At 58.9% G+C, this 55778-nt stretch carries 61 protein-coding genes (1 of these 61 running past the window's edge); 27 read left to right on the top strand and 34 right to left on the bottom strand.

Annotated elements, in window-relative coordinates; translation table 11 throughout:
• The 4 genes in view from traA to HGO38_RS28795 are tightly spaced (at most 17 nt apart) and all read left to right on the top strand, a layout consistent with a single transcriptional unit that may run on beyond the window.
• A protein-coding gene (gene traA, locus HGO38_RS28810; protein ID WP_250959225.1) for a Ti-type conjugative transfer relaxase TraA crosses the window boundary here: on the top strand, window positions 1-132 show its 3' end. 3192 nt of this gene lie to the left of the window's left edge; 132 of the gene's 3324 nt are visible here — the last part of the coding sequence; the start codon falls outside the window, past its left edge; the stop codon is at window positions 130-132.
• The gene (gene traF, locus HGO38_RS28805) at window positions 129-695 is read left to right on the top strand and encodes a conjugative transfer signal peptidase TraF (protein WP_250959224.1); all 567 of its coding nucleotides are present in this window, start codon (window positions 129-131) and stop codon (window positions 693-695) included. The genes traA and traF overlap by 4 nt, the downstream gene beginning before the upstream one ends.
• Window positions 685-1851 (top strand): conjugal transfer protein TraB, encoded by a 1167-nt coding sequence (locus tag HGO38_RS28800; RefSeq protein WP_250959223.1) that lies wholly within the window; start codon window positions 685-687, stop codon window positions 1849-1851. The genes traF and HGO38_RS28800 overlap by 11 nt, the downstream gene beginning before the upstream one ends.
• Window positions 1852-1868: 17 nt before the next feature.
• Window positions 1869-2480 (top strand): TraH family protein, encoded by a 612-nt coding sequence (locus tag HGO38_RS28795; RefSeq protein WP_250959222.1) that lies wholly within the window; start codon window positions 1869-1871, stop codon window positions 2478-2480.
• Window positions 2481-2512: 32 nt separating this feature from the next.
• On the opposite strand, the gene HGO38_RS28790 is transcribed toward HGO38_RS28795, so the two are convergent.
• From HGO38_RS28790 to HGO38_RS28780, 3 genes are all read right to left on the bottom strand, one after another.
• Window positions 2513-3133 carry an RES family NAD+ phosphorylase gene (locus HGO38_RS28790; protein ID WP_250959221.1) on the bottom strand — a complete coding sequence of 207 codons (621 nt, stop codon included), beginning with the start codon at window positions 3131-3133 and terminating at the stop codon, window positions 2513-2515.
• Window positions 3134-3889, bottom strand: a complete 756-nt coding sequence (locus HGO38_RS28785; RefSeq protein WP_035227102.1) for a hypothetical protein — start codon at window positions 3887-3889, stop codon at window positions 3134-3136. It abuts the gene before it with no gap.
• 133 nt (window positions 3890-4022) lie between these two features.
• Window positions 4023-4274: a type II toxin-antitoxin system VapB family antitoxin gene (locus tag HGO38_RS28780; protein ID WP_250959220.1), complete on the bottom strand. Its 252-nt coding sequence runs from the start codon at window positions 4272-4274 to the stop codon at window positions 4023-4025.
• Between the two features lie 305 nt (window positions 4275-4579).
• Here HGO38_RS28780 and traR point away from each other — a divergent pair, with 305 nt between their 5' ends.
• A complete protein-coding gene (traR, locus tag HGO38_RS28775) occupies window positions 4580-5284 on the top strand; it encodes an autoinducer-binding transcriptional regulator TraR (protein ID WP_113434885.1) in 705 nt (234 codons plus the stop codon).
• A 14-nt stretch (window positions 5285-5298) separates the two neighbouring features.
• On the opposite strand, the gene HGO38_RS28770 is transcribed toward traR, so the two are convergent.
• Entirely contained in the window at window positions 5299-5598 is a 300-nt protein-coding gene (locus HGO38_RS28770; protein ID WP_035227094.1) for a transcriptional repressor TraM, read from the bottom strand.
• A gap of 555 nt (window positions 5599-6153) precedes the next feature.
• On the opposite strand from HGO38_RS28770, the gene HGO38_RS28765 reads away from it, so the two are divergent.
• Together HGO38_RS28765 and HGO38_RS28760 are read left to right on the top strand one after the other, a co-directional pair.
• Window positions 6154-6873 (top strand): helix-turn-helix transcriptional regulator, encoded by a 720-nt coding sequence (locus HGO38_RS28765; protein WP_284739598.1) that lies wholly within the window; start codon window positions 6154-6156, stop codon window positions 6871-6873.
• 118 nt (window positions 6874-6991) lie between these two features.
• On the top strand, window positions 6992-7654 hold the full coding sequence (locus tag HGO38_RS28760; protein WP_250959218.1) for an acyl-homoserine-lactone synthase: 663 nt from the start codon (window positions 6992-6994) through the stop codon (window positions 7652-7654).
• Window positions 7655-7694: 40 nt separating this feature from the next.
• On the opposite strand, the gene trbI is transcribed toward HGO38_RS28760, so the two are convergent.
• From trbI to trbB, 11 genes are read right to left on the bottom strand one after another with little or no spacing between them, the layout of a single operon-like run.
• Entirely contained in the window at window positions 7695-8990 is a 1296-nt protein-coding gene (gene trbI / locus HGO38_RS28755; RefSeq protein ID WP_250959217.1) for an IncP-type conjugal transfer protein TrbI, read from the bottom strand.
• A 12-nt stretch (window positions 8991-9002) separates the two neighbouring features.
• Window positions 9003-9446: a conjugal transfer protein TrbH gene (gene trbH, locus HGO38_RS28750; protein ID WP_156629870.1), complete on the bottom strand. Its 444-nt coding sequence runs from the start codon at window positions 9444-9446 to the stop codon at window positions 9003-9005.
• Between the two features lie 3 nt (window positions 9447-9449).
• Window positions 9450-10280, bottom strand: a complete 831-nt coding sequence (gene trbG / locus HGO38_RS28745) for a P-type conjugative transfer protein TrbG (RefSeq protein ID WP_156629869.1) — start codon at window positions 10278-10280, stop codon at window positions 9450-9452.
• A gap of 15 nt (window positions 10281-10295) precedes the next feature.
• Window positions 10296-10958, bottom strand: a complete 663-nt coding sequence (locus HGO38_RS28740; protein WP_024897945.1) for a conjugal transfer protein TrbF — start codon at window positions 10956-10958, stop codon at window positions 10296-10298.
• Between the two features lie 21 nt (window positions 10959-10979).
• Complete coding sequence (gene trbL / locus HGO38_RS28735) at window positions 10980-12161, bottom strand: P-type conjugative transfer protein TrbL (protein ID WP_250959216.1); 1182 nt, start codon at window positions 12159-12161, stop codon at window positions 10980-10982.
• 4 nt (window positions 12162-12165) lie between these two features.
• Window positions 12166-12342 (bottom strand): entry exclusion protein TrbK, encoded by a 177-nt coding sequence (gene trbK / locus HGO38_RS28730; protein WP_024897947.1) that lies wholly within the window; start codon window positions 12340-12342, stop codon window positions 12166-12168.
• Entirely contained in the window at window positions 12336-13139 is an 804-nt protein-coding gene (gene trbJ, locus HGO38_RS28725) for a P-type conjugative transfer protein TrbJ (RefSeq protein WP_250959215.1), read from the bottom strand. The genes trbK and trbJ overlap by 7 nt, the downstream gene beginning before the upstream one ends.
• The gene (locus HGO38_RS28720) at window positions 13132-15567 is read right to left on the bottom strand and encodes a conjugal transfer protein TrbE (RefSeq protein WP_250959226.1); all 2436 of its coding nucleotides are present in this window, start codon (window positions 15565-15567) and stop codon (window positions 13132-13134) included. The genes trbJ and HGO38_RS28720 overlap by 8 nt, the downstream gene beginning before the upstream one ends.
• 10 nt (window positions 15568-15577) lie before the next feature.
• Window positions 15578-15877 carry a conjugal transfer protein TrbD gene (locus HGO38_RS28715; protein WP_015647762.1) on the bottom strand — a complete coding sequence of 100 codons (300 nt, stop codon included), beginning with the start codon at window positions 15875-15877 and terminating at the stop codon, window positions 15578-15580.
• Window positions 15870-16262 (bottom strand): TrbC/VirB2 family protein, encoded by a 393-nt coding sequence (locus tag HGO38_RS28710; RefSeq protein WP_156629866.1) that lies wholly within the window; start codon window positions 16260-16262, stop codon window positions 15870-15872. Before HGO38_RS28710 ends, HGO38_RS28715 begins: the two co-directional genes overlap by 8 nt.
• Entirely contained in the window at window positions 16252-17217 is a 966-nt protein-coding gene (trbB, locus tag HGO38_RS28705; RefSeq protein ID WP_156629865.1) for a P-type conjugative transfer ATPase TrbB, read from the bottom strand. The genes HGO38_RS28710 and trbB overlap by 11 nt, the downstream gene beginning before the upstream one ends.
• A gap of 367 nt (window positions 17218-17584) precedes the next feature.
• Here trbB and repA point away from each other — a divergent pair, with 367 nt between their 5' ends.
• The 5 genes from repA (at window position 17585) to HGO38_RS28680 (ending at window position 23280) form a co-directional block, all read left to right on the top strand.
• Window positions 17585-18781, top strand: a complete 1197-nt coding sequence (gene repA / locus HGO38_RS28700) for a plasmid partitioning protein RepA (protein WP_250959214.1) — start codon at window positions 17585-17587, stop codon at window positions 18779-18781.
• A 123-nt stretch (window positions 18782-18904) separates the two neighbouring features.
• Entirely contained in the window at window positions 18905-19864 is a 960-nt protein-coding gene (gene repB / locus HGO38_RS28695) for a plasmid partitioning protein RepB (protein ID WP_156629864.1), read from the top strand.
• A 175-nt stretch (window positions 19865-20039) separates the two neighbouring features.
• A complete protein-coding gene (gene repC / locus HGO38_RS28690) occupies window positions 20040-21257 on the top strand; it encodes a plasmid replication protein RepC (protein ID WP_156629863.1) in 1218 nt (405 codons plus the stop codon).
• Window positions 21258-21601: 344 nt separating this feature from the next.
• Window positions 21602-21958, top strand: a complete 357-nt coding sequence (locus HGO38_RS28685) for a hypothetical protein (protein WP_250959213.1) — start codon at window positions 21602-21604, stop codon at window positions 21956-21958.
• Window positions 21959-22272: 314 nt separating this feature from the next.
• Entirely contained in the window at window positions 22273-23280 is a 1008-nt protein-coding gene (locus tag HGO38_RS28680; RefSeq protein ID WP_156629861.1) for a serine hydrolase domain-containing protein, read from the top strand.
• 127 nt (window positions 23281-23407) lie between these two features.
• On the opposite strand, the gene HGO38_RS28675 is transcribed toward HGO38_RS28680, so the two are convergent.
• The 4 genes from HGO38_RS28675 to HGO38_RS28660 form a co-directional block, all read right to left on the bottom strand.
• The gene (locus tag HGO38_RS28675; RefSeq protein WP_156629860.1) at window positions 23408-24550 is read right to left on the bottom strand and encodes a tyrosine-type recombinase/integrase; all 1143 of its coding nucleotides are present in this window, start codon (window positions 24548-24550) and stop codon (window positions 23408-23410) included.
• A complete protein-coding gene (locus HGO38_RS28670; RefSeq protein ID WP_156629859.1) occupies window positions 24540-24956 on the bottom strand; it encodes a type II toxin-antitoxin system VapC family toxin in 417 nt (138 codons plus the stop codon). Before HGO38_RS28670 ends, HGO38_RS28675 begins: the two co-directional genes overlap by 11 nt.
• Window positions 24956-25195, bottom strand: coding sequence for a type II toxin-antitoxin system Phd/YefM family antitoxin (locus HGO38_RS28665; RefSeq protein ID WP_156629858.1), 240 nt, complete (start codon window positions 25193-25195; stop codon window positions 24956-24958). The genes HGO38_RS28670 and HGO38_RS28665 overlap by 1 nt, the downstream gene beginning before the upstream one ends.
• 209 nt (window positions 25196-25404) lie before the next feature.
• On the bottom strand, window positions 25405-26508 hold the full coding sequence (locus tag HGO38_RS28660) for a helix-turn-helix transcriptional regulator (RefSeq protein ID WP_250959212.1): 1104 nt from the start codon (window positions 26506-26508) through the stop codon (window positions 25405-25407).
• 238 nt (window positions 26509-26746) lie between these two features.
• Between HGO38_RS28660 and HGO38_RS28655 the strand changes: the two genes are divergently transcribed.
• The gene (locus HGO38_RS28655; RefSeq protein ID WP_250959211.1) at window positions 26747-27079 is read left to right on the top strand and encodes a hypothetical protein; all 333 of its coding nucleotides are present in this window, start codon (window positions 26747-26749) and stop codon (window positions 27077-27079) included.
• A 174-nt stretch (window positions 27080-27253) separates the two neighbouring features.
• Here the strand turns inward: HGO38_RS28655 and HGO38_RS28650 are convergent, their stop codons facing one another.
• The gene (locus HGO38_RS28650; RefSeq protein WP_250959210.1) at window positions 27254-28387 is read right to left on the bottom strand and encodes a site-specific integrase; all 1134 of its coding nucleotides are present in this window, start codon (window positions 28385-28387) and stop codon (window positions 27254-27256) included.
• 124 nt (window positions 28388-28511) lie between these two features.
• On the opposite strand from HGO38_RS28650, the gene HGO38_RS28645 reads away from it, so the two are divergent.
• Window positions 28512-29087: a DUF1403 family protein gene (locus HGO38_RS28645; RefSeq protein ID WP_250959209.1), complete on the top strand. Its 576-nt coding sequence runs from the start codon at window positions 28512-28514 to the stop codon at window positions 29085-29087.
• Here HGO38_RS28645 and HGO38_RS28640 read toward each other — a convergent pair.
• Window positions 29075-29791: an IS6 family transposase gene (locus tag HGO38_RS28640; protein WP_250959208.1), complete on the bottom strand. Its 717-nt coding sequence runs from the start codon at window positions 29789-29791 to the stop codon at window positions 29075-29077. The genes HGO38_RS28645 and HGO38_RS28640 overlap by 13 nt on opposite strands.
• 182 nt (window positions 29792-29973) lie before the next feature.
• On the bottom strand, window positions 29974-30270 hold the full coding sequence (locus HGO38_RS28635) for a PRC-barrel domain-containing protein (protein ID WP_250959207.1): 297 nt from the start codon (window positions 30268-30270) through the stop codon (window positions 29974-29976).
• Window positions 30271-30742: 472 nt separating this feature from the next.
• Between HGO38_RS28635 and HGO38_RS31295 the strand changes: the two genes are divergently transcribed.
• Complete coding sequence (locus tag HGO38_RS31295) at window positions 30743-30982, top strand: hypothetical protein (RefSeq protein ID WP_502941658.1); 240 nt, start codon at window positions 30743-30745, stop codon at window positions 30980-30982.
• 64 nt (window positions 30983-31046) lie between these two features.
• Here the strand turns inward: HGO38_RS31295 and HGO38_RS28625 are convergent, their stop codons facing one another.
• The 3 genes from HGO38_RS28625 to tnpA all read right to left on the bottom strand — a co-directional run bounded on the left by HGO38_RS28625 (window position 31047) and on the right by tnpA (window position 33986).
• Complete coding sequence (locus HGO38_RS28625) at window positions 31047-31448, bottom strand: response regulator (RefSeq protein WP_250959206.1); 402 nt, start codon at window positions 31446-31448, stop codon at window positions 31047-31049.
• 20 nt (window positions 31449-31468) lie between these two features.
• Window positions 31469-33211, bottom strand: coding sequence for a sensor histidine kinase (locus tag HGO38_RS28620; RefSeq protein ID WP_250959205.1), 1743 nt, complete (start codon window positions 33209-33211; stop codon window positions 31469-31471).
• 331 nt (window positions 33212-33542) lie between these two features.
• The gene (gene tnpA / locus HGO38_RS28615) at window positions 33543-33986 is read right to left on the bottom strand and encodes an IS66-like element accessory protein TnpA (RefSeq protein ID WP_250959204.1); all 444 of its coding nucleotides are present in this window, start codon (window positions 33984-33986) and stop codon (window positions 33543-33545) included.
• A gap of 158 nt (window positions 33987-34144) precedes the next feature.
• Between tnpA and HGO38_RS28610 the strand changes: the two genes are divergently transcribed.
• Window positions 34145-35584 (top strand): diguanylate cyclase, encoded by a 1440-nt coding sequence (locus tag HGO38_RS28610; RefSeq protein ID WP_250959203.1) that lies wholly within the window; start codon window positions 34145-34147, stop codon window positions 35582-35584.
• Window positions 35585-36609: 1025 nt separating this feature from the next.
• Here the strand turns inward: HGO38_RS28610 and HGO38_RS28605 are convergent.
• Window positions 36610-36870: a hypothetical protein gene (locus HGO38_RS28605; RefSeq protein WP_250959227.1), complete on the bottom strand. Its 261-nt coding sequence runs from the start codon at window positions 36868-36870 to the stop codon at window positions 36610-36612.
• A gap of 102 nt (window positions 36871-36972) precedes the next feature.
• Here HGO38_RS28605 and HGO38_RS28600 point away from each other — a divergent pair, with 102 nt between their 5' ends.
• The 3 genes from HGO38_RS28600 (at window position 36973) to HGO38_RS28590 (ending at window position 43965) form a co-directional block, all read left to right on the top strand.
• Window positions 36973-38115, top strand: coding sequence for a DUF3991 and toprim domain-containing protein (locus HGO38_RS28600; RefSeq protein ID WP_250959202.1), 1143 nt, complete (start codon window positions 36973-36975; stop codon window positions 38113-38115).
• A gap of 64 nt (window positions 38116-38179) precedes the next feature.
• Window positions 38180-38785: a DUF1419 domain-containing protein gene (locus HGO38_RS28595; protein WP_070149971.1), complete on the top strand. Its 606-nt coding sequence runs from the start codon at window positions 38180-38182 to the stop codon at window positions 38783-38785.
• Between the two features lie 89 nt (window positions 38786-38874).
• A complete protein-coding gene (locus tag HGO38_RS28590) occupies window positions 38875-43965 on the top strand; it encodes a helicase-like domain-containing protein (RefSeq protein WP_250959201.1) in 5091 nt (1696 codons plus the stop codon).
• 168 nt (window positions 43966-44133) lie between these two features.
• Here the strand turns inward: HGO38_RS28590 and HGO38_RS28585 are convergent, their stop codons facing one another.
• Window positions 44134-44376 carry a hypothetical protein gene (locus HGO38_RS28585; RefSeq protein ID WP_070149928.1) on the bottom strand — a complete coding sequence of 81 codons (243 nt, stop codon included), beginning with the start codon at window positions 44374-44376 and terminating at the stop codon, window positions 44134-44136.
• Window positions 44377-44909: 533 nt separating this feature from the next.
• Between HGO38_RS28585 and HGO38_RS28580 the strand changes: the two genes are divergently transcribed.
• From HGO38_RS28580 to HGO38_RS28560, 5 genes are all read left to right on the top strand, one after another.
• A complete protein-coding gene (locus HGO38_RS28580; protein WP_070149929.1) occupies window positions 44910-46661 on the top strand; it encodes a ParB/RepB/Spo0J family partition protein in 1752 nt (583 codons plus the stop codon).
• On the top strand, window positions 46658-47551 hold the full coding sequence (locus tag HGO38_RS28575; protein ID WP_070149930.1) for a DUF7007 domain-containing protein: 894 nt from the start codon (window positions 46658-46660) through the stop codon (window positions 47549-47551). Before HGO38_RS28580 ends, HGO38_RS28575 begins: the two co-directional genes overlap by 4 nt.
• Window positions 47548-47859, top strand: a complete 312-nt coding sequence (locus HGO38_RS28570; protein ID WP_070149931.1) for a hypothetical protein — start codon at window positions 47548-47550, stop codon at window positions 47857-47859. The genes HGO38_RS28575 and HGO38_RS28570 overlap by 4 nt, the downstream gene beginning before the upstream one ends.
• Before the next feature lie 385 nt (window positions 47860-48244).
• Window positions 48245-48832, top strand: coding sequence for a hypothetical protein (locus tag HGO38_RS28565; RefSeq protein WP_070149933.1), 588 nt, complete (start codon window positions 48245-48247; stop codon window positions 48830-48832).
• 278 nt (window positions 48833-49110) lie between these two features.
• Window positions 49111-50034, top strand: a complete 924-nt coding sequence (locus tag HGO38_RS28560) for an ArdC family protein (protein ID WP_070149934.1) — start codon at window positions 49111-49113, stop codon at window positions 50032-50034.
• A 3-nt stretch (window positions 50035-50037) separates the two neighbouring features.
• Here the strand turns inward: HGO38_RS28560 and HGO38_RS28555 are convergent, their stop codons facing one another.
• Window positions 50038-50211 carry a hypothetical protein gene (locus HGO38_RS28555; RefSeq protein ID WP_197433299.1) on the bottom strand — a complete coding sequence of 58 codons (174 nt, stop codon included), beginning with the start codon at window positions 50209-50211 and terminating at the stop codon, window positions 50038-50040.
• Window positions 50212-50666: 455 nt separating this feature from the next.
• Here HGO38_RS28555 and HGO38_RS28550 point away from each other — a divergent pair, with 455 nt between their 5' ends.
• The 3 genes from HGO38_RS28550 to HGO38_RS28540 all read left to right on the top strand — a co-directional run bounded on the left by HGO38_RS28550 (window position 50667) and on the right by HGO38_RS28540 (window position 51925).
• The gene (locus HGO38_RS28550) at window positions 50667-50975 is read left to right on the top strand and encodes a DUF736 domain-containing protein (protein ID WP_018326263.1); all 309 of its coding nucleotides are present in this window, start codon (window positions 50667-50669) and stop codon (window positions 50973-50975) included.
• Window positions 50976-51294: 319 nt separating this feature from the next.
• A complete protein-coding gene (locus HGO38_RS28545) occupies window positions 51295-51459 on the top strand; it encodes a hypothetical protein (protein WP_165906880.1) in 165 nt (54 codons plus the stop codon).
• A 292-nt stretch (window positions 51460-51751) separates the two neighbouring features.
• Entirely contained in the window at window positions 51752-51925 is a 174-nt protein-coding gene (locus tag HGO38_RS28540) for a hypothetical protein (protein WP_197434241.1), read from the top strand.
• A 36-nt stretch (window positions 51926-51961) separates the two neighbouring features.
• Here HGO38_RS28540 and HGO38_RS28535 read toward each other — a convergent pair whose 3' ends face one another.
• The 6 genes from HGO38_RS28535 to traC form a co-directional block, all read right to left on the bottom strand.
• Window positions 51962-52465, bottom strand: coding sequence for a thermonuclease family protein (locus HGO38_RS28535; RefSeq protein WP_250959200.1), 504 nt, complete (start codon window positions 52463-52465; stop codon window positions 51962-51964).
• A gap of 64 nt (window positions 52466-52529) precedes the next feature.
• Window positions 52530-53021 carry a WGR domain-containing protein gene (locus HGO38_RS28530; protein ID WP_352230516.1) on the bottom strand — a complete coding sequence of 164 codons (492 nt, stop codon included), beginning with the start codon at window positions 53019-53021 and terminating at the stop codon, window positions 52530-52532.
• 3 nt (window positions 53022-53024) lie between these two features.
• Window positions 53025-53222: a hypothetical protein gene (locus tag HGO38_RS28525; protein ID WP_250959199.1), complete on the bottom strand. Its 198-nt coding sequence runs from the start codon at window positions 53220-53222 to the stop codon at window positions 53025-53027.
• Window positions 53223-53250: 28 nt separating this feature from the next.
• Window positions 53251-55188, bottom strand: a complete 1938-nt coding sequence (gene traG, locus HGO38_RS28520) for a Ti-type conjugative transfer system protein TraG (RefSeq protein ID WP_250959198.1) — start codon at window positions 55186-55188, stop codon at window positions 53251-53253.
• Window positions 55175-55390, bottom strand: a complete 216-nt coding sequence (traD, locus tag HGO38_RS28515) for a type IV conjugative transfer system coupling protein TraD (protein WP_250959197.1) — start codon at window positions 55388-55390, stop codon at window positions 55175-55177. The genes traG and traD overlap by 14 nt, the downstream gene beginning before the upstream one ends.
• Window positions 55391-55394: 4 nt before the next feature.
• Window positions 55395-55691: a conjugal transfer protein TraC gene (gene traC / locus HGO38_RS28510; RefSeq protein ID WP_250959196.1), complete on the bottom strand. Its 297-nt coding sequence runs from the start codon at window positions 55689-55691 to the stop codon at window positions 55395-55397.
• Between the last annotated feature and the right edge of the window lie 87 nt (window positions 55692-55778).

The raw sequence follows: 55778 nt of genomic DNA, 5'->3' as shown, positions 1-55778 counted from the left end.
AGCGAAGTGCAGTCGGCTTGGAACAGCATGCGCACTGTGCAGCAACTCGCCGCGCACGAGCGCACCACGCTGGCATTGAAGCAGGCTGAAACAGCGCGGCAAACCCAGACCAAGGGGCTCTCCCTCAAATGATTATGATGATGCGTGAAGGTTGGACGATGCCTCGTCAACGACGCCGCGCCTGCGTCACGATATCCGTGGCCGCTGGCATGTTTGGCGTCCTTTTTGCTGCTGGTTGGAGTGGTGGTCTGCGCATCAACACGACGCCGAGTGAGCCGCTCGGCCTCTGGCGCATCGTTACGCTCACCCGCCCGGTCCTGCCCGGCGAAACAGTTTTCGTCTGCCCGCCTGACAATGCCGCCATGCGCCAGGCGAGGCAGCGTGGCTATCTCCGCCCGGGACTTTGCCCCGGCGGGTTTGGGCCGCTGATAAAGACTGTCATCGCGGTGGCGGGACAGCGCGTGGACGTCACCGATCACATCGCAGTTGACCGCGTACCTATCCCCGGCTCCCGCATCATGGAGAAGGACGGACAGGGGCGATCTCTTCAGCCCGATCAAAGCGGAATGGTGCGAGCCGGAGAGGTGTATCTGCACTCCGACTTCATCGGCTCATGGGATTCCCGATATTTCGGGCCGGTGCCTGTGTCAGGCGTGCTCGGTCTGGCGCAAGAGGTGTTGACCTATGCGCCGTGAGGTCATGATGATTGCCGTTCTCGTTTCGCTTGCCGTGTTCGTCGGGGCGGTTGGCTGGAGCGGCCAGGCGTTCCTGCTCCCTGCGGCAACACTCTTCCCGCTTCTGTGGGCATTGTCACCAACGCGGATCGCAGCGGCCGTCGTTGCGGCCGGCTATTTCCTCGCGGCGTCGCGAGGATTGCCTGCCGGCGTTGCCCAGTTCTTTTACGCCGACCTCTGGGTTGGCCTCCTCTTCTGGATAGCGGCGGCATCGTCCTTCATTGCCGTCCATGCGGTACTCTGGACAGTGCGGGGCGGATGGGCAAAGCCCGCGCGCTATCTCATGGTCCTTGGTCTCACTGCTTTTCCACCACTCGGGATCACAGGCTGGGCGCATCCGCTGACAGCGGCCGGCATACTGTTTCCGGGATGGGGATGGTGGGGGCTGCTCGCTTTGACAGCCGTCCTGATCGGTCTCGTAACCCGGATCGGGCCGGCTATCGCCATTGCCCTGCCAGGTCTATGGCTTTGGTCCGCCGCATCGGGGACACATCAGATTCTACCAGAGGGGTGGCGTGGTGTTGACCTTGAAATGGGTGCGAGCCTTGGCCGCGATCAATCCCTTCAACGTCAACGTGACCTGGTGACGGATGTTCGGCAGGCTGCCGGAACACGAGAGACCGTCGTCGTGCTTCCCGAGAGCACTCTGGGCTCTTGGACGCCAACGCTTGAACGTTTCTGGCGGAATGAGCTGCAAGGAACGCACGTGACTGTGGTCGCCGGCGCGGCGGTCGTCGATGCGGTTGGCTACGACAACGTCATGGTGGCCATCGATGCGCATGGGGGGCGTGTCCTCTATCGTGAGCGCATGCCTGTACCGGTTTCGATGTGGCGTCCATGGGAGCGATGGACAGGAGAGACTGGCGGCGCCCGCGCCAACCTCTTCGCCAATCCTGTCGTCGAGGTTGCGGGCCGAAAGATCGCGCCGCTCATCTGCTACGAGCAGCTCGTACTTTGGCCCATTCTCCAGTCGATGCTTTATAGACCCGACGCGATCGTTTTGATCGGCAATGGCTGGTGGACGACTGGTGGCAACATCATCGCTATCCAGCGCGCGAGCGCCAAAGCCTGGTCCGCTCTGTTCGGCGTTCCCCTTGTGATTTCCTTCAACAGCTGAACTTTGGAGCCTTCGTCATGGATGCTGCCTTTATCGCGGAATGTGCCGATCCCTCGCTGAAACCCGCCATCGTCGAGCAGTTCGTAGCCGCTGTCGGTCCTGGCGATCCGCTGGCCGTCACGGTGAAAGCCGGAGGACGGCTCATCCTCGTACCAAAACCGAAGACGCCCGACGAGGCTATGGAGATCATACGCCAGTATGTCGGGCAAGCCGTCGTGCGTGTGGGCCTTACACAGTTCCCGGCGGGTGTCGGCGTGAAGGACGCATCCGAGCTGAAACCAGATCTGATCGCACCTTGCGAAAACCTTCGCATGGGGACGAAGATGTTTTCCAAGATCATGCGCATCGTTTCAAAGTGGTATGGCAACCCAACGAGCAGTGAGGTGCTCCCGCAGATCTTCGAAGATGCCGTTTACGCCTGGAAAACCGGCCAGTTCGAAGGTGAAAGCGTGTTTCAGGCGGAGGATCCAGGAAGAACAATCGTCGATCGGAAGGAAGTTTCTTCGGATGCCGCGGACAAACCTGCTGATGCCACGCCCTCCCAGAGCGAAGCGGATCCCTCAGGCGAAAAAGAGGTTGGGACTGCGGGAATTCGGGTCGATTTGTCCCGGATCGGTGGGCAGAAGTAGTGCTGGATCCGGCTTCGACGACAGGTAAAATATCAGGGATCAGGTTCGACAAGTGCGACATTGAGGTCGTTTAGTATATCAGCCAGACCCGGCGCGCGGATCAGCTTCGTCGTGCGGACCGCCTTCAGTTTTCCAATAGCTCGATCGAACACTGCAAGGTTGGTGTGGCCGTTGAGCCGAGACGGGTAGATGATGCCGTCCACCTGGCTGTCGTGTTCATTGAAGGCGACCGCCCACTTCCGTGCGAGGGATTGCTTTGAGCCCTTCGCGACATCCGTCGGCACACCCATCTTGATCGGCCCGTCGTCTCGAAGATCGACCATCATCAGCGGATTGATGACCTCGATCTCTGCGAAATTGCGGTCGTACAATTCGGATTCAGCTATCGGCAGGTCGCCGAGGACCCCATCGCGTTGATCGCGCAAGACGGCTTCGAGAAAGCACACCTTCACCGTATCGCCCAAATAGAGCACCCCGAACCGGTTAGCGAATTTGCGCCGGCGTGGATCGCTGAAACGGCTCGGCGTTTTACCGAAGCCTAGTGGATCAGGGTAGGTGCCCAGATAGATGCGACCGAACCGAAGTCCGGCTGGGACCGTATGCAGGTGAAGGCTTGCATTTGCAAAGCCGGGAGGCGGCAGAACACGTGCCATTCAGCGGAAATCTCGACCAATGCTCTCGACAACCTCGAGCGCTTGCTCGGTCCGTCCCCGCTCCAATGCCTCGCGACCTGTCAGTCCGTCCAGCTCTCCGTGGGGCTGGACCAGGAACCGGTAAACTGCCCAGGCTCCGCCCAGTCGCTCGTGGAGCGTTGCAAGCGCTGCAAACGGCTTGCCATCGGCATCGATCTGCCAATCCGGGAAGCGAAAGCCGCGTTTCGCGCCATCCAGCCCCAATACCAGTCCGGTCTGGCGCTTTGAATTCACCGTCACCCTTGTCGTGCCAAGCAGCTTGGCGAATTCGTCGGCATTCAGCATGTCAGTGCCGCTGAGAACCTCAGCAGCCTTTATGCGTCCCCGCGCCCGTGCGGCCACCAACGCCTGCTCCAACTCCGGATCCAGTGCATCGTTCTCCTCTACGACAGGCACCGTTGTCATTTCCACCGCCTCAACGGGAGTGACAACCATCTCACCTTCGGAATCGACATCGACACGGAAGCTGACCGGGTGGCCAGCAGAACGGCTTTTTGCGATCGCTTGACCATATTCCTGGAGGAGCGCCTTGACGCGATTGGGATTGCCGGTCAGGGCTTTTGATGCATTGTCCGGGATCTTGATCTTGAAGGCGGCTCTCCCCTTCGCCAGCGGGGCGGCGCCTGTGGTCAGGAAAAAAGCCATGGATTCAGCGCCCGGTTTTTCGCGCCCGCTTGCACCGTCACGTATGCTGGTTTTGGACTTCAGAGATGCCATCTCTCACCCTCCGTTCGGAGAGCTATATATGGCAAGGTTGGTTAAGTTCGTCAAGTTGGTAAAGCCGTAGTGCTCCTGATCTTCTGTGTCCTGATTGCGGCTACGTGGACGACTGCGGAGTGATCGACGACAATCATGGTTCATGCAGGTCGTCGAGGATTTCTTTCGGGGATGATGTATCAAGCAGCGGCAGGGCAGAAACCTTCTCCCCGATCGCTGTCATCTGTTCGACGGTCATGCGATGTCTCACAGGCAGGTCGCCGAAAACCCCGAGGGCCTGAGCTTCACGTTCGAGGGCAGCGCGTATGATATCGTCCGGTCTGCGCCCGACACGGGCCGCAATTTCCCGGGCAAGCTGTTCGGTGTCGTGGGTAAGCTGCAACATGGGTTCGCTCTAAATGGGTCCTTCCATGTAAAGCATTTCGCAAAACAATGACAGATTTCTGCTCAGGGGCCATGAAGCTGAGATCGCTTGGCCAATTGTGAGCTGACACGTTTTCCGCGAGTAAGCAAAATCCGTGGTTTGCAATTCCGAGAAAACGATTTAGAAAACCATTCCATCATGGTCAACTTACGCGATTGAATATGCTTCATTCTTTACCAGGTCACTGTTCGCGCGCGTCGCGGTCCCTCTGACTGCCGACGCACTTCGCCACCGCGGAACGGGTGCGATTTACAGGGAGAGTATGGATGACAAACTGGGTCGAGAAACTGCTGGATATCACTGTGATCGGAAACGATCAGTCCATGGTCAAGGGCGCACTGGCCAATCTTGCTGATCGGTTCGATTTTGTGGGCTATGCCTTCGTCAACATTCGTCCGGGGCAGACCTATGCGGTCTCCAACTACGATATCGACTGGCAGAAAATCTATGACACGCTGGACTACCGGTTCATCGATCCGGTCATGCGGCAGGCCCAGTTGATAAGGCGCGCTTTCGCCTGGTCCGGTGAAGCCGACAAGAGTTCGTTGTCAAAAGAGCAGAAAAACTTCTTTTCGAAAGCCGCTGACTTCAACATTCGCTCGGGCGTGTCCATCCCGGTCGCCACCGCCAACGGTGCCATGTCCATGCTGACCTTTGCATCGGCGAAGCCTTCTCTTGCCAGTGATATGGAGATTGATGCCATTATGGCTGCATCAGCGGTCGCTCAACTTCATGCCCGTCTTGAGCACTTGCGTGTCACGCCCTCCATCGAGGAAAAGATCGTCCTGACGCCGAAGCAGGTGAACTACATTCGCTGGCTGTCGCTTGGCAAAACCGTCGAGGTGATCGCTGAGCTGGAGCAGGCAAAGTATGCTGGCGTCCGCTCTGCGATTGACGATGTCAGAACGCGCTACAATCTGGCCAATCATGCGCAGGTGGTGGCTTTGGCTATCCGACGCGGCCTGATTTAGGCTGATCTGGCGGGTCAGGCCTTGGGCGTATAGCCTAGAATGTGCAGCAGGGTGGTCAGCACCGACATTTGCGCGTGCATCCTGATGGTTGCTTCGAGATAGGCAATATGGGTATCGCCAACAAGCTCCTTACCGGCTTTAACGTCAGCCGGCAGTTCATTGAACAGATTTTCTGCCCGCTCCAATAGATCCCGATGTTCGCGGATTGCATCGATCGTGAGACGTTCGACGAGCGGTGACGGAAGCCCATGCAGGAGGCCTACCAGCGGCTTCAGATCGACTGCCTCGCCATTCAATCGGTCGTCGGCGTCCATGTTCAACTCCCAAAACAGGAATGCGCGGTGCGCCCCCGCATAGTTCCTGACCCCTGGCGATCGGGGAGTTAGTAACCGAGCATGCGCCGGCCCATAGACCTTTAGTTCCGAGGAACCTGGACATACGTCCATGGCTCCCCGACCATAGGTCGAGGAATTCGGCGCCCTAACGGCGGACGCCAAACCGGCATGCGTCGGGTTACTAAGCCCGGAGGCAGCGCGTACTGCCTCACCAGCGCTTATAGCGACCTAACCTCATCCGCGCCACCGCAGATTTGTTGGCGTCCGAGGTCGGCTCGCGGCCAGCGATTGAAGAAGGAGCCTAGAGTCGCTGTCGTTTTGGTGTCCAAACTGAAACGAAGGATCGTCCAATCGTCGAACTAAATTAACCTCCGCATAGCAATGCCTATCCTCGCCGGGAAGTTGCGTTTGAACCAAGAAAGCAATCAGGTTACGGCACAATCCCATGAAGTTCTGCATCGCTGCCGAACTCCTTTGGCTAATCATTCGATCTCTAAGGCCGATTGTCAGGCCGCAGTGCTTAGGAAGCGTATATTGACAGGACCACTCGCCGATTTTTCTGACGTCAAGGAGCGCCTTGCAAAGGCGGGCGCGGTGACCGAAGCACTCCATTTGATACAGTCGGTTTATCGCGTCGATTTCATAACCTACCATCTTACTTCGACCGTGATCGGTGATTTCGACGCTCCGTTCGTGCGCACGACCTACCCGGATGCGTGGGTATCCACCTATCTGTTGAAGGGCTATGTCGCCGTCGATCCTGTCGCGCGCGAGGGCTTTCTGCGCCAGCTGCCATTCGATTGGCGAGAACTCGAAGTCGCGCCCGAGATGCTGATGTTTCTGGAAGACGCAACGCGCTATGGTGTCGGCCGCTTTGGCTTTTCCATCCCGATATCGGATAAAGCCGGCCGTCGCGCCATCCTCTCTTTGAATTCGAACGCCACCGCCGAACAATGGGAGGATATGGTCGGTGCGCATCGGAGTGAATGGGTCGATCTCGCGTATCTCGTCCACCAGATGGCAGTGTTCGAGCTACATGGAGCGAGCGATCCGATCCCGGTCTTGAGTCCGCGGGAACGTGAGTGCCTCTACTGGAGCGCGCTCGGCAAGGATTACAAGGATATCGCGCTTATTCTCGGCCTTTCCCATCACACGACCCGCAGCTACATCAAGTCGGCGAGGACAAAACTCGGTTGCGCTACGATCTCGGCGGCGGCCACTCTTGCCCTTAAGCTACGCGTGATCGCGATATGAGCCGATCGCCCGGATACCTCTGGGCAATACCCGCATATGGGTCTGACCATATGCGGGAATATCTGGCTCCTCCGCCAGGCGGCATCTTCCAGCCAGTATCAACAGCTGGAGACAAACCTTGTTCATTCTGGTTCAAGCGCATCAGTACACCCGTTATCAGGCTCTCATGGATCAGGCATTTCGCCTGCGCAAACGTGTGTTTCACGATCAACTCGGTTGGGCCGTGACAATCGATGGTGATTGCGAGCGCGACGAGTACGATGCTCTGCGGCCGGCTTACCTGATGTGGAGCAATGATCGCGCGGATCGCCTTTACGGAACGCTGCGGCTGATGCCAACCACCGGCCCGACGCTTCTTTACGACGTCTTCCGCGACACGTTTGCGGGTGCCAGCCTGATCGCATCCGGAATCTACGAAGGGACGCGAATGTGCCTCGATGAGGAAATACTCTCCGAGGACTTTCCGAACCTGGAAACGGGCAAGGCTTTCGGCATGCTGTTGCTGGCGTTGTGCGAATGCGGATTGTCGCACGGTATCGAGACGCTGGTCTCGAACTACGAGCCGCACCTGGCGCGCGTCTATCGTCGGGCGGGGCTCGCCGTTGAAGAGGTTGGCCGCGCAGACGGCTATGGTCGCTCCCCGGTTTGCTGCGGTGTTTTCGAAGTTTCAGAGGAGGTTCGCATGCGCATGCAGCAGGCGCTCGGAGTCGGGGCTCCCCTCTATGCAGGATATCGGCCGCACAAAAAGGCGGACAGCGAGACCGTGCGCATATCGGCCTGATCCAGGAATTGTCCAAAGGGCGGTTGCGGCAACATGTGCCTCAACCGCCATAATTTCCGGGAAAGACAATATCCTGGTCGACGAGAACGTTGAACTTGTAGCCCGGTCGGATCTGGATGGTGGGCTGAACATTCAGGTTCTTGGAAATCGTCTGCTCCGCGACGCGGCCGAAGGTCTCCGCAAAGTTCCTGCGTGCCGCGTCAGAGGCTGTATCCTGTGTGGCGAGGGTGGAACTCTCCGGAACTGCCATATCGATGCCAGTACCAATCAGTGCAACAAGCGCCGCCGAACCGAAAGTGCGGAAATAGTGATTATTGACCTTATCAGAGAACCCGCCATAGCCCTGCGAGTCCGTTCCAGCCATGCCGCCGATCTGCAGTGTCGAGCCATTCGGGAAGATGACATCCGTCCAGACGACCAGAACGCGGCTTTGGCCAAACGAGACCTTGCTGTCATAGCGGCCGAGTAATTTGGTACCCTGCGGAATGAGAAGAAAATGCCCTGTGGCACTGTCGTAGATGTGCTGGCTCACCTGCGCTGTGATCCGGCCCGGCAAATCGGAAATGATACCGGTAATCATGGTCGCAGGGATGACCGAGCCGCGCTTCAATTCATAGCGCGACTGCTGGGGTACAACCTGGTTCGGCAAGTAGCCGAGATCCTTGATGTCGGCGTTGAAGAAATCTTCCTTCGAAGTCTGTCCATTTGGATCGGCATTCTGCCCCATCAAACCTGATTTCATGGCAGCGGCGTAGAGATCAGAGGCACCGTTATTGGTGGCCGGCTTCCGGTCTGTTGTCCTGGTGTCGTTGGAGATATTTCCCAACTCCGAGATTTTGACCTTCAGCGGCGAATCAAACGCAGTCGCACGGGCCTGAAGGCTGGCCATGCGCTGTCGCTGCTGTTCACGCAGGACTTGTTCGCGCTGCTCGCGGCGAAGTCGGGCCAACCATTCTTCTTCCGACTCCATTCGCGGCCGGCGCTCTTCCCGTGCCTGCTGCTTTATCTGCTCTTCTTCAATCGGCTTGGACTCGACATTTGTCTGGGTTGTGGGCGTGGGCTGGAATACGGGCTGCTCTTCGCGATCCCCGATGATGCCGTCTTTTACCCCGCGCTTCATCTGATCAGCGAAGGTCGAGGCCGGAACGTTCGAGCCTGCCTCATCCGGAATTCTGTCGCCGAACCGCAGTCCTCGCGATGAGATGCCGTAGACAAGGACACAGGCGACGACGACTGCGATACCGATGCCAAAAAACACCGGCAGGCGATTGAGCCGTTTCATGCCCTTTTCCTGCGAGGCGCTGCTCGGATTGCCGAGCTGGAGCGACTGGACCATATCTGTCTCTCCTCAGTTTCGCTTCATTAATGAGAGCGGGCTCGCCGGCGTGGCGCCGCCTGATGACACTGAATAGGCACGCCCAAGCTCGAGTGTCTCGCTGGAAAGCCTCACGAGTACCTGTCCGTCAACGTCGATCAACGAATATGCCAGCTCGATCGGCTTGGCGGTGTTCTTCCCGGAGCGTGCCTTGTCATCCGTCACGACAGTGAAACCCCACCCTTTTAACGCGGCCTCGAGCGCCGTCGAGAACTCCGATGCGTCGCTGTGAAGCCTGATCGGCGTGGCGGTTGACCCTGCCTGCTCGGCATAACGTCCAGCTATGTCGCCAGCGATCGCGCTTGCGGCGGGGCCGGTTACCGTCGAAGGCGCGGCACTCGTCGTGAGCCCGTCAGTCCCGGTCTGGCAACCAGAGAGAAGAACGGCAGCGACGAAAGGAAGAATGCTTAAGCGCATCGGTCAGCCTCCTTTCCTGATGGTAATTTTCTGCTGACGCCAGCCGACGCCCGAAACAAGGACAGCCTTGTCGATATTGTAATCGACGATCATCATGTCGTTCTTCATCCGGTAGTTTACGATCCGGTTTTGCCCGCCAGAAACTACGAAGAGGACCGGCGCATCCTGACCGGAGAGCGTTCGCGGAAACTGTATGTAGGTCTTCTGCCCATCCGAATAGACGCGCTTCGGCTTCCAGGGCGCGCTGCCGCTTAGCGAATAGGCGAAGGCAAGTTGCTCTGGCGGCACGCCGCCGTCGGAATTGGTCATCGTCTGAATGCGAGCGTTGATGTCGGACAATCTTGTCGCGGCCTCTTCCGGATACTCGAAGCCGACGCGGGCCATGTACTGGTTCGGGTGCGATTTGAGCTGGATATGATAGGTGCGTCTTGAGGTCGTCACGACCATCGATGTGACCAGACCCGCCTCCGACGGTTTGACGATCAGGTGAATTGCCTGTCCGCCCGCAGCACCGGATGTGGCCGGCTCGACCTTCCAGCGTACCGTGTCGCCGACAAGAACGTCGCGGACAATCTCCCCACCCTGAAGCTCGATGTCGCAGACCTGTAAAGGTGAGCAGACGACAGAAGGCTGCGTCTCACCGAACAGGAAGATGACTTTTCCGTCGGCCCCAGTTGTCACCAGTCCCCGCTGCCCACGCCAATTGTTGGAGAGGGTGGTTCCTTTCGCCTCATTCGTCGTCAGGCTCTGGGCAAAGCCCGATGTCGTCGCCGTGATCAAAAGCGCAAGTGCAGTCATGCAGCAAAGCGCTGCCCGATTTAACCTTGTATTCATTGAAGTCCCCTGCCCTTACAGTTGCGCGGTCCAGTCGAAGTCCTTGACGTAGAGGCCGATGGGATTGAGCCGGATGGTCGCCTCGTCCTGGGGCGGGGTGATCGCCACCGTGGCTATGCCGCGAAATCGGCGTGTCGCGATTTCCTTGCCCTTGCGGTCCCGTTCGTACTCAGTCCAGTCGATCTGATAGGTCTGGTTCGACAGCGCGACGATGTTGTTCACCTCGATGGCGACGGTCGCATTCACGGCCTTTTCGAATGGCGAGTTGCCGCGGAACCAGGCATTGACCTTCTGGGTCGAAGGATCGCTTGTTCTCAGAAGAGCATAGGTCCTGTCGATGTATTGTTTCTGGACGACGGCATCCGGCGTGATCGAGCGGAAACTGGTTATAAAGCCGCCGAGCGTTGCCCGGATGACCCGGGCATCAGCATATTCGATCTGCTGCGGAAACCCTGCCGAAACAGTGTTCCCGAGCTTGTCGACCTCGACGATGTAGGGAACAAGCTTCACTTGCGTGCTCAGATACAACGAATAACCGAAAGCCATCACCGCCATGCCGAGGCTCAAGATGCCGACCATCCGCCATGCGGAGGCCGCCCTCACGTAAGAGCCGTATCGTTCCGACCATTCCTGCCTTGCGGCCAGATACGGGTTCTCCGGGGCGCGTTGCGCTGCCATATTGTTTTCCCTGTCTTAAATTTACGATTTGTCCTGCCGCTCCGGCGGCTGACCGGGCGAGGCTCCCTTGCCACGAGCCTGGTCGAGCTTCGCGTTCGCCAGGCCAAGGATGGAGCCGGCATAGGCCCCGGGCGACCCGATCGCCTTCTCCTTGGCTGCGGATCCTGCCGCTTGTGCTCCGGAACCAAAGCTTGCGCCAATCCCGCGAAGAGTAGCGCCGGCGGTCGAAGACCCCGCGGCCCGTGCCGATTGTGCTGCGGCATATCCTGCCCCCGCAGCGCCAGCCGCAAGAAAGGCGGCGCCGGCAGCGAACGACGCAGCCTGGCCGCCATGACGAATGGTCTCCATGCCGCCAGTGACGGACGCTCCCTGAACGACGCCTTGGACAATGTTCGGCACATACATCGCGATGATGAACACCACGACGGCGATGCCGGCGATCGCAAGTGCGGTCTGAAATTGATCACCGATATTCGGTTCGTTGGCGAGCCCGATTAGTACCTCGGAACCAATGCGGGAGATCATGACGAGCGCCATCAGTTTCATGCCAACCGAAAACGCGTAAACCAGATATCGAACAGCAAAGTCCTTGGTGAACGACGAGCCGCCAAGCCCAAGCATGATCATCCCGGCGAGAAGTCCAAGATACATCTCGACCATGACGGAGACAAAGATTGCTGCGACGAGAGAAAATGCGATCACCGTCACGACCATTGCAAATGCGGCCGATATCGCCAGTGCATTATCCTCGAAAAGCCCGAATTGCACTTTGGCTGACATCTTCGTTGCTACCGTCAGCCCGGCATTGAAGACGTCTGCAGGTGAGGCCGTACCTCCACCGGCGCCGATCTGAAAAAGACTGTCCACCACGGCTTTGGCGAATGTCGGTCCTTGCGTCAGCACGAAGGCAAAGAATCCCACAAACAGGATCCGCCTGACGAGCTCGGCGAACCAGCTGTCCAGTGATGCGGCCTGCAATGCCAACCAAACAGCAGCAATTCCGATTTCAATAGTGGCGAGAATCCAGAAGAGAGATTTCGCTGCGTCCATCACGGTGGTCTCCCACCCTTTGGCCGCAGTTGTAATCTGGGTCTGAAGAGAAGTTAGAACAGAGCCTTCCTGTGCAAGAGCCGGCTGAGCAATCACGACAGGTAGTGTGACAAGTAGCAGAGCGACCCGAAGTTCGCTGTTGGAAATTGTCATCGGTTCACCATTCGACCTTCATCTTCTCTCCGCCAGAAGTCGGGTAGGTCTTCGACGAGCCGAAAAACGTTGCGCGTCGGTTCTGCGCGCCCTGTTTCTCGGAAATCAAGAACCATAGACCGGCACTGCCAATGGCGAGCGACGTTGCGATTGCGATCAAGATTAGCTTCGTTCTCACCATTCCACCTTCATCTTCTCGCCGCCGGAGGTGGACGGTGCTGCGCCGCCGAAGAATTCCTTCCGTCTTGCCTGCGCGAGATCCTTGTCGGTTTGCTCGCTTTGCAGCCACGTCCCCATCATCGTCATCTGCTGGGAGACGAGACCACGCAGCTTCTGCATTTGCGCAACCTGCTGCGCCGCAATTTCGTGGCCGACCTGGAGAGCTTTCATTTGACCATCGGCCGATTCCGACATGTTTCGGAGCGAGTCCATCGTGTCCTCCTCGCTGTCGAACTGGTCAGCCGTCAGGCTTGCAGCCTTGAGCGTGCTGGCGATGGTGTCGCGGTTGGTATCTGACCAACGGGCATAGTTCGAGGATAGGTCCGTCCCGTTGGCGGCGGCAGTCTGAAGATCAGCATAGGATTGAAAGCGCTGTTTCAGCACATCATCTGCGCTCCCCATCGAGAAAGAGATGCTCTGTCCCTGATCGACGATACTGCGGAGCTGATTGAGGTCGCTCTCCACCTGCCCCCAGATATGATCGGGCAGCTGCGCCGTGTTTTGCAGCATGTTTTCGTAGATGTTCAGCTGGTTTTGGATCTGCTCGGCCAACTGACTGATCTGTGTCAGCTGATTGTCGACTTGCAGGCCGGAGCTTTTAAGAAGGTCGACGAGCTGTGCATTGTTGGCAAGCTGTGTCCACTCGGTTGCAGCGCCCGTCGCTGAGCCAGCAAATGCTGGTGTGGAAGCGCCGGTTACAAACGCTGCAATGACAACGGTCGCTGATTTTCTTCTGAGCGATAGGATATGGTCAAGCATAGCGATTGATCCCTCTTTCATTGAGCCATTGGGTCGGCCAGTCTTTGCCGTAAGTTGAGAGAAGTTCCCGGATCCGAGCGAGGTCGGCTTTGCCGGAAGCACCGACGAAGGAGAGGGTGAGCGGCCCCAGCGCCATATCGAAAAGGCGGCGTCCGTCCGGCGACGTCACGTAATATTCCCGCTTTGGAATAGCGGCTGCGACGATTTCGATTTGGCGAGGATTAAAGCCGATGCGCTCATAGAATTCTCGTGTCCCGGACTCGCGGGCAGCCCCATTCGGGAGGCAGATCTTGGTTGGGCAGGATTCCTTCAGGACATCGATGATGCCCGAGCGCTCTGCGTCCGAAATTGACTGAGTGGCGAGAACGACGGCGCAGTTTGCCTTTCGCAGCACCTTCAGCCACTCGCGGATTTTGTCGCGGAAAACCGGGTGGCCGAGCATCAGCCAAGCCTCATCGAGAATGATGAGGCTTGGTGCCCCCGTGAGCCGCTTTTCGATCCTGCGAAACAGATAGGTCAGCACGGGGACGAGATTTCGCTCGCCCATGTTCATCAGTTGCTCGATCTCGAAGCACTGGAATTGACCGAGGGTCAGCGAATCCTGTTCAGCGTCGAGAAGCTGGCCCATGGGGCCGTCAACAGTATAGTGGTGCAGCGCGTCCTTGATCTCCCGCATCTGCACGCCACTCACAAAATCCGACAGCGACCGGCCTGGAGCCCCCGCCATCAAACCGATCTGCCGAGATATGGCGTTTCGGTGGTCCGGGTTGACCGTGACACCCTGCAGGGAGACGAGTGTTTCGATCCATTCGCAAGCCCAGGCGCGGTCGGCATCGGTCGAGAGGTCGGAGAGAGGGCAAAAGGCAAGCCTAGCCCCCTCCCCTGCCTCGCCGCCGATTTCATAATGATTGCCATCCACGGCCAGCGCCAGCGGCAGGATGGAGTTGCCTTTGTCGAAGGCGAAAACCTGCGCACCCCGATACCGGCGAAATTGCGCTGCGATGAGCGCCAGAAGCGTTGACTTGCCGGAACCGGTTGGACCGAAGATAAGCGTATGGCCGACATCGTCCACGTGAAGATTCAGTCGGAACGGTGACGATCCAGAGGCCACCTGTGTCAGTGGCGGCGCGTCGGGTGGATAGAATGGGCACGGCGCCAGTGGACTGCCCGACCAGACGGAATTGAGGGGAATGAGGTCGGCAAGGTTGCGGGTGTTTATCAGCGGTTCCCGGATGTTGCAGTACCAGTTACCCGGTAAACTCCCGAGAAACGCGTCAGTTGCGTTCAACGTCTCGATCCGCGCGCCGAACCCTTCAGCCTGGATCAACCGTCGAACGGACTCGGCTTTATCGGCAAGCTTTTCTCTGCTTTCGTCGAATAGGATGATCACCGGCGTGTAATAGCCATAAGCGACCAGCTGCGAAGAAGCCTCGGCGATCGCGTCTTCAGTTTCCGCGACCATGGCCATTGCGTCCTGGTCAACCGATCGGCTGTGCGTCTGGAAGAGTTGGTCGAAGAACGGCCGTACCTTTTGCTGCCATTTCTTGCGGGTGCGCTCCAACCGCTGCTTTGCTTCCTCAGCATCCAGAAAGATAAAGCGCGACGACCAGCGATAGGTGAGCGGCAAGAGATCGAGGCTATTCAAGATGCCTGGCCAGCTCTCGGCCGGCAAACCGTCGATCGCAATCACGCTGAGGAACCGGTTTTCAACCTTCGGGGTAAGGCCGTGCTCCAGCTCCGCAGTCGCTAGCCAATCCAAATACATGGGAATTTCAGGTAGGCGGACCGGGTGATTTTCACCGGTGATGCAGAACCGGATGAACTGGAACAGCTCATCGTAGCGGGCAATACGGGCGCCACCGCGTTCCGGTACCTCACGCGTTCGCATACGCTCGATCGAGATGACGTTGCCGAGGTACTGCTCGATCTCTCGTGTGGAGCGCCTGAAACTGTCGAGCACCGTGTCGGCATAGGTCGCCGTCCGGCTTTCAGTGTCCGAGTAGATGTACCGCGTGACGCCAGATCGTCGGCGCTCGGGAGGGCGATATGTCAGGACGAGTGCATGCCGGCTCTCGAAATGCCCGCGCTCTTGTTCAAAGTGCTTGCGCCGCTCATCATCGATCATGCGAGTGACAGCATCTGGAAAATGACTGCGCTCCGCAGAAGGATAGTCAGTCGTTGGAATGCGCACTGCCTCGACCTGGATCATCCAGCCGGAACCTAGCCGTGAAAGTATCGTATTGATCTGACGGGACAGTTCGTTGCGCTCGAAATCCGTGGCGCTCTCGGAGTCAGGGCCGGCAAAATACCATCCCGCCATGAGACTTCCGTCCTTGAGAAGAATGATCCCATTGTCGACCAGTCCGGCATAGGGCACGAGATCGGCGAACGACGGTGCAGACGGGCGAAGGGAACGCAAAGCGACCATCATTGCACCTCTAAAAACGCCGCCACGGCGAAGACGTGGGCAGGTAGTGATGCCGGTAGCGCAAATGCCGCACGTAGACATGACGCATGAGGGGATCGGATTTTGCCATCATGCGCAGTGCGCCGACGATCACGAACCAGATGGCGATGCCGAACAGCGCTGAATACAGGGTGAGCACGACGAAGATCAGGATGATCGCCACCAGCCCTGTGACAAGCAGGAGCTCCCGGTCTGCCCCCATCAGCAGGTTCGGTCGTGAAAGAGCGCGGTGAATGCGATTGCGTTGGAGAGCGGAATGCGGCTCACCCATTGGCCCCCTCCCCTCTTGCAACGGACATAGGCTGGGAAACGGTCCCTGGCAAACTTGTGGCAGCAATGCCGATCGATGCTCCGGTCGCACCGAACAGGCCTACGATTGTCGTGGCTCCCAGTAGGATACCGGCGACCAGTACGATGTAGACGAGGCGTCGCGCGAAATCGTTGAGTTCGCCGCCGAAGATCAGCATTCCGCCGGCGATCGCCATGGCGGCCAACGCGATCGCTCCGGCAACCGGCCCCGTGATGGACTCCTGGATCTGTTCAAGCGGCCCTTCCCAGGGAAGACTTCCACCGGAACTGGCAAGGGCTGGCGCTGCGAGTGCCACGCAAAACAGCGCAGCGAGCATTCCGAGGCGAAATGAGCGATTATGCGGCATGAATGTCCTCATCAATTTGAGCGTAGTGTTCGGTCTGGTACCTGCTACCGCTGAAGCCCTCCACATTGATGACCTCTCGTACCCGTCTCCCCCTCCCCGCGCGCTCGATCGAGATGACAAGATCAACGGCCTCGCCGATCACAGCCTGCATCGGTTGCTGACTGACTTCGGCTGTCAGTTGCTCCAGGCGACGCAAGGCAGACATGGCGGTATTGGAGTGGACGGTGGTGACGCCACCGGGATGGCCGGTATTCCAGGCTTTCAGCAGCGTCAGTGCGGCGCCGTCGCGGACTTCGCCAACGATGATGCGGTCAGGACGGAGGCGCATGGTGCTCTTGAGCAACCGCGCCATATCGATCGTGTCACTGGTATGCAGGCACACCGCATTCTCTGCCGCACACCGTATTTCCGCGGTATCTTCAAGAATGACCATGCGGTCATCCGGTGCTGAAGCTATGATTTCAGCGATCACCGCATTGGCGAGGGTCGTTTTGCCTGAGCCCGTACCTCCTGCAATCACGATGTTTAGCCGGTTCGCGATAGCGCTCCTGATCACTGTCGCTTGTGCCTCTGTCATCACTTTGTCAGCGATATAGTCGTCGAGTGGGATCAGCCTGGAGGCTCTGCGCCGGATCGTGAACGTTGGGGACGCGACAACCGGGGGCAGCAACCCTTCAAAGCGGTGCCCCCCAATGGGAAGTTCGCCCGAAATAATCGGCCGCTCATCGTCCGCCTCAGATTGAATAGCGTGTGCGACCGTGCCGATGATGGTTTCGGCTGCTGTCGCGGCCATTTCACCCGCAGGCGCAATACCCTGCCCTAACCGCTCGATGAAAACCCTTCCATCGGGGTTGAGCATGATTTCCACGACACTGGGGTCGTCAAGGGCGACACAAAGGCGGTCGCCAAGTGCTTCCTGAAGCTTGCGCACTAGGCGGGAATGCGACTGAAGCATTTGTGGCTTTCTCCTCGCTGATTGGTTCGCGAGCGAAAAGAGCTGCACGACGCTGTGATGTCCACGTACAAATTTGTGGGTCGCGACCGGCAAGTGATTCCGTCAGATTGGTCTCGATTCGGTTGGTCGGCCGGTTTCTAAGCGTCTATGGCCACCATTGAGCCACAGGAAAGATCATCGAGGACGGCCAATACATTACGGGGTAAATTGCGGGAATCTAAGGATTAAACGAGTTTTCGGTCCGAGGTCCGGGCCACGTTAACCTTTTGTTAACTTTAAAAATCTTGCAAATCGGGCGGGAATGAGGTGTCGTATCGACGGCAAAAAGGTGTTTGTACGAAATTTACCGTGTGTACGAGAGGACGTCGTGGAAAATCCCGCTCAGCTTCAGAAGGCTATCCATAAACTGATAGCGGCGCACGCGCGAGATCTCTCGGGCGCGCTTCACGAACATCGTGTGAAACTCTATCCGCCCGAGGCTAGAAAGACGCTTCGATCATTTTCATCGACAGAGGCTGCGAAGCTCATCGGCGTGAATGATGGTTACCTCCGACATCTATCCATCGAGGGCAAAGGACCACAGCCGGAAATCGGCAACAACAATCGTCGTTCATATTCCGTCGAGACCATCCAAGCGCTCCGCGAATATCTCGACGAAAACGGCAAAGGTGACCGGCGGTACTCACCGCGTCGCAGCGGACGTGAGCACCTCCAAGTCATAACGGCGGTAAACTTCAAGGGTGGCAGCGGGAAGACCACGACGGCAGCCCATCTTGCTCAGTACCTCGCCCTCAATGGATATCGCGTTCTTGCGATCGATCTTGATCCGCAGGCCAGCATGTCGGCCCTACACGGGTTCCAGCCCGAGTTTGATGTTAAAGACAACGAGACGCTTTACGGCGCAGTCCGATACGATGGAGAGCGTCGCCCGATGAAGGACGTCATCAAGAAGACGTACTTTACAAACCTTGATCTTGTTCCGGGCAATCTTGAGCTGATGGAGTTCGAGCATGATACTGCCAAGGTTCTCGGCTCAAACGATCGCAAGGACATCTTTTTTACGCGCATGGATGACGCGATCGCCTCTGTGGCAGATGACTACGACGTCGTCGTCGTAGACTGCCCTCCCCAACTAGGCTTTTTGACGATCTCGGCCCTTTGCGCTGCGACAGCGGTTCTTGTCACAGTCCACCCCCAGATGCTCGACGTGATGTCGATGTGCCAGTTTCTGCTGATGACCTCCGAACTTCTGAGTGTCGTCGCGGATGCCGGCGGCAGCATGCACTACGATTGGATGCGTTACCTCGTCACGCGCTATGAGCCAGGCGATGGGCCGCAGAATCAGATGGTGTCGTTTATGCGCACGATGTTCGGCGACCATGTCCTGAATCATCCGATGCTCAAGAGCACCGCGATTTCAGACGCCGGGATCACGAAGCAGACGCTCTACGAAGTGAGCCGCGAACAGTTTACAAGAGCTACCTACGACAGGGCAATGGAATCTCTCGATAACGTGAACAGTGAGATAGAGCAGCTGATTCAATCGTCGTGGGGCCGCAAATGACGGTTCGGGCGAGTACCGTAGATTCTTCATTTAACGGAAAGTTGCCAGCCGGAAACTTTTCGGATCGGGCGCGTTTTTTGCGTGACCAATCATCGGTCTACAAATGCGCCAAGGGGGAAAATGATGGCTAGAAAACATCTCCTTTCGGACTTGAAGATGCCTACGTCGGCAGCAGCAAGCGGAGACGAGGCTAAGGGTTCTGACTTCCCTCCTCCCCAATACGCTCCGAGGGGTGCTATCGGCGCAGTGTCGCGCTCCATCGAAGCGCTGAAATCACAGGGCCTCACAGAGATTGATCCGGACTTGATCGACGCACCGTCGGTAACGGACCGTCTCGACGAAGATGGATCTCAGTTCGAAGAGTTTGCTCGCAACATTCGAGAGAATGGGCAGCAGGTTCCAATTCTTGTCCGTCCCCATCCGACGACTGAGGGGCGATATCAAATAGCCTATGGCCGTAGGCGCTTGCGAGCGGTCAAAGCGGCCGGTCTCAAGATCAAAGCTGCCGTCAGAAATTTGACGGATGACGAGCTTGTGCTGGCTCAGGGGCAGGAAAACAGTGCGCGCCAAGATCTCTCTTTCATAGAGCGGGCGCTCTATGCCGCTCAGCTTGAAGCAAGTGGGTACCAACGCCCTGTTATTATGGCCGCGCTTGCTGTCGATAAAAGCAATCTTTCGCGATTGATCCAGGCAGCGACCCAATTGCCGGCCGACATCATTCGTCTGATTGGCGCGGCCCCGAAGACCGGCCGTGATCGCTGGTATGAGCTTTCTTCGCGACTTGCGGTAGACGGAGCAGCAGAGAAAGCGCGTGTCTTACTTACGGATGCCGCGATCAGTTCTTTGGCCTCAGACGAGCGTTTCGCCCGCTTGTTCGAAGCAGTCGCGCCAAAGAAGACCAAGAAAGAAAGAGTTCAGGCAGAGGTTTGGCAAGCCGACGATGGCGTCAAGGCTGCGAGCTTCCGCGATGATAGACGAACACTGACATTGATGATCGACAAAAAGGCGGCGCCGGAATTCGGCGAGTACCTCATGTCGGCTCTCCCCGAGATCTACGCTTCATTCAAGAAGTCGAAGCAGTAGGTGAATCGCAACGAAGAAAGGTGCCGATAGAGCAAAGAAAAAGCCCTCCGAAACGGTGTTCCAGAAGGCCTCTCTCAGTTTGGTCGCTTAGAGAATCGCACTTCCTGGAATCACAGTCAAGAGTCAACGCCACACCGGCGTAGCCTTTTCTTTGCCTTGTGAGAGGTAAAAGGACATGGAAACAGGTTATATCACGACGCCTTTTGGGCGGCGGCCGATGACGCTTGCCTTGGTGAAGCGCCAGATTAGGACAGAGCAAACCGTAACGAAAGGCTCCGTCGACAAGTGGCGGGTCTTCCGCGATGTAGGTGACGCCCGGGCGCTTCTCGGCCTTCAGGACAGGGCTCTTGCAGTATTGAATGCCCTTTTGTCATTCTTTCCATCCAATGAGTTGAACAGCGAGAAAAACCTCATCGTCTTTCCCTCCAACGCTCAACTATCTTCTCGTGCGAACGGGATCGCCGGGACAACCTTGCGCAAGTGCCTGGGCGCCCTGGTAGAAGCCGGTATCGTAATCCGCAAAGATAGCCCAAATGGCAAGCGGTACGCGCGAAAGAGCGATGGGGGCAATATTGAGGACGCTTATGGGTTTAGCCTCGCCCCGCTCCTTGCACGTGCCAGTGAGTTCGCAGCTTTGGCCCAAGAGGTTGCAGCTAGACAGCGCCAGTTCCGCATCATGAAAGATCGCCTCACTATCCTTCGGCGAGATGTCCGTAAACTGATTACTGTCGGGTTAGAGGAGGCCTTGCCTGGTGATTGGGTAGCCACCGAGGCATGCTTTGTAGATATCGTCGGGCGGTTTTCGCGGCGACCTACGTTGCAGGATCTAACGTCTAGCCTTGATGAAATGACACTCCTCCACGAGGAGGTCTCTAGGATGTTGGAAACTCAGGAAAATACCTCGAAAACCGACGGCAATGACAACGCATTTGGCTGCCACATACAGAATTCAAATACCGAATCCTGCAATGAATTTGAACCTAGCTTCGAAAAGAAGCAGGGCGATAAACCTGAGAAAGCCAAACGGGTGTTACAGAAAGACGAACCAGAGATGTTCCCGCTATCGATGGTTTTGCGAGCGTGCCCCGAAATCGGTAACTTCGGAAGGGGCGGCTCGATTGGAAGTTGGCGTGAAATGACGGCCGCGGCAGTGACCGTCCGGTCGATGTTGGGCGTTAGTCCATCTGCTTATGAGGACGCGTGTGAAGCGATGGGCCAAGTAGGCGCGGCGATCGCTGTAGCGTGCATTCTTGAACGAGGCGGTCATATCAACTCGGCAGGCGGCTACCTCAGAGATCTGACTGCCAAAGCGCGGCGAGGGGAGTTTTCACTCGGCCCAATGTTGTTCGCACTACTTCGCGCGAATTCGACACCGGGCAGGGCATCGGCTTAAGGCACAGAAAATGCACATTGCCGCCAGAAAAACGAAAAAGTCAGCGCAACTCTGGAAAGTTTCCGGCTGGCAACTTTTGGGGTCCTGGAGCGTAGGCTTTTGAAAATGGCGCCGGTTTGGGCCAATTATTAACGAAATCCTTGCCTCATTCAGCCCTGGAAAAAGTTTGAGCGGAGCTTCACACCGACAGGCCGATTAGAGAGGCGCCGCGAGGTGAAAGCGGGGACCGATCTCCCTCGGCAAAACCGCCACGTATAACGCAGATTAGTTATTACTGGCAGTGATTTACGAGAGGAACGCAATTCCTATAGGGTTGTCGTTCGTCAGTGCAATAGGATGGAAAAGTGATGCATGAAGTCGTGTACAGCACATTGCGTATGGCAACCGGTGGCTATCCGACAGACAAGCTGATTATGACCAAGGACGAGGAAGGCAACCCGATGGTGTTAATGTTTGTCCTCGATGGCGACATGCAGCTATTTCGCGTCTTCTATGATGCCGAAGACGGAATCGAACTCAAAATAGAGCAAATGGACAATCTGCTCCTGTCCCGGCCACAACTGGAGCAGATCGCGAAAATGCGGGTCCTTGCCGACAGCAAGTGGAAACAGCTTCAACGGTTTTGGGTTTCCGACAAGGCTACCTGGGAAGGGTATGAGGATCTTCTTGATACCCCAGATGAGGTTGATTCCAGTGTATAGACGGATCACTGTCGAAAACAGCCTGAAGCACTTCTGTGGCGCCCAGCTCCGGCCACTTTGCACCTACACCGGACATTGTGAACGCCTCTGAACTATGGCTGCTATCGGCCCGTTTGCTGCCAGTTAAAGCGCTTGACGGTTCGCCCGGAGCCCGCCGTTGGTTCAACTCACAGAGGCGGCAGGATTGGAGCCGACTTAGCCCGTTGGTGTTCGCCTTTTCACACACATGGTCCGACATGTGTTGCCTGCCGTATCGGCGCGCCGGAAAGCCGCCATTATTGGATGCACACACTGTGGTTGGAGAGGGAGACGCTATGTTCATTCGACGTTCTACATTGCTGTTTGTCCTCGTTATTCTCGTTGCAGGCACGACCCGAGCCCAGACGTGGGAAAAGGTCGATCCGGTGGCCGCCGGATGGTCCGCGAAGCGGCTCGATGCGGCCCGTCTGCAATCGAAAACACTGAGACCGACAGCGCTGATGATCGTCCAGGACGGGCAGGTGGTCGCCGGGTGGGGCGATATCGCGCGCAAAGTGAATATGGCATCCGTTCGCAAGAGCCTGCTCAGCGCTCTTTTTGGCAGTGCGGTTGCCGAGGGTCGGGTCAAGCTTTCGGCCCGCCTTTCCGAACTTGGCATTGACGACAATACTCCCAGCCTTACGGCCGAGGAAAAAACCGCGACAGTGCGTGATCTGCTCATGTCGCGGTCGGGTATCTACCATCCTGCGGCCCACGAGACTGCTGATATCAAGCGCAAGCGTCCTACACGCGGAAGTCACCCACCCGGGTCGTTCTGGTTTTATAACAACTGGGACTTTAACGTTCTGGGGACGATCTACCGACAACAAACCAGCGAAGATATCTTTGTGAGCTTCGAGAAGCGGATCGCTGGACCGATCGGTATGGAGGATTTCTCGGTCAAGGACGGCCGATACGATTTCGAAAAGCTGTCGCAGCATCCCGCCTATCCTATTCGGCTCAGCGCCCGCGATGCCGCCCGTTTTGGCCAGCTTTTTCTGAATGAAGGGAGGTGGGGCAGCAAACAGGTCATCCCGGCGTCGTGGGTCAGGGAATCGACGACTGCCTACTCATGGGCGAAGCGCATACGGCAGGGCTATGGCTACATGTGGTGGACGCTTCCAGAGGATACTTGGGGTCCAAATGCATTCTACGCTTCCGGCTACGGTGGACAGATCATTGCCGTCGTGCCATCAAAGCGGCTGGTGGTCGTGCAGACCGTAGATCTAAACCAGAACCCGAAGGGGGTTCGCACCAGCGCATTCATTGACCTGCTAAAAGAGATCGCTATCGCTTCACCGTGACGATGTGTAGCCATACACCTTAAACAAGTTGTGACTCAGCTGGTTCTGAGCCGCTTAGTGGTCCATTCGGCTCAAAGCGGACAGCCGGCAACAAACCCTCTGCCTTCACGAAAGAGGGCGACAACTATCATAGAAGCCGTGCGGCGCGGCCTGTTCGCCTGGTCGCGTTGTTGTAATAGCTAGAGGCCTGTTGCACCGAGCGGTGTCGCGACTGCTCCATGGCTTCTGGCAGAGGAACGCCACGATTGGCGGCCTCAGTGAGATATCCGGATCGCAGCCCATGAGCGGAGAACTCCCCAGGCTGGAGCCCGGCGAGCGCCGCCCGCTGCTTGACGATCGCATTGACCGCACTCGGCTCCAGCGCTCGCTTCGAAACGTTTCCCCAGCGATCGATCTTGCGAAAAACGCTCCCCGTCTCGATTCTTCCGGCCGCAAGCCAGGCGTTGAGCGCATCCACGGGCCGGCCCGTCAGATAGACCACCTCATCGTGCTCGGAGCCGGACGTTTTGGTGCGACCCAGATGGATGGAGAGGGAGGGAAGGGGAGGGACACCTTCGACGACGATTGGCGGTTCGACCGTGAACTGCTCTCTTCGCAAGCCAGCAATCTCGCTGCGACGCCGTCCGCCGGAGGCGAACGCCACCATCAGGATTGCCCGGTCGCGAATGTCGCGCAGACTATTGGTGCTGCAGGTCGCGAGCAGCTTTGCCAGGACGTCGCCAGTCACCGCCTTGGCGCTCTTGCGTTTCCTCGGCCGCGGCGTCGCGCGGACAGCGAGGCGTATCGCGGATTTTAGCGAGGAGGAGGAGAAGACGCCGTTCAGGCCGCGCCATTTTGTCAGCGTCGACCAGCTGGCAAGCCGCCGGCGTACGGTGTCGGGTGCATGGGGCCCGGAGGACCGAAGGAAGCGTTGCTCGCGCAGGCTTTGCTCGACATCGGCTGGCATGCCGTGATGAGGATTGATGTCGCGCTGTTCGGGTTGCCAGAGATGGTGGGCGACCAATTTCAGCAGCAGTGCTTCAGGCGCGGGCCAAGGGAGGGATGCGCCGGTCGCGGCGAAAGACCAGGCCTGCAGATAGGCGAGGTCGGAGGTGAGCGCGCGCAGCGTGTTTTCGCCCATCCCCTCATTGACCAGATGGCGCAGCGTCTCGACATCCTGGTCAGTAAGCAGTTCGGCCAGCTCGTCGCGCCGGTCGATCGGCAGCACGGCGGCGATCGTGTCGAGTTGTTTGGCTCGGGCGGAGACGAGAACTGAGCTGTCAGTCGCCATGCGCGTAAGGGCCGAGCACGGTTACCCCCTCTTTCCGGGCGGCGGCGGCAAGTTTGCGGTCGAGTGTGGCCAGGGACACGTTTCTGTTGATGGCCAGGGCAAGATAGGCCGCGTCATAGGCACTTAGGTTATGATTGGCAGCCAGAAGCAGGATCGAACCGTCGCTCCCGATTCCGGCATCATCAAGCGGCAACCGTCGAACCCGCTCCATACCAAGTAGCGCGCCTCCCGAAGCAATCCGTCCACGCCGTTCCGACATGACCAGAATATTGCGGATTTCGAACCAGAACAGTGACGGCGCAGGGCAGGGCTCCGCAATCGAGGCGATAACGGTCTCGGCCGCATCGCTATACTCTTCCGGTAGCAGCCAGGCCGCTACCAGGGATGCATCAATGACGAAGGACATTATCGGCGACCTTCGTCCCGCCAGGACATGATCTCATCGTGAGAAGAGGACTTTGCCCGGCCACGGGCGGCCCGCACTTCGTTAACCAGAAGCTGAAGATCGTTTTCCCTGCGGATCCGGGACAGTTTGGCAATCGGGTCGTTTCCGCGCGAGATGATCACGTCTTCGCCGGCTTCGACCCGGACGAGCAATTCGGACAGATGGGCCTTGGCCTCGGAAACCTTGACGGTGGTACTCATGATGCGCTTCCATATAACGGGTGATTTTGGCCGAGGATAAGGCGGCTGCGGCGGTTGGTCAACCGGTGGATCTACTAACCTCCGATAAGAGGTACTTATCGGGGGTTATGTAGGTGGGCAGAGGCTTCGACGTCGATGCGCCTGATCAAGTGAGATGCCAACAAACAGTGTTTGGAGGAAGGGTGCCACTAGCTCTGCTCATCGAAGCATTATTTCCCGTCATCGTCGCGGTTCTGTGCGATCAAGCCCATAGCGGATACCACGGATACAAAATCCCCTTGTCGATGCAGTCCGGACTTTGCCAGGATTGATTTGACGTGGGATCGGACGGTCTCGAAGCTCGTCCCAAGGTCAACGGCTGTCTCGCGGATAGTGGCGCCCGATACGAGAAGCCTGCCGATCCTCGCTTCGGTCGCCGTGAGATCGAAAAGCCCTTGGATGATCTCGACTGAGGGCGCGGCTCGGCGATTGAGTGGTGTCGCGATGAGAAAAAACGCCGTGCGCAGAAATATGTCCCGCGCCAATCCCTTTACGGGAACAACGTGAATGACTGCCGGAGGGGCGAGGTCTGTGGCCGGGATCGGGAAGGAATGACCATGTTTGAAATGCCCAGCGTTTGCGCGGTCGGCCGAGAGAAAGGTTTCAAAGAAAACGTCAGCCGCCTTGTCCCTGAAGCGCAGTCTATCGCGTCCGGCGATCAGAATCTGGGGCGAGAACGTCTCGAAATTCGCGTTACAGTTCACGACCTTTCCGTCGTCACGGATCATTGCCGCCGGAAGCCCAGCAATTTCCAGCGCCTGAATTGCAGCCTCTATGCGACCAAACTCAAACCGGCTAGCCAGAAGTATCGCTCGCGTCAGATGTGGCAGCAATCTGTCCAGCGTATCAAGGTCATGTTGTTGAACAGGCCCGAGATCCCGGCGCTTCTCGACCGAGAATACAATCGCATCGCCGCTCGGGACCTTGATCTTTGTTCCTGCAGCATACCCAAAACCGCGGATCCAGAGGAAATCGCGATAAATCGACTGCTGAGCCATCCAGTCATTGCTCATATGTTGAGCGTCGCTCATAAAGCCTTGATGGGGAATGTTCAAAAGAGCGTGAGTCCGGGCATTGTCATAGGCCCATCCCTGCTCGAAAAAATCATCGTACAGACGGCGCACGCCATCGCTGGCGATCCAAGGAACTTTTGGATTGCTCGGATTTGCCAGCACCGTTCCTTCCGCGCCGACGCTGACAGCCATTTTGTGAAGGATGTAGGACCAGCGATCAGGGAGAAATGCGGCCTCGTAAATATCATCTTCGATTGACACGGAGGCACTCAAAACGGGAGTAATTTGCCGCAAGTGAACATATTCCCAGAGCTTTATCAAGATCGGCATGTCAGGCGAAAATGATCGTTGTCGTTAAATGTCGACAAGAACGATGAGCTATCGAAGCACGAAGTTGCCGCCCAGACATGGCTGAAGAAGACGGGTTCACCCAATTGGGTGACGGCAGCTTTACAACGTCGCGCTACGCTTCGGCTGCAACTGTTTCACGGGGACGCTCATGCGCACACTTCTAACTGCTTCGATCATCTTCATTACAGCCACGGCATCTTCATTCGCCGCAGAATTCGGTGATCTCGCTGGGACGTACACTGGTAAAACGCCGAAAGGTAACGCCATCGTCATCGGCGTGCCGAAGAGCGGAACGCCGACCTACCGCTTTGCTGGAAAGTCAGTTCGCGTAAGCAGCGCAACGCTCTCCGGAAAAACGATCAGTATGAACGTTGGTCCGAGCGGGCTTGGTCGCGTGGTCATTACCGCCAGTGGCAAAGGCGCCTCATACAAATACACCGACGATAAGGGCGGCACCTCAGCCACCCTCTCAAAGCAGTAGGAATTCCGGCAGTCGGCAACCCGGTTGGTTGGCCGGGTCGTCCCGACTAGCCTTTGAGAGCTCGGTCGTTATGCCGGCGCCATGATACGCGGCTTCATCACTATGGCGACGACAGGTTCCGATCAGGGATCCGCATACTCGTCTGAAGTTGTTGCTGACGGATTGCTGGTTGGGTCACAATCCTGCAGCTTTGGTCAAGTTGACGCGGAACCTGTCACGCCGCCGCTGGTATCGGCGAGTCATCTCGGCAGAAGCGTGACCGAGTTGATTCTGGACATAGCGTTCGTCGACTTCGGCAGAAGAAGCGAGGCCCGCTCTCAACGAATGACCGGAGAACTTAAACGCGCGCTCGATCTCGCTGAGATCACCGCGAACGCCGGCCGCCATCGCGGCCCGCTTCACCAGCCGAGCCACTTCCTTGTCATTCAACCGTTCTGGCCCAACCGCTTTGCCTTGTCCCGTGACCCGACGGAAGAGGGGACCGTGCGCGAGTTTGGCGAACTTGATCCAGGTCTCGATCCCGACGACAGGACAGGTGGCGTCGGATGAGCCGCGACCCACCTCGACCTCTCGCCACCCAGTCTTGCCGCGCAGGGTGATGAGCATGCCCTTGTCGAGGATTTCGATCCAGCCACGACCGTCTTCGGTCTGGTCGGCCTTCAGATCAAGACCGACGATTTCGGAGCGGCGAAGGCCACCGGCAAAGCCGATGAGCAACATGGCGCGGTCGCGCAGGCCGCGCAGAGAGCCGCGATCAAGCGTCTCGATCATGGCGATGATATCTTCGGCCATGACCGCCTCCTTCTGGACGGGTGGCCTGGCATGGCTGTTGCGGATGCCGGCCATAACGGTTGCGATGTGCCGGTCCCTGCGATCGAGGACGAGCCCGCGCTGCGCATAATTCCATGATAAGGAGGAAAGGCGGCGCTCGATCGTGGAAACAGAGTTAGCCTTGGCCCCTCGCTCGGCCGTGCCGGAGGCGCAGGCGGTGATGTAGAGCCCGACGGTTTGCGGGTGTGGCGGGAGGGGAGCCAGATTGGATCGCCGACACCAAGCGGCAAAATGCTTCCAGTCGGCGGCGTACGCTTTGCGCGTGTTGGCGGAACTGGCGGCTTCGACATAGCCGCGAGCCCGATCGGCGAGGCCTGCGAGATGGGCAGGCGTCGACTCCTCAACGACTAGAGAGGGGAGGGGGCTGTCGCTCGACACCTCCGGCGCGGAAGCATCGCGCTCGTCCCCTGTGCTGAGAGGCGACGCTGAGGTCTCATCGACGTGATTTTCGCTGTTTTGCTCGATGATTTGGGCCATTTCTCTATAATGAGCAATATGTCCGATAATGCAACATTATCGGACATAATTCTATAACGACACGGCGTGCGGTTTAAGTCGGTATTTCTGGCTTGAACTGCGCGCCTGGTTTACACTCCGGCGCATGGATTCGCTCGCGCCCTCCGCTCCGACGGCCCCCGCTTGGTCGCCCCGCCTACCGGGCTGGATCAACGAGACCGACGCCGCCTTCGCCGCCGGCATCGCCCTGAAATCGCTGGACGATCTGGTCCGCGCCGACCCGCCGTGGATTGGCTGCTGGTGCGATCGACTTGCCCTCAAATCGGCCGCGGTCGCCGCGAAAATGCTCGGCCGCAATGAAGAGGAAAGCGCGCTCCGCGACGCGGTCTTGCTGACCGTCGCCGGCGACGATCCCGGTCCTGCCGGAAAGCTGTTTCTGGCCACACGAATGCTGACGCGCCAATCCGGAAAAATCACCATGCCATTCGTTAAGGAGCTCTGCGCGTTGCTGGGGATCCGCTGGGACAATGCTCTTGCCTCAGTGCCGGATCTCGTCGATACTGCGATACAATCCGGGCGCGCGGCACCCCTCGCGCTGGCCGATGTGATATCGGCTATCACGACCGCTCGCCCGGATGCTGAGGTGCTGGTGCTGGGGCGCTGTAAACTTAACGCCTTGAAACCAACATCTGGGCGTGAAGCACTGGTTCATTCGGCGTGAAGGCATGCAATTTGGTGCCATGCTTGTATGGCTGCTGCTCGCAGTTCGCGATGGTGGGCTGATGGAATATCATGGCGGGGAACGTTAAAGAGGTTCGCGATTGGGTCGTGGATGGAAGCGAAACGCTGGAGCTGTCGCGCTGACTTGAAGCGCTTCATGATCTTCTCGCGTCGTCGGACGGCCTGATGGCAGTTCTCCGCCCGATTGTTCAAGCCTTTGTGAGAACGATGCTCGACGCCGGGCATGATCTCCCGCTTCGCCGCGCCATAGGAGCGTAGCTTGTCGGTAATGATTACACGCGGCGAACGGCCTTGCGCTTTTAGGAGTTTGCGTATCAAACGCTTTGCTGCCTTGGCATTGCGGCGGCTCTGCACCAACACGTCGAGAACAAAGCCGTCATGATCAACGGCCCGCCAAAGCCAGTGTTTCTTTCCACCAATGGTGATGACAACCTCATCGAGATGCCATTTGTCACCAAGCCTGCCGGCTGATCGCTTCCGAATATGATTGGCGAAATGCCTTCCGAATTTCTCAGCCCAGAGTCTGACGGTCTGGTGAGACACGATGACCCCACGGGCCGCCAGCATATCCTCGACCATGCGCAGACTGAGCGGGAAACGGAAATAGAGCCAGACCGCATGGGCAATCACCTCTGCAGGAAATCGATGGCGGCGGTAGAGCGGATCGCGGGGAAATTTGGTCATGCCACCAGATCCCACGTTCTGACCAATGTTCGATTAACTTTACGATGCCGTATCCCTTCAAAGATCGGCTGACACTCAACTCCCGATCCATGCACCAGCGCTCCAGTGAATCACAAACCCCCAGCCAAAGCCAGGGGTTTGTCAGCAGTCTGAACCCGGCACTGGGTTCCGGGCCTTGAAGTTTAGTGACGATCCTCAGGCATATCCTTGAGCTGATCTTTCGTCCAGCTCGTCACGGCGTGGACATCACCATCTTCATCTCGCATGAATTGGAGATCCATGAGCGGAACGGCGACCGGCTTTGCTCCGATGCCAAGGAAACCGCCGACGTCGATAATGGCTTTGCTGCCTGCACCCGAACCGTGAATGTGATCCAACTTCCCGACCTTGTGGTCGTCCGCGCCATAGATCGTGGCACCTTCAAGTATGGCCGGCGTGAGTTCGGCGGGGGCGAGGCGGACGTGATTGTTATGGTTCATTGACTCTTCCTCCGTGGTTGCTGAACTCAAGTAACCCCGCTCAAGGGCATTTGTTCCAATACAATTATTGGACTTAATGTCCGTCGATTTAGGCTCAGGACTTCGGTAACGGCGCCGTTCCAGTCAAGCAAAAAGTGGCGACCTTAGCAGCGCAGTCATTCGACGGGCTGGTGCGGCCGTATCTCTGGCGATAGATTCATTCCGCTGATGCCTGGCTTGGTCCTGACTTTGTTTGAGATCACCCCGGATTCAAGCTTCTGTCCGTGGTCAGCGCGGTGGCTGCCAACATGATGCTGGTCTAATGCGGTAATCCGATGTGCCCATCTCATTGGTGTGCTCGACCCAAGGTCGGCGACAGTCCTGACCACGGCATCATCGGAACCGCGTCCCGGTTGGGGACCTTGAAGTCTGTACTCAGACAGACGGCAACGACATGTTTCTGATGTTGAGGTTCAGGCTGGCTTAGCGACGAATGAGACTGTCATGGAGATTCAGTGCCATCCTTCCACATCCGGTGCAATATAACGCCGATGCGCCTTGCCAAAGCCACCATCGCACGCTTTGCATCTCGACGTTTGGCAACCTGTGCCGCGATGCGCAATTGCCCGGCGAGAATATCACCATCTCAGAGGAGCTTGGTCTGCCGGGCGACGGCATCGACGGCATACTCGAAGAACATAGACGAGAGATGACCTGCATGAAGAACGCGTAGCGAATGGCTTTCGCCCGCTCGCTTGTGCCGGGATGAGCGGCGCACGGCCAGGATTTAGTACCTGTCAGAACCTGCGGCCCGTACGCTGATCGTTCTCGATGCGGGTCACGCATCCTGTGATCTTGGCAAGAAGAATGTCGAAATCGATCGGCTTGGTCAGATAATCGGCGGCACCTGCCTGCAGCCCAACGATCAGGTTTTCCCGGTCAGCCAGTGCCGTCAGGAAGATGAAGGGTATGTTGGAGAATTCCGGATGGTTGAGCTGGATATCCGCCAGCAACTGATGCCCGTCCATTTCCGGCATGGTGATATCGCAGATGACGATGTCCGGCCACTTACTCCTGATCATTTCAAGACCTTCCCGGCCGTTTGTTGCCTGGAGCGTCTTGAAACCCGCATCCTCCAGTTCTTCCACGATCAGCGACCGGATCTGGTCTTCGTCTTCAATACATAAGATTGTGATCATACTGACACCGATATTCCGCCTCAGGCGGCCTCTATGGTTGGGATGGGAGAATTGCTGGCGGCAGGCGCAGCGACGGGAAGTGTGACGGTGAAGACCGAACCGCATCCTTTCTGGCTTGTCACCACAATCGAGCCCTGATGCAGATCAAGGATCTGCTGCACCAGGTTGAGGCCGATGCCCGTTCCGGCGATGCCGGTCGAGGTGCGGGCCCTAAAGTAGCGCTGGAACATTTTCGGCAGATCATCGGCGTCGATGCCGATACCCTGGTCCTTGACCGAGATATGGACCAGACCGTTCTCCTGCCAGCCCGTGATGAAAATGTCGGGCGCATTGGCCGAATATTTTGCCGCATTCGACAGAAGATTGGTGAAGACCTGCTGGAGCGCCGAGCGGTCGGCCAGGATCGTCGCCGGCAGGCCCTCAAGATCGAGATGGAAGCGATGCGAAGGGCTGATGCCCTTCTGGCCCGCGCAACAGAGCTCTATGAGTTCATTCAGTCCGCAATTCTCTGGTTGGATACTGATTATGCCATGATCCAGTCGGCCAACGGCCAGAATGCTCTCCATCAGGCTGACCATGCGCGACACAGAGGCACGGATCTGGTCAACCTTCTCGCCGACGAACTCGGCCGTCATCTCGCTCTTGCGCCGGGTCAGGCGCTGGGCCGCGCCGTCGATGATCGCCAATGGCGTGCGAAACTCGTGCGACGCCATGGCCACGAACTGCCGCTGCTGCTCATTGACGTGACGCTCGTGGTTGAGCAAGCGTTCGAGCTTCTGCGCCTGAAGCTCGATTTCCGCCGTGCGGGCCCTGACGACTTCCTCAAGCCTGTCGCGGTGATGCAGCAACTCGCGCTCGGCCGTCTTGCGGGCCGTCACGTCCACATAAGTGATCACGCAGCCGCCGCCCGGCGACGGCGCGGATCGGACCTCCAGCACCAGGCCCGTCGCGGTATCGCGGTCAAACGAATGTTCGAGAAAGAGCTTCACATGACGAATGCGGTCCTGCGCCAGTTCCTCGATATCGCCCGGCCCATATTCGCCACGCGCCGCATTGAAGCGCAGGATATCCTTGAAACTGCAACCGGCCGGAAACCGCTCCGCGGGCAGGTCGAGGATTTCGTAAAACCGTTTGTTGGTCATGGCGACGGTGAGGTCCTCATCGAGCACGCAGACCCCGCCAGGGAAATTGTCGATCGTCATCCTGAGCAGATGAAAGATGTTCTCGTGCAGGCCATGGCTATCGCCTTCGCCCACCTGCAACGGCCGGCCGGCCGACGCCGAAGACGCGGCAGCCAGGGTTTCATGCTGTTGCTTGCTGAGGATAATGGTCGAGATATCCCAGGACAGCGCCGTCAGAACGTCGAGATGCGCGTAGTCGCCTTGGGCTTCATTCCCGACATAGACCGCCAGCGCCCCGATCGGCTCCTCCGGCGCGCCGCCAATCGGAATGAGGATGCGCCGCATCGGCAATTGCGGGTCCGGGCCCACCTGTATCGTGGGGCTGATCTCGAGATAGGTTTCGAGCTGCGACCAGTGCACGTTGTAATAACCGGCAAGCATGGCCTTCTGCCGCCCGGCGCCTTGGAGATAGAGTGCGGCGCTGGACTTCAGTTCGAGCTGTTTGGTCTCCACGATGACCCGAAGGATATCAGGGATGAGTTGCGCCATCATCCGGTCGGAATAGCCGATGCGCAGGATGGCGCGGCCGGTGGCATGGCCCCAGCCAGCGATCTCCGTATTGCCGCTCCGTCGCCTGTGCATGACATTCCCCATGCGATTGTTGCCCGCGGTAACAGACTGACCCTATCGAGTGAACATTCACTTAAGAAAACGCGAATACAGTTGGGGAAGCGCAACCGACGGATTGTAGTGTGCCGCAGAGGGATTGCGCTGGAGCAACTGCGGAGCCTTGGTGGTTTCAAACTCCGCCCGGTGTCCCCGCTGAAACCTCTCATCGAAGTGAAGGAAGAAAAGCTCTTTTCTATCGGACTAAGCCACTGGCTGTTCAGATAAGCCGCGTTTATGTGACAACACCTTCGCGAAAACTGATGGAGAATGTCATGGGGTATGGGCCGCGTACAACGAAAGTGGACTAGCCGACCTGTACCAGTTTTCCCGCAAAGGTCTCGAAAATTTCGAGCCACACAACTGCTGACTTCGAGCGTTGCATAAGCCAGGTATCATCTCGTGCAGAAAAATGGCGAGGTTCGCGACCGCCTCCAGAACTGGATGCGTCGCTAGTCTGCGGCGGCTCTGTCGTAATTGCCAGGGGCACAAAGGCAGGCTTGCTGTTCTCGCAAGACACAGTTGCCATCAGCTCCGCAGGTAACGTCAAAAGACCCTGACGCGCTTGCCGCCGCCAGTCCGAAAGCTGATGCGCAATAACGTCGTGGCGACGCGCAACATCAACAACCCGCGCACCAGGCTGGAGGCTTTCCGCGACAATCCGCGCCTTCAGGTCATTGGGCCAGCGCCGGTTTCCACGTCGCGCCTCGACAACCTCGAAGCGCCCAACAAATCCGTCACCATCCGCCATGCCAAAATCTCCAGCTCTTGCCCGAGCCGTTCTGGCACGGACCTCAATGCTCAGGAATATCCAGATCCAATGGATTGGAGACGGCGCATACGGCGAATGTTAGGATTTTCATGTTGTAGTGCGGCCTAATAAAAATGCAGCCGGTGAGAGCGAATTTAATGAAATTTTCTAGCTTTAAATTTGCCCTAAATGGGGCATGGGGTCGCCTCACTGCGAATTCTTTAGGAGCTTCACCGTTCGCAACGCTATGGGCAGCGATAGTTTCGCCCTTTCATCGCTCAATCAAGGCCCGGTTTCGATATTCATTTGCCTTCGCCATGGCCGGCTTGATCCTCATCGGTATCATCACGATCATCTCTGGTCGCATGCTGATCCATGCCTACGAAGGCGGCATTGCGGAAATTGACGCCAGGATGTCGCCGGTTTTTGTCGCTCAGGATTTGCTATACCAGATCGAAACTATTGCGACTAATCACGCGCTGGGGTTAGACGTGCCAGACGTACAGAAATCACAGACGATTGCGGCCGGAGTTGCCAATAGCTTCAGAACATTGTTTGAGGCGGAAGCCACTGATCCCCTAGCAACGACGTCCGCGGATACGTTGGTTTACGAACTGATTGCCACCTGGCGCCAATCCGAAGCGTCCCTCGATGCCGTATTCCGGCAGGATGCCGGCACACAGAAAGCTATCGACGCCTATGCCGAGGCACGCACCGATATTGCAAACATCAACACGCTGGTCGCCAGGTTTCGTCAATTGTCTATTTCCGAACTCCAGCAGCGCATAAACTCGGGAAGAGCAATCGCGGACACGTCATTCTATTTTCTCCTAGGCGCCGTGCTTCTTGGCTTGCTGGTACTTGCTGCGGTCATCTTTTTTCTTGCCCGCTCCGTGCTTGAACCGATAGGAAAGCTGGTAATCGCCGCAGATCGGCTTGGGAAAAACGACCTGACCTACCGGGTCAAGCTGCGCAACGAACAAGACGAATTGGGACAGCTTGGCGAGGTACTGAACTCTTCAACAAACACGCTGCAGCAATTGTATCGGGAGCTTGATCGGCGTTCCACATATGATGGATTGACAGGTGTCCTCAACCGCGCCGCATTCGATGATCGCCTATCTTCAGCGTGCCAAACAGCAGACCGTGGCAAACAGCGCCTTTCTCTGCTGATGATCGATATCGATTTTTTCAAATCCGTCAACGATACCCATGGGCACCAAGCGGGGGACCGAGTTTTGACCCTGGTTGCGGGTGCGCTGGGCAACGCTGTTCGGCCCGCCGACACGATCGCTCGCTATGGAGGCGAGGAGTTTGCAGTTATTCTACCCGATACGGGTGCGACGGCAGCAACGGCAATGGCGGAGCGAATCCGCGCAATCGTCGAAGCCCTGCCAATCGAAACGAATACCGGTGAGCGCATTTTGGTCACCGTCTCGATTGGCTTGAAAACCCGAGATCTTGAAACGCTCCCGCCGGCAAGCCTTATCAGACTTGCGGATGGAGCCCTCTATAGAGCAAAAGAAGCGGGCCGAAATAGAACCTTTTCTGCGAACGAAGAAACCCAGCCCACGCCTTCGAATATCCGCACGGCGTGATGCGCATGCAAATCTAAATCGCACCGCTGTTGACGAACTCCGTCTCTTCGAGACATCAAGTCTGCCGGCATGGGTGGAATAGCATCCGGCGCGTTTTTGAAAAATTCGCTCAATAAGCGTCTTCGGTTTAGGTCGAAGGAAGCAGAGGTAACGAATAGTCCTCATAGATCGTGCGGCTGCGCACGTAGGATATACGTTTTCCTTGCAAGTTCACAGCATCAGCTCAACACGGTTGCAATCTATCATGCTTCACGTGATGACCAATCTTCTACACGCCCTGTGTTCGTCCTTCAGGTTGCCGGTATGTTTCGCCGCTCACCATAACCACCGAGGAAGACCTGATACACACGATCTTCCCGCATCCGACGATTTCGGAAACGCTGAAGGAAAGCGTGCTCGATGCCTATGGGCGTCCGCTGAATGCTTGATTATGCAACGCCGCCCCGAGACAAAACGGAGTGAAAGTTCCATAAATATGCTTATGCAATTTTTGATAAGATATTGAAATATTTCATATAAAACCACCTCTCCGTCATTCGGATTTTGTGTAACTTGCCACTGTCGCCACCGGTCTCGAGAGATTGATGATCCGCTTCCTCACACGATGGCTCGCACATCGCCGGGCAATACGGCGGCGATGGCAGGCTGATGCCAGGCTTCTCGCAAGTTCGGATCCAGCCGGGTCCTACTACGAAGCACAGCGCCGTGCGTTGCATAGCCGGTCCAGTGGTGATCTCGACGAGTTCTGGCACTGGTCGAAAGTCGCCAGCGAGATAGCCCGGATAGAGCCACGCGCTGAGATGGACTTCGCTGTTCTCAAGGCCTTGTCCGATCAGGAGAAAGCCGGCCGTCGTTGACTGGTGGGCTGGTCAGACAGGTGCTCGGCAACAAATGCTGAGCTGGCTTCCGTGAACGATCTGTGCCGGATACCCCAATTCCCGCCGAAGCAAACCAATCCCGCTCTTTATGGATGGCGTCCTGGACCATGTCCGGATCTCCGTCGATCAACCCACTATCGGGGTCGGCTAGCAAGCTGCCGCCGCTTGCGCCTTTGGCTTCGCGGTGATCGCGACCGTCCCCGGTCCTTTGAGGAGCCATCGAGCGGGATCGGCCTGCTCCGGACGGAGGTTTCTCACATGGCACAGGATCTTGCACTCGCACAAAGCCACGCATTTTCGCTTTCCCGCATTCTCATGGTTCCCGTCACCCTGTTCAAATCTGGCGACGAATTCGGCGTCCTTCCGTCCGACGAACTCGATGACGAAGACGATCTTGAGATCGTGCATGAATATTTCCCCCGCGGGTCTCATTGAGACCCGCATGTCCCTGCCGCTGGCGACCTGTCGGCCGCAAGGGAAGCTCCGCCGCGGCCGGTGCAAATCTGCACCTTGATTGCCGCGCCCTTGCCCCCTCCATTCTTCGCGGCGGAAACGAGGATGGCCGCAGGTATGCGGATTGGAAAAGAAGGGCGATCGACAAGTGATCGGAAAACAATGAAGAGAGAAGAGTTGGAGGCGCTGCGCGCCAAGGTGAGTTGCGAAGCCGTGCTGGAGCAGGCCGGTTACGAAATCGATCTCAAAGAGAGCACGCGCCGCGCCGTCAAATACCGGCGTGGCGGCAACATCGTCATTGTCACGCATGACGGACGCGGCTGGTTCGATCCGCTCAGCGATGAGAAAGGCGACGTCTTCGGCCTTGCCATGTTCCTGGAAAGGATCCCATTCCGAGCTTCAGCGGAAGCAGTCGCGTCACTTGTCGGCGTTCAACTCTCCCGGCCGGAATGGAGGTCCCCGCGGTCTTCATTGCCCATAAAAGACATTTGCGATCGTTGGCGCAGCCGGTCCACGCCTTCGCCCGGATCCGATGCCTGGCGCTATCTGTGCTGGGCGCGCTGTATCCCGACGGCCATCGCCCGACAGGCTATTCGAGAGGGTGTCCTGCGGGAAGGGCCCTTCGGCAGTATGTGGGCAGCCCACGTCGATAGCGAGGGTCGCGTCGTCGGTTGGGAGGAGCGCGGTCCCGACTGGCTTGGCTTTTCGACGGGAGGCTCAAAGGTTCTCTTCCGCTTTGGACCAAGCGATGCCTCTCGTCTCTGCGTTACCGAGGCCGCGATCGACGCAATGAGCCTTGCCGCACTCGAAGGTCCGCGCGAGCGAACTCTCTATCTCAGCACTGGCGGTGGGGGGTCTCCGGCGACAGATGCGGCGCTTGCCGAACTTGCTGTGCGGCCGGGACTGACACTGGTCGCGGCTACGGATGCCAATTCCCAAGGCGATGTCTATGCAGAACGATTGCGGGCGCTCGCCGAGGCATCCGGTTGCAACTGGCAGCGGCTACGTCCGCCGGCGGAGGATTGGAACGAGGTTCTCCAAAACAGAGAGAGGGAAAAATGGGAGAGGAAGAGCGAGAAGAACAACGAGGCCTGCCGCATGCGCGCCGGCCGCATCAAGGGAGGCTTCGCCCGGCATGCGCCGGCCCTTGACCCAGCCGGACACGAGGCCGGCAGCGCGGAAGGGGTCATGAAGGACTGAAGTGGATAGTGAGGTCGAAACGACATTGCTGCCTTTGGTCCTAAACCCCGAAAGGATCAAGCTGATGACCTCGAGAGCCCTTCCCCGCAAAATCTTTCAGGGAGCGGCCAAGCGTGCCGACATGTTCCGGATGTTCGACAGGCACGCTATGCGCCCCGACCGCTTTGCTGGCGACCAGTCTGCCGTCTATGCCGGCGAATGGTTCGAGATCGATGAAACCTCCCACTCCTATATGCTGGATATTCTGCCGCCGCTCTGGATGCGCGGGCCGATCTTTGCGATGCGCGAGTTTATGGCCGGTTCGGTGACCTCGGTGTTTTATGCGATCCGGATCGATGAAGCGGTCCGCTATTTTCACACATACTGCGACCTCTCGGACCCGAACTCTGTGGAGGCGATGCGGATCGCTATTATTGACCGCGAAACCCGACCAGTCCGGGCGATGAGCCGCGAAGAACGGCTTGAGCACATCTGGAGCACGACCACCGACGACTATCGCGGTTACGCCGGCGACAACTGGCCGAAGCCGATGCAAGGCCACCGCACGGTGATGCTCTACGGTGGCAGTGAAGGCACGTTCCTGAAGTTGCTCGACACCCTGTCCGACGACGAGATCGCGGCCAAGCTGCCGGTGCATCTACGCCACCTCCCCGCATCGCTGGCCGCCTGAGCCAGATCATCATTCGCAAACTCCGCGCCGAATGCGGTCTTCTCGGTGGCCGAGCGATGGCGCACGCCCTCATTTCAAGGAACTTTCCCATGAGCAACGATCCATTTACATCAGACATGTTCGGCTCGAGCGTGCTTTCGTCCGGCCTCGGGCTTGGCGTGACAGCGTTCGGCGGGTTCTCGCCTGATGCCGCCAATGACGACGATCCGGATCCCCTGCCGCCAGCACCTGCACCCGCCCTCGCCGTCGCTGCCACGCCTGCCCGGCGCGCGAGGCTTCGGGCAAACTTCTATCTCGACGGCGACCGCGGGCTCGCCGCCTCCTGGAGGGATCGCGCTCGCGCCAATGTCGCGGCGATCCTTGTCGCCGACGGCATTGCCAAGCAGGACCGGCCGGCGACGGCCAAGGAACAGGCGCAGTTGATCCGCTTCACGGGCTTCGGCGCCGGCGAACTGGCCAACGGTATGTTCCGTCGGCCAGGCGAGGTCGATTTCCGCCAGGGTTGGGACGATATTGGTTCTTCGCTCGAGACCGCGGTTTGCGAGAGCGACTACACGTCGCTTGCCCGCTGCACCCAATATGCGCATTTCACGCCGGAGTTCATCATCAGGGCAATCTGGGCTGGGGTCCAGAAACTGGGCTGGCGCGGCGGCCGGGTGCTGGAACCTGGCATCGGCACGGGGCTGTTCCCGGCCCTGATACCGGAGCCATATCGCGACGTTGCCTATGTGACCGGGATTGAACTCGATCCGGTCACCGCTCGCATCGCCTGCCTGCTTCAGCCGAAGGCGCGGATCATCAATGGCGACTTTGCCCGCACCGATCTGGCGCCGATCTACGATCTCGCCATCGGCAATCCGCCCTTCTCCGACCGCACCGTCCGCTCGGATCGCGCTTACCGATCGCTTGGCCTTCGTTTGCACGACTATTTCATCGCCCGGTCGATTGACCTGCTGAAGCCCGGTGCGCTTGCCGCCTTCGTCACGTCGCATGGCACCATGGACAAGGCCGATACCACGACACGCGAGCATATCGCCAAGTCGGCCGACCTGATCGGGGCAATCCGGTTGCCCGAAGGCAGCTTTCGCCGTGACGCCGGCACGGATGTCGTCGTCGACATTCTGTTCTTCCGCAAGCGCAAGCCCGGAGAGCCGGAGGGAAATCAGCTGTGGCTCGATGTCGATGAGATCAGGCCGGCCACCGACGAAGAAGGCGCCATCAGGGTCAATCGCTGGTTTGGTCGGCATCCGGACTTCGTGCTCGGCACACACGCCCTGACCTCCGGCCCGTTCGGCGAGACCTACACATGCCGGCCCCGCAATGACGAGGATCTTGACGCCGCCCTCGCCGCTGCAATCGATCTATTGCCCGCCGATCTCTACGACGGCGAGCCGACGCCCATCGATATCGATCTGGAAGACGAGCTCGGCGAGATCGTCGCCTTGCAGCCGAGAGGCGGCTCCGTTCGCGAGGGCAGCTTCTTCCTCGACCGGTCGAAGGGCCTGATGCAGATGCTCGACGGATCGGCCGTGCCGGTCACCGTCCGCAAGGGTCGCTCAGGCAATGGAATCCCGGAAAAACACGTTCGGATCATCAGCAAGCTGATCCCGATTCGCGATGCAGTGCGCGAGGTCCTGAAGGCGCAGGAAACCGATCGGCCATGGCGCGATCTCCAAATCCGATTGCGCATCGCCTGGTCGAGTTTTGTGCGCGATTTCGGGCCGATCAACCACACAACAGTCTCGATCCAGGAAGATGCCGAGACCGGCGAGGTCAAGGAAACGCATCGCCAACCGAACCTCGCACCGTTCCGCGACGATCCCGATTGCTGGCTGGTCGCCTCGATCGAGGACTACGATCTGGAGACGGACACGGCGAAACCGGGGCCGATTTTTTCCGAACGCGTGATTGCTCCGCCGGCCGCACCGACGATTACCTCACCTGCCGATGCGCTCGCCGTCGTGCTGAATGAACGAGGCCACGTCGATATCGACCATGTCGCCGAGCTGCTGCACAGCGATCCTGCTGATGTGGTCGACGAGCTGGGCGAGGCCATCTTCCGTGATCCGGCCGATGGATCGTGGAAGACGGCAGACGGATATCTCTCAGGGGCCGTCCGCACAAAGCTCGCCGCCGCGCAGGCTGCCGCAGAGCTCGACCCGTCATATGAGCGTAATGTCCGCGCGCTTCTAGATGTTCAGCCGGCCGATCTGCGTCCCTCGGATATCACAGCCCGTCTCGGCGCACCTTGGATCCCGGCCGCCGATGTCGTCGCCTTCGTCAAGCAAAAGATGGAGGCTGATATCCGCATCCATCATATGCCGGAGCTTGGTTCCTGGACGGTGGAGGCACGGCAGCTCGGTTACAGCGCCGCTGGCACATCGGAATGGGGAACGAGCCGCCGCCACGCCGGCGACCTGCTGTCTGACGCGCTCAACAGCCGAGTCCCACAGATTTTCGACGTCTTCAAGGATGCCGACGGTGAGCGCCGGGTCCTCAATGTAGTCGATACGGAAGCCGCGCGCGACAAGCTGCAGAGGATCAAGCAGGCTTTTCAGGACTGGGTCTGGACCGATCCAGATCGCACCGACCGGCTGGCCCGCGATTACAATGATCGCTTCAACAATATCGCGCCGCGGAAATTCGACGGCTCCCACCTGAAACTTCCCGGCGCCTCTGGCGCCTTTGTTTTGTACGGGCACCAGAAACGCGGCATCTGGCGGATCATTGCCGATGGCTCGACCTATCTTGCCCATGCTGTCGGCGCCGGTAAGACGATGACGATGGCGGCGGCCATCATGGAGCAGCGCCGGCTTGGACTGATCGCCAAGGCCATGCTGGTCGTGCCCGGCCATTGCCTGGCGCAGGCCGCTCGCGAGTTTTTAGGCCTCTATCCGAATGCTCGCATTCTGGTGGCGGATGAGACGAACTTCACAAAGGACAAGCGGGCTCGCTTCCTCTCGCGCGCCGCGACCGCGACCTGGGACGCGATCATCATCACGCATTCGGCGTTCCGGTTCATCGCCGTGCCGTCCGCCTTTGAGCAGGAGATGATCCAGGGCGAGTTGCAGCTCTATGAGGATCTGCTGACCAAGGTCGACAGTGAGGACCCCGTTTCGCGCAAGCGCCTTGAGCGGCTGAAGGAAGGTTTGCAGGAGCGGCTCGAAGGACTGGCGACCAGAAAGGATGACCTGCTGACTATCTCGGAAATCGGCATCGACCAGATCATCGTCGACGAGGCGCAGGAGTTCCGCAAGCTCTCCTTTGCTACCAACATGTCGACATTGAAGGGCATCGACCCGAACGGCTCGCAGCGCGCCTGGGATCTCTATGTGAAATCCCGCTACATCGAGACGAAGAACCCCGGCCGCGCACTGGTGCTCGCTTCCGGCACGCCGATCACCAATACGCTCGGAGAAATGTTCTCGATCCAGCGTCTGCTTGGGTATGTAGCGCTTGCCGAACGCGGCCTGCACGAGTTCGACGCCTGGGCATCGTGCTTCGGCGACACGACTACCGAACTCGAAATCCAGCCATCGGGAAAATACAAGCCGGTCAGCCGCTTTGCTTCCTTCGTCAACGTGCCGGAGCTGATCGCCATGTTCCGCTCGTTTGCTGATGTGGTGATGCCTGACGATCTGCGGCAATACGTGAAGGTGCCCAACATCTCGACCGGCCGGCGGCAGATCATGACTGCCAAGCCGACGGCACTGTTCAAGACCTATCAGCAGATGCTCGACGCGCGGATCAAGGCGATCGAGCAGCGCGAGGGTCCCGCCAAGTCCGGCGACGACATCCTGCTGTCCGTCATCACCGATGGGCGCCATGCGGCGATCGACCTGCGCTTCGTCATGCCGGCGGCCGACAACGAGGAGAATAACAAGCTCAATCTGCTCGTCCGCAATGCCCACCGGATCTGGAAGGAAACCGGCGAGGCGATCTATCGACGCCCCGACGGCAAAGACTTCGATCAACCAGGGGCAGCCCAGATGATCTTTTCCGATCTCGGCACGATCAACGTGGAGAAGAGCCGAGGCTTCTCGGCCTATCGGTTCATTCGCGACGAGCTGATCCGGCTCGGTGTGCCGGCATCGCAAATCGCCTTCATGCAGGAATACAAGAAGACCGAAGCCAAGCAGCGGCTGTTCGGTGACGTGCGCGCTGGCAAGGTCCGTTTCCTGATCGGCTCGTCTGAAACGATGGGCACGGGGGTCAACGCCCAGCTTCGGCTGAAGGCTCTCCATCACCTCGATGTGCCATGGCTGCCATCGCAGATCGAACAGCGAGAAGGCCGGATCGTCCGTCAGGGCAACCAGCACGACGAGGTCGACATCTTCGCCTATGCGACGGAAGGTTCACTCGATGCCAGCATGTGGCAGAACAATGAGCGCAAAGCCCGGTTCATTGCCGCGGCCCTGTCGGGAGACACCTCGATCAGGCGACTGGAGGATGTTGGTGAAGGGGCGGCCAACCAGTTCGCCATGGCCAAGGCGATTGCCTCAGGCGATGAGCGGTTGATGCGGAAGGCAGGCTTGGAGGCCGATATCGCACGGCTCGAACGGCTGCGGGCCGCCCACGAGGACGATCAATACGCCGTCCGCCGGCAGATGCGCGATGCAGAACGCGAAATCGAGGTCTCTACCCGGCGGATTGGCGAAATCGGCCAGGATATCGCGCGGCTGCAGTCGACCACCGGCGACGCCTTCACGATGACGGTTCTCGGTAAAGAACATGCCGAGCGCAAGGAGGCCGGTCGGGCGCTGATGAAGGAAATCCTAACGCTTTTGCAGCTTCAGCATGAGGGCGAGGTTCACCTTGCCACGATCGGCGGCTTCGATCTGGTCTATGAGGGTGAGCGGTTCGGCAAGGGCGACGGCTATCGCTACGGGACGCTGCTCCAGCGCACGGGCGTAAGTCAAGAGATCGAGCTTGCAATCACGGTCACGCCGCTGGGTGCCATCTCACGGCTGGAGCACGGACTCGACGGCTTCGAGCAGGAGCAGCTTCAGTATCGCCGGCGGTTGGAAGAGGCCGAGCGTCGGCTGGCCTCCTACCGTTCTCGAGACGGAGGAGCGTTCGCGTTCGCTGACGATCTGAAGGAGAAAAGGCGAGAACTACGTGACATCGAAACTCAGCTGGCGGACGGTCTCGGCAATGAGACCAACACGCTGGCCGCATAGCTGCATTGCACAATAAGTGTTTTCCGATTGGCCAGAAATCAGGCATAAAGCCTACAGCTGATGCATATGGCGGTCTCCTCCCAGTTCCGCCGCAGCAGCTGTTCCCCTCTGGAGGTCAAAGATCTCCACACTTTATGGCCCGCGGTTTACTCCGTCGGCCCTTTTTTCTTACACATCATCATCCAAAGATATCTCGTCTTGGCCAGGCTGACGACCACGGTGCTGTTCTTCCTTGAGAGAAAAACTGTCGAGATAGCGCTCGCGCATCGTACGCATGTCGATGTCGCCACTGATCCACGCATCCAGCAGAGCCATAAAGATTGGGTCCTCGTCGATCGGCATACCACGCGACTTCGCGCGATTGATGGCGCGGTGTGCGATGGCCCTCCGGGCTTCAGGATCGGTACTCATCTTTCCTCGACTGGCACTCTTGGAGGGCGGCGACATTTATCAGCGAGTATTCACGCTCGCGACTTGAATTTTCCCGCCATCAACAATATCTGAGCATCACTTCCCGTTCAGATGATGTCCTTACGCTGCAATCGCTGTGGTTTTCGACGTCGTCCGGGATCTTAAAGGGCGCTCCCCTCGCGGGTCGAGCGCCCTTTTGCGTTTCGGTTTCCGGTCGAGGTTTTTCATGTCGTTCGCGCCTCGGCGTACGCGGACAGCACTTCTAATGGAGAAACGGAAAAGAAGGAGGAGGGAAAGAACCGGTCGCCGATCGGTCCTCCTGCCGACGCGTACGCTCAACCGCCGCCTGCGCTATCCCGGCCACTCGTTCTTCGCAGGGCTGTCAGCCCCGCTTGTCCTTCGCAGCAGGGATGCTCGGTCGCAGTTGCGTCAGTCCGGCCGTTCGGCGGTCCGGGAGGTGTCTTCGAGAAAAATGAAGACAGGAAGGGCTGGCAAGGCGCCGGTCCGGAACTCTCTAGACAAGGACAAATCCCATGCAGATCATGAAGGTTGACCCGCGCGCTCTGAAGGAAAACCCCGACCGGATGCGCCAGTCAAAGTCGTCGCCGCAGGCCGATGCGCTGATGCTGGCCACGATCAAGGCCGTCGGCATCGTCCAGCCGCCGGTGGTCGCCCCGGAGACGGATGGTGGCAACGGCTACATCATTGACGCTGGCCATCGCCGCGTCCGCCTCGCCATCGCGGCTGGTCTTGAGGAGATCGAAATTCTCGTCGTTGATGCAGCCAACGACAATGGCGCGATGCGTTCGATGGTCGAGAACAGCGTCCGCGAAGCGCTCAATCCCGTCGATCAATGGCGAGGTATCGAACGGCTCGTTGCTCTCGGCTGGACAGAGGAAGCTATCGCCGTCGCTCTCGCCCTCCCCGTTCGCCAGATCCGCAAGCTGCGCCTGCTTGCCAATGTCCTGCCAGCTATGCTGGAGCAGATGGCGCTGGGCGATATGCCGTCCGAGCAGCAGTTGCGGGTGATCGCCGCGGCGGGCCAGGTCGAACAGAAGGAGGTCTGGAAAGCGCACAAGCCCAAGAAGGGCGACACGGCGCCATGGTGGCAGATTGCGAATGCGCTCACGAAGAAGCGCATGTATGCCAGGGACGCGAGCTTCGGCGATGATCTGGCTCAGGCCTACGGCATCGAATGGGTGGAGGATCTCTTCGCACCGGCCGACGAGGACGGCCGCTACACCACCAATGTCGAAGGTTTTCTCGGCGCCCAGCACGAATGGATGACGAACAATCTGCCGAAGCGCGGCGCGATCGTCGAGGTCAACAGCTGGGGCCAGCCGGAACTGCCGAAGAAGGGATCCCAAGTCTACGGCAAGCCGTCCAAGTCCGACCATAAGGCGCTCTACCTCGATCGTGACGGCAAGGTCCAGACGGTGCATTACCGCATCCCCGAGGCGGCGAACCCGAAGGGTGCTGTTGGCGACGGATCGGTCACTGGCGGCGATGACACCGACGCAGTCGCCACGCCGAAAGTCCGGCCCGACGTCACGCAGAAGGGCCACGACATGATCGGCGATTTCCGCACTGATGCCCTGCACGATGCGCTCGGTCGCGCGCCGATCGAGGATGATATGCTGATGGCGCTGATGGTCCTGGCGTTCGCCGGCCTGAATGTCCGCATCGACTCCGGCGCAGATGGCACCTTCTACGGCGGCAAGCGCTTCTCGCGTCATGCCGTCGGACTGTTTGACGAGCATGGCAAGCTCGCCTTCGATCAAGACACGCTTCGGGTTGCGGTTCGCTCGGTGCTGATCGACGTCCTCTCGTGCCGGCGTGGCATGTCGAACAGCGGCATGGTCGCGCGCATCGCCGGCGAGGCGATCGGCGCCGACGCGTTCCTGCCAAACATGGGCTCGGAAGATTTCCTCTTGTGCTTGTCGCGCCAGGCACTGGAAGCCTCTTGCGCTGAGGCATCGATCCAGCCGCGCCCTAAGGTCCGCGAGACGCGTACAGCGCTCGTCGAGCATTTCGCAACTAAGCACTTTGTCCATCCGTCGGGCCGCTTCGCACCGCCGGCTGACGAACTGCTCGACTGGATCCGGGCAGGCTCTGCCACAGATGTCGTCGGCGCCGGGTCGCTCGACGACGGCCGCGCTGATGGTACCGCTGAGGACCAGGATGGGGAAATCGACAACGAGATGGAACGGGAAGGCATGCAGGGGGCAGACCGCCCAGATGACGCTGAGCTTGACGAGGACTTCGATCAGAGGGCTGCAGCATGACCGCCGCCTTCCAGTCGAACATGACGCCACCCACCCCCGATCATTCGGGGGTGGAGTTTGCCACCACTGCGGACGGCCTGCCCGTGGCCCGCATCGGTGACCTGGTCCTTGGCATGATCACATCACCCAGCGGCTTTGCTTTTGTTGCAAGCGCCGGTGCGATCCGTCGGCCACTCGCCGATCTGACGCGGGCAGATTTCATCGGGCATAACGGCCGGGTGGCGGATGAAGCGGAATTCCGTGCACGCGTCGCCGAGACCGCTGGTCACAAACGCGATCTGGCCAAGCTGAACCGCGTGCAAACCCGAATGTCGGCCAGCACACCATGGGGCGGATCGCAGATGGCGGTCGTGTACGCAGAGGGCGTCGTCGCCCACATGACATCAGGGCATGGCGGCTTCCATCTGTCGACTGAGCGCAATGCCAAGGTCCATCCGCTGCTGCGGAAGGACACGCCTTGGTATGAAGAGGACTGCGAATGGGCGATCGTTGCGGTAAGTTTCCCGGACCTATTCACCGCTTACGAGCGGTCGATGGCAGAAAAGACCATCCGCAATACCTGGCCCGACGTCTGGGAGAAAATCTATGGCCGCACGCTCGCCGAGGGCGAGAGCTGGGGCAAGGACCGCTGGGCGTTCGATCAACGCCATGCGGCGGACTACATCGTTATGTCGGCAATCTTGTCCGATCATCGCCCCGGCATGACGGAGGTCGTGGCGAAGATCGGCGGAGGCCATATCCGCGGTGGTGAAGAACGCCGCTTTCTGGTGGCAAGCGACGAATATGCGGGGCGGGGGCGGTTCGGCTTCGTCATCGATCTCGCTCGCCACGCTGAGTATGATGGCCCCTCCTCCTTCATCGGCTGGCGAAGCCGGGAGGATGGGTCATGATTGACGTCCGCCCCTTGAGGCCGCAGGCGAAAGCAATCGGCGCCCGGCACGAGACAGAGCGGCATCTCGATTGTCCGACCCGTCAGATTGCGGCGCGCGCCGGGAGACAGGTGACCACGGTGAAGGTCCGGAGCCGCCCGCGGCGCCGGTCCAGTCTCCGTCTCTACCTTCGGGAGCTCTTCGACCGCTTTGCCTTCGAGCGCTGGGTCGAACTCGACACGATCGCCTGCAGGCTGGCAATGCAGGAGCAGGTCGTCGGTCAGTTCCAGCATCGCGACCGCGAGCCTGTGCTGCATTCGGCGATATAGGAAGACCCGAGGCGAGTGAGCTGGCGATGTGCTTGCCGGCTTCGATGGCATCGGCATTGCGGGCTTTGCCATGTGCCTTCTCTTGGGCATCGGGAGTGATATCGGACCCGTGCCGGACTGCTCTTCTTGTTCGCTGCGGTCTGAACCGGCGGCCGGTCGTTTCAAGGCCGCTGTCGCGCCGCGGGGCGGCCGATCCAGCCTCTCTGCGCGAGGGCAAGCTCGCGGTCTGCTCAGGCCAAGGCCTGCTGGTCCGCAAACCTGCCCTGCTGGCTCAGTTGGATCGGACCTGTGAAGCCACCCGTCCCTTGCCGGTTCCTGGTCGTCCGCATCGAAGGGCAGACCGGCACGGGTCGGAACCGCTTCGGAAGCCAAGGAAGGAACAGACATGGCCAAGCCCTCTATCCCCAATCGCTCCAACGCACGGGTCTCGCAATCTCGCCGCGCTACCACCCTCGAAATGGTCCGCCTCTCCTGCCCCGACGCCACCCAGGCGTCCAAGATCGCGACAAGCTTCGGCACGGCAGTCGTCGATAGCGATGGCATCCGCAGCCTTCACGAGCGGCTGATCGTCGAGACCGCCGAAAGCCTGTCCGAAGGCCTCGGCGAGAAGGCGATGCAGATCCACCTCCAGCGCATCGTCGGGGCCTTTGTCGGATCCGCGTATGGCGCCGGGCAATTCTACTCCCGCGCCGTCACAGAGGCGCGCGACGCAACGGCCAAGGCGTCCAATGACGCCCGCGACGAGGATCTCGATGGTCCGGTTGGCTATGACAGCGCCGCCCAGCGCAAGCGGGAGTTCGCGGCCGACATGGGTGTCCAATCGCACGCGCTGCGCATGGCGGCCGAGGGCGCAGTCGCCGCCTATGAACAGGTCATCGGCGAGACCTGGAAGCCCTTCGACCGGCCGGTCGAAAATCCGGGCGCATCGCTCGACCGCAAAGCAGCCGAAGCTCAGTTGGCCGCATTCGGATAATACGAACGGCGGGGTCGCACCCCGCCCCTTCCTTCTTGTTCCTTGGCTGGCGCCTGCATGCGCCGGCCTTTTCTCAGGTCCAAAACGAAAGCTGGATGCGCGCCTGTTGCGGCCCGTCCCGCTCGGCGGTCCTGCAGGAGCCGGGCGCCCATGCAACGGCTTTGCCGTCCTCCACACTGTTACGGCCGTTCCGGTGCATGGCCGCACCATCGGCCCCTGACTTCGGACCTCCGTGACGGACCGCGATAGGCGCGGTCCTGAGAAAAGGAAAAGAAGTCATGACGAGGAAAGCGGAATCGGACCGTATCGACATCTATACGCGGATCACCGATCGGATCGTTGAAGATCTCGAACAGGGCGTTCGTCCCTGGATGAAACCATGGAGCGCCGTCAATACCGATGGTCGGATCTCCCGGCCCCTGCGACACAACGGCCTCCCATATTCCGGCATGAACGTGCTGCTCCTGTGGTCGGAGCAGGTATCGCGGGGGTTCTCCTCCTCGATGTGGATGACATTCAAACAGGCCCTCGAACTGGGCGGCGCCGTACGGAAGGGCGAAACGGGCTCGACGGTCGTCTTTGCGAGCCGCTTTACAAAGTCGGTGGCCGACGGAAACGGCAATGAGGTCGATCGGCAAATTCCGTTCCTGAAGGCATACTCGGTGTTCAATACCGAGCAGATCGAGGGTTTGCCTGACAGCTATTATGCGCTGCCGGTCAAGGTCCGGGATCCTGTCGAGCGAATAGAGAGCGCCGATCTCTTCTTCCGCAACACCGGCGCGGTCATCCGACACTGCGGCAACCAGGCCTATTATTCACCGGTCATGGATTACATCCAGATGCCGCCCTTCGAGGCGTTCCGCGATGCAGCCGGGTATGCGGCCGTCCTCAGTCATGAGGCGACTCACTGGACGGCGGCGGAACATCGCGTCGGACGAGATCTGTCCCGGTATGCGAAGGATCGAACGGAACGCGCGCGCGAAGAACTCATTGCCGAGCTCGGCAGTTGCTTCCTCTGCGCCGATCTCGGTATCGTGCCGGAGCTCGAGCCGCGGCCGGATCATGCGTCCTACCTCCAGTCGTGGCTATCGGTGCTGGCCAACGACAAGCGGGCGATCTTCCAGGCTGCGGCCCATGCGCAGCGCGCCGTGAGTTTCCTGCATTCCTTGCAGCCGCAAGAGGATCTGAAGGCTGCGGCCTGACGTTCAGGCGCGGTCGTCACCACCGGTGGCGGCCGCGTGATCCTCATCCCGTTGGTCCTTCAGACCTTGGGAGATGTCAGCATCCAGCCTTCCCCAGATCGACGGTTTTTGAGCGTCGGGTTTGGGTTTACGGGACGGTTTGCGCTCAATGATGAACGGCTTGGTCTGCTGAGGCATTGATCCTCCAGGCTGCGATTCGCGAGTGCAACAATATCGCACCGGGGAGATCGGGCAAGCGAGCCAATGTTAGCCCGAACTTGTGTCCCCGACTGAAGCAAGCAACGACGGTCGAAGCGGGGGATGGCGCAAGATGCCATTCGTGCCCGGGCGAGTGCGGCGGAACACCATTGCCATATCCCTTCGCGTCAGAGTTTCCGGCAACCCATCTGCGGGCTCGATGAGGCATGTCTGACCGGAGACCGGCTGCGCCTCGATCGTCTTCCCGCAACGACAAGGCTCAGATTTCTTACCCCGGAAGGCTGCGCCCTCCTCCTCGCCCACTAACAAATCTGCGACTTGCCGTCCTCCATTTCATTCCGGCCCTATTGGGTGCGGTCCGATCGTCACCGGTCTTTTGACAGCTATCGAGGTCGCGATGGGCGCGGCCCGAACACGAGAAAAGGAATACGACAATGGCAACCATAGGCACATTCACCTCCACCGAAAACGGCTTCACCGGCTCCATCCGCACGCTCGCCCTTAACGTCAAGGCCCGCATCGCTCGGGTCGAGAACCCCTCCGACAAGGGCCCGCAGTTCCGCGTCTACGCCGGCAGCGTCGAGCTAGGTGCCGCCTGGCAGAAAACCTCCGAACAGGGCCGCGACTACCTCTCGGTCAAGCTCGACGATCCGAGCTTCCCAGCTCCGATCTACGCAACACTCGCCGAAGTTGAAGGCGAGGATGGTCTCCAGCTCATCTGGTCCCGCCCGAACCGGGACTGATTGACATCACGGGGCTCCGCCATCGGCGGAGCCTTCTCCTCTGCCGAGAAGTAAAGACGGACCCGGCATCGAGCCAGGTCCGTCTTTTTTAGTGGCATACGGTTAGCGGGGAAGCTGCTCAGTATGAGCGATCGTACCAAGCGGGCATCGCGGCCTCAAGGATGAGCGGTTCCCCCAATTTACTCCACCCGCCCATGGGCTGCTTGCGCAAATCGGCTCCCCCACTCCCCGGCTCTGCCGGTCGCTGGCGCGATCCCTGACCCCGCGATCCCCCCTCGGACCCGTCGGTCATCTTTCACAAACTCAAGGAGATGGGACGATGACGATCGAACAGCACATCGAAGAACTGCGCGCCGAGCTCAAGAACGCATGCGACGCTGCGGAGCGCCGCGAGATCCAGACCGAGCTGGACCTGGCTCAAGCGGAGTTGGCAATCATCACGGCAGAGCAGGACGGAAGCGTTGATGCCGAGCCGCCCTTCTGAGGGCGGTATACTACACAGCTAGGCGTGGTCTCTGTGTAAGGTGTCGAAAGGCGGAGACATTGCACGGTGTCCTTGTCGAGCGAGGCCATCGACCCCAGGGATGTTGCGGTCCGGTCGTCGGGCAGCAACTCATCGCCATCAGAATTTTCCCCGCCGCTTCGCGTCTCCTCGCGCGCCAAAATTCAGGTGTCGATAAGTCCTCCGCTTCGCTGCGGCCGTACCGATGCAACCCTCCTTGTCCCGGCCTGCGGCCGATCCCTGCGATGTCCGCAATCGACAAGGAGAAACCACCATGCAAACCCTCGCACAATTCCTGGCCGCCACAGGCCGCAAGCTTTCTTCCCTCGGCAAGGTGATCGGCCACTTTTTCCGCAAGGGCAAACTCGGCCTGAAGCTCGCGATCAGAATCCCGTTCTTAGTCGAGATCGAGATCTCCTTTGAAACAGATTGGAGCAGGCGCCGATAACGGCGTTGTGCAACGGCCAGCAATCGTGGGCCGGTTTCAGCACCAGGGCTGTCTACGGCTCGTCCAGGTTCTGGCCAGGCCTTCCGATACGAGGATATCACCGAGGCTCCTGCCGTCACGGATGAGGACGCGGAGCTTGCGACCGTACTTGTCTTCGTCGCGTCCGGGCCATGCGCGAAGCTTGAAGGAACCCTGATTGACCAGTTCGATCAGGCGATCGGTCGCTCTATTTCCCAGCGCCAGCTCCGTTGCGCATTTCGGCTCGCTGATCTCGGGAGCGTCGATATCGGCAATGCGGATTTTTGCGCCCTCAATCCAGAGAGTATCTCCGTCCACGACGCAGGCGAAGCGATCACCACCGAAACATTTCCGGTATGTCCTCTCCGGACTGATGACCACGCTCGCAGCCCCGGCGACTGGAACGACCCCAAATATGTGAGCGCCCAGCGCACAGCCGGATACTGCGATCGCGACGATGATCTTTTTCACGCGATAACGGACCTCTGGCCGAAGGCTATGGTCATTCTTCTGCAATTCCATGGTTCTCAATTTGAATTCGACCCGTCAGAGATGGTTTTCATATCGCTCTTCGGTGAAGCTGGCGCTAACGCCGCTGCAAGCTGTCCCGGTACGTATGTTGAGCCGAGTTGATTGTACGGTATCCCCTGTGGCGTTTTTGCCTGACGAGATCGAGGAACAATTCAACCGCGTCTTTCTCTTGCTCGAAGTGATGAACCTTTAGCTGGCCTCTGGTTCCGATGCGTCCCCAGCGCCGCATAAGACAGGCCTCTCCGAAGAGGGTCGGTTCGATCGACATGGCATAGAAGCGCGCCATGTTTTTCTCAGCATTCGTGCGTTCGACATAAAGGTGATAGGGCTGGGCGATCATGGTGAGAGAATCGCGCAATCGGGCCCATGCGTCCAACGAGAGTTGTGAATCGATGGTCGCGAAACGATTCAGTTTTGTGAAGTATGGACAGAAGGAGCGCGGGGCGGTCCGCCTTTGGCGTACGGCTCTATTCGCTGAAGCGAACGAAGCCCAACTGTGGTCTTCGCCGATCCCGGTAACGATCCTCCCGCGATAGCCGACTTCCACTGATCAGTATCCCAGGTAACCGAGAATATCGGCGCCACAATAGTCGGCATACTTGTCTGGATGAGCGATGACTTCGCCGGTCGTGACATCCACCAAAGCGCTATCGCTTTCGCGAACGATTGCCTCAATTTGATGGATGCGGCATTCCTCGATGGCCTCTTCTGGCGTGACCTGGGCCTCGCGGGCTTCCCAATATCTCATCGCCCGATCTCCGGGTCCGGGTTGTCCCTCAGACCTTGATTTCCAATGGTCCACGTTTTCCATGAAAGCGGTTATCGCCAACGCAGGACTTCATGTCGGCTCGCCGGAACCACATCGCGCGACCGCATCGAAGTGGCGCATTTCCCCCGGTGAACACAATCTGCTCATCGGCCCGCATGTGCAGGACTTCGTGCGGCTGGATCAATGGTCGGCTGGCCAGTTGCTTCGATCGGGTTCGGGACGAACCCCTCGCCTGGACGCTGCGGCTGACCTGATCGACCTCGACTGTCGTCGTTCCGCATCGCCGGGAGATATAGTCCGCGGTCTCCGGATCGTTGATCGCTGAGAAACTGATCCAGCTCGCGCTTTCGAACCACTTGCTGGTGGCGTCGCGTCCGCCATAGGTTTCGCGCATCTGGCCGATCGACTGATAGATCATTAGAAGCGTGATCCCATACTTGCGGCCGGCATCGCGTGCCGTCTCAAGGATCCTCATGAAACCCAGGCGGGCGACCTCGTCGAGAAGGAACAGAGCGCGTCCCGGCATCGCCCCGTCACGATTATAGATGGCGTTCAGGAATGAGCCGATGATCACCCGCGCGAGACCTCCATGGGTTTCCAGCGTTTTGAGATCCAGGGCGACGAACACGTCGGTCTTTCCCGACGCGATGTCATCGGTCGAAAAGGTCGAACCGGACACGAGACCGGCATAGTTCGGATAGCTCAGCCAATGTGTTTCTTTGATTGCGTTGGCATAGACACCGGAGAAGGTTTCGGGCGTCATGTTCACGAACGCTGCCACGTTCTCCTTTACAAAATCGGACTCGGAGTTGTCGTAGATTTCCTGAAGCCGTGCGCGTAGCTTCGGCTCCGGTTCCGAGAGGTTCACGCGCACGGTCCGCAGCGTCTGATCCTTCTTTTCCGTATGACCGGAAAGGCAGACATCGGCGATGATCGCCGTCAGCAGCTGCAAGCCGGATGCCCGAAAGAAATCGTCCCGAACGCCGCTGGCGCGGCCGCTTTCGCTCATGATCCAAGAGGCGACCGCGGCGATATCCTCTTCTTTCGTCCCGTCATGCTGACCGATCCAGTCGAGGGCATTGAACCCGATATTGGGATCTTTCGGGTCGAGCACGATCACATCACGGCCGGCCTTAATCCGGTGCGCCTTGACCATCGGCGCCACCTCATTGGATGGATCAAGTACGATCAGCGTGCCGCCCCATTTCAGCGCCGTCGGGATCGTGGCCGACGTTGTCTTGAAACCGCCGGAGCCGGCGAACACGATGCCATGTGACGATCCGAACGAACCGTCGAAGCAGAGCAGCGGTGACTTGCCCCCGGCGCCCCATGTCTCAGGCTGATCGGCCCGAAACGAGAGTGCCGCCGTGCTGTCGCGATCGACACGATACCGCTCGCCGATGACGATGCCGCCACCCTCTGCGAACAGCTTCCCTGCTTCCGGCAGTTTCATCCATTCCGCCTCGCCGTGCAGCGCGCGTTTACCCCGGATGCGTTTCGGCTCGGAACGCGAGAATGCTGCGTTGCCGATCACCGCGACGCGAAGCGCGAAGATGCCGGAGAAGAGAACCGCCGCAGCACCTGTCATCGTTGCCGGATCGACGTAAGACAGGATCGACCTCGCCGCCGGCACCTGTCCGGCAAACTGCGAGAGCCGCATTCCTTCCCGAATGACGGCAAGCACGATGATGACGCCCGATCCGGCCACGACGCCCCACCCTGCTGTCTTGATGTTGACCGATCCATGGGCACTGAGGAGAAAGATCAGTGCGATCGCAGCGCTCGCCACATAAGGAAGTGCCAAGCCAATCCGACCAAGCGTCAATTTCGCTTCTGCCGTTTTTCCGAACGTGGCGAGCCACTGTTCGATCCCCGGCAACGTCAGTGTAATGCCGATCATCATCAGCGGCGGAACAACGGCGAGCAGGATCCTATTCGCTGTCATTGCCGAATGCCTCCGCGCCGACTGCGATCAAACGGGATCGCTCCGCCTCATCGCCCTTGATCCTCGTCTTCGCTTCGATCAACAGACCGAGCAACAACGCGCGCTTTTCATAGCGCAGGCCTGCTTTGACGATCAGACCGCCCAATTCGATCTTCTCGCGAGCATCCTTCTTTCTGGCCTCTGCCGTGGTCAGCCGCTGCATCCGCTCAAGCCTCGCCAGCCTGGCTCGCAGCCGCGCCAGCACTGAGCGACGTGGCCGACGATGTTCCGGTCGCTCCAGCGGCACCCTTTTCTTTTCCGTTCGATCCGGCTTTCGTTCCGCGAAACCGCTTTGCAACGTCCTCGAAAGCTGCCTGAAGGTCGGCGTCGTCGACTTCGATCTCCCCAAGTCCGGCCTTCAGCGCAATGCGGCCGATGCGTTCGGCGTCACGCGTTTCCGCCTGCTTCAGCTGTTCCTGCAAGCGGGCAAGTTCTTCGCGGATTTTCGACGTTGGCTTCTTCATCGGGATGCAATCTCCAGTGATATCCGTGGAATGGTGGGATGAGAGTCCTCGATTTTTCCCCGGCAGGACAGGTACAAATTTGTACCT

It is taken from the genome of Rhizobium sp. CG5, assembly GCF_023701945.1.
Lineage (GTDB): Bacteria > Pseudomonadota > Alphaproteobacteria > Rhizobiales > Rhizobiaceae > Allorhizobium.
This window is presented reverse-complemented; position numbering and strand designations above follow the sequence as displayed.

Coding starts and splice junctions, on each gene's coding strand:
- traF (WP_250959224.1), top strand. CDS start 129: ATGATTATGATGATGCGTGAAGGTTGGACGATGCCTCGTCAACGACGC.
- HGO38_RS28800 (WP_250959223.1), top strand. CDS start 685: ATGCGCCGTGAGGTCATGATGATTGCCGTTCTCGTTTCGCTTGCCGTG.
- HGO38_RS28795 (WP_250959222.1), top strand. CDS start 1,869: ATGGATGCTGCCTTTATCGCGGAATGTGCCGATCCCTCGCTGAAACCC.
- HGO38_RS28790 (WP_250959221.1), bottom strand. CDS start 3,133: ATGGCACGTGTTCTGCCGCCTCCCGGCTTTGCAAATGCAAGCCTTCAC.
- HGO38_RS28785 (WP_035227102.1), bottom strand. CDS start 3,889: ATGGCATCTCTGAAGTCCAAAACCAGCATACGTGACGGTGCAAGCGGG.
- HGO38_RS28780 (WP_250959220.1), bottom strand. CDS start 4,274: ATGTTGCAGCTTACCCACGACACCGAACAGCTTGCCCGGGAAATTGCG.
- traR (WP_113434885.1), top strand. CDS start 4,580: ATGACAAACTGGGTCGAGAAACTGCTGGATATCACTGTGATCGGAAAC.
- HGO38_RS28770 (WP_035227094.1), bottom strand. CDS start 5,598: ATGGACGCCGACGACCGATTGAATGGCGAGGCAGTCGATCTGAAGCCG.
- trbI (WP_250959217.1), bottom strand. CDS start 8,990: ATGGTCCAGTCGCTCCAGCTCGGCAATCCGAGCAGCGCCTCGCAGGAA.
- trbH (WP_156629870.1), bottom strand. CDS start 9,446: ATGCGCTTAAGCATTCTTCCTTTCGTCGCTGCCGTTCTTCTCTCTGGT.
- trbG (WP_156629869.1), bottom strand. CDS start 10,280: ATGAATACAAGGTTAAATCGGGCAGCGCTTTGCTGCATGACTGCACTT.
- HGO38_RS28740 (WP_024897945.1), bottom strand. CDS start 10,958: ATGGCAGCGCAACGCGCCCCGGAGAACCCGTATCTGGCCGCAAGGCAG.
- trbL (WP_250959216.1), bottom strand. CDS start 12,161: ATGACAATTTCCAACAGCGAACTTCGGGTCGCTCTGCTACTTGTCACA.
- trbK (WP_024897947.1), bottom strand. CDS start 12,342: ATGGTGAGAACGAAGCTAATCTTGATCGCAATCGCAACGTCGCTCGCC.
- trbJ (WP_250959215.1), bottom strand. CDS start 13,139: ATGCTTGACCATATCCTATCGCTCAGAAGAAAATCAGCGACCGTTGTC.
- HGO38_RS28720 (WP_250959226.1), bottom strand. CDS start 15,567: ATGGTCGCTTTGCGTTCCCTTCGCCCGTCTGCACCGTCGTTCGCCGAT.
- HGO38_RS28715 (WP_015647762.1), bottom strand. CDS start 15,877: ATGGGTGAGCCGCATTCCGCTCTCCAACGCAATCGCATTCACCGCGCT.
- HGO38_RS28710 (WP_156629866.1), bottom strand. CDS start 16,262: ATGCCGCATAATCGCTCATTTCGCCTCGGAATGCTCGCTGCGCTGTTT.
- trbB (WP_156629865.1), bottom strand. CDS start 17,217: ATGCTTCAGTCGCATTCCCGCCTAGTGCGCAAGCTTCAGGAAGCACTT.
- repB (WP_156629864.1), top strand. CDS start 18,905: ATGGCTAGAAAACATCTCCTTTCGGACTTGAAGATGCCTACGTCGGCA.
- repC (WP_156629863.1), top strand. CDS start 20,040: ATGGAAACAGGTTATATCACGACGCCTTTTGGGCGGCGGCCGATGACG.
- HGO38_RS28680 (WP_156629861.1), top strand. CDS start 22,273: ATGTTCATTCGACGTTCTACATTGCTGTTTGTCCTCGTTATTCTCGTT.
- HGO38_RS28675 (WP_156629860.1), bottom strand. CDS start 24,550: ATGGCGACTGACAGCTCAGTTCTCGTCTCCGCCCGAGCCAAACAACTC.
- HGO38_RS28670 (WP_156629859.1), bottom strand. CDS start 24,956: ATGTCCTTCGTCATTGATGCATCCCTGGTAGCGGCCTGGCTGCTACCG.
- HGO38_RS28665 (WP_156629858.1), bottom strand. CDS start 25,195: ATGAGTACCACCGTCAAGGTTTCCGAGGCCAAGGCCCATCTGTCCGAA.
- HGO38_RS28655 (WP_250959211.1), top strand. CDS start 26,747: ATGCGCACACTTCTAACTGCTTCGATCATCTTCATTACAGCCACGGCA.
- HGO38_RS28650 (WP_250959210.1), bottom strand. CDS start 28,387: ATGGCCCAAATCATCGAGCAAAACAGCGAAAATCACGTCGATGAGACC.
- HGO38_RS28645 (WP_250959209.1), top strand. CDS start 28,512: ATGGATTCGCTCGCGCCCTCCGCTCCGACGGCCCCCGCTTGGTCGCCC.
- HGO38_RS28640 (WP_250959208.1), bottom strand. CDS start 29,791: ATGACCAAATTTCCCCGCGATCCGCTCTACCGCCGCCATCGATTTCCT.
- HGO38_RS28635 (WP_250959207.1), bottom strand. CDS start 30,270: ATGAACCATAACAATCACGTCCGCCTCGCCCCCGCCGAACTCACGCCG.
- HGO38_RS31295 (WP_502941658.1), top strand. CDS start 30,743: ATGAGACTGTCATGGAGATTCAGTGCCATCCTTCCACATCCGGTGCAA.
- HGO38_RS28625 (WP_250959206.1), bottom strand. CDS start 31,448: ATGATCACAATCTTATGTATTGAAGACGAAGACCAGATCCGGTCGCTG.
- HGO38_RS28620 (WP_250959205.1), bottom strand. CDS start 33,211: ATGCACAGGCGACGGAGCGGCAATACGGAGATCGCTGGCTGGGGCCAT.
- tnpA (WP_250959204.1), bottom strand. CDS start 33,986: ATGGCGGATGGTGACGGATTTGTTGGGCGCTTCGAGGTTGTCGAGGCG.
- HGO38_RS28610 (WP_250959203.1), top strand. CDS start 34,145: ATGAAATTTTCTAGCTTTAAATTTGCCCTAAATGGGGCATGGGGTCGC.
- HGO38_RS28605 (WP_250959227.1), bottom strand. CDS start 36,870: ATGCACGATCTCAAGATCGTCTTCGTCATCGAGTTCGTCGGACGGAAG.
- HGO38_RS28595 (WP_070149971.1), top strand. CDS start 38,180: ATGACCTCGAGAGCCCTTCCCCGCAAAATCTTTCAGGGAGCGGCCAAG.
- HGO38_RS28590 (WP_250959201.1), top strand. CDS start 38,875: ATGAGCAACGATCCATTTACATCAGACATGTTCGGCTCGAGCGTGCTT.
- HGO38_RS28585 (WP_070149928.1), bottom strand. CDS start 44,376: ATGAGTACCGATCCTGAAGCCCGGAGGGCCATCGCACACCGCGCCATC.
- HGO38_RS28580 (WP_070149929.1), top strand. CDS start 44,910: ATGCAGATCATGAAGGTTGACCCGCGCGCTCTGAAGGAAAACCCCGAC.
- HGO38_RS28575 (WP_070149930.1), top strand. CDS start 46,658: ATGACCGCCGCCTTCCAGTCGAACATGACGCCACCCACCCCCGATCAT.
- HGO38_RS28570 (WP_070149931.1), top strand. CDS start 47,548: ATGATTGACGTCCGCCCCTTGAGGCCGCAGGCGAAAGCAATCGGCGCC.
- HGO38_RS28565 (WP_070149933.1), top strand. CDS start 48,245: ATGGCCAAGCCCTCTATCCCCAATCGCTCCAACGCACGGGTCTCGCAA.
- HGO38_RS28560 (WP_070149934.1), top strand. CDS start 49,111: ATGACGAGGAAAGCGGAATCGGACCGTATCGACATCTATACGCGGATC.
- HGO38_RS28555 (WP_197433299.1), bottom strand. CDS start 50,211: ATGCCTCAGCAGACCAAGCCGTTCATCATTGAGCGCAAACCGTCCCGT.
- HGO38_RS28550 (WP_018326263.1), top strand. CDS start 50,667: ATGGCAACCATAGGCACATTCACCTCCACCGAAAACGGCTTCACCGGC.
- HGO38_RS28545 (WP_165906880.1), top strand. CDS start 51,295: ATGACGATCGAACAGCACATCGAAGAACTGCGCGCCGAGCTCAAGAAC.
- HGO38_RS28540 (WP_197434241.1), top strand. CDS start 51,752: ATGCAAACCCTCGCACAATTCCTGGCCGCCACAGGCCGCAAGCTTTCT.
- HGO38_RS28535 (WP_250959200.1), bottom strand. CDS start 52,465: ATGGAATTGCAGAAGAATGACCATAGCCTTCGGCCAGAGGTCCGTTAT.
- HGO38_RS28525 (WP_250959199.1), bottom strand. CDS start 53,222: ATGAGATATTGGGAAGCCCGCGAGGCCCAGGTCACGCCAGAAGAGGCC.
- traG (WP_250959198.1), bottom strand. CDS start 55,188: ATGACAGCGAATAGGATCCTGCTCGCCGTTGTTCCGCCGCTGATGATG.
- traD (WP_250959197.1), bottom strand. CDS start 55,390: ATGCAGCGGCTGACCACGGCAGAGGCCAGAAAGAAGGATGCTCGCGAG.
- traC (WP_250959196.1), bottom strand. CDS start 55,691: ATGAAGAAGCCAACGTCGAAAATCCGCGAAGAACTTGCCCGCTTGCAG.